We start from the raw sequence: 57,671 nt of genomic DNA, 5'->3' as shown, positions 1-57,671 counted from the left end.
TTGCGACATTCTTCGCAATTTCATTTACACGCCTGCTATTTATTTCTTCATTATTACTTCCGACGAAGCCGAACACTGTCTCGCAACCCCCACACATTGAAAGTAGGGGACGAGTGGATATTTCACCTTGCGAAAACATTACGCCCGCCAAACCGGGCTCGAATATCGCAGATTTTTCGGACGTTTCTCTTCGGAAGACCGCACGTCGACACGTTAAAAATCATCGTCATGTTTGCGTAATGTGAATAGTCGATTTTAGAAGTGCGAATTTGATCGAGGCTAATTATGTATTTAATCGCAATTCCAGCTACCATTATTGTCGTCACGATGCTTTACCTATGGGCGTACTGCATAATCCATCAATTCCGCGAGGACGGAAGCGTCTTGTGACTTTATCGTCAAAATCCAGGAAGGATTTATGCTGTCCACGATCGGATTTCACGGTGACGCCATCGGCAAGATGGTGCAGCGATATTCACGGATTGGATTGAACGGCCGGAATTTTTTCTTGGCGGCGGCTTGCCTGGCGGCCGTGACGTGTCAATTTCGATGAAATCAAAGCGCAACCACTTGCCGCACGGCTGGGCCAAAAGCTTCGATCGGGGTGTGAAAGGTGTGACGGGATTTCGATGGACTCGATGATGACCGCGGCTGCCCGCGCGCTCGCCACAGGCGATCTCATCGGCGCACTGAAGCGCGTCGCCCTGCGCGAGGATCCCCCGGCGCTGGCATTGCGCGGCATCGCGATGGCGCAGCTCGGAGATTTCGCGCGCGCCAAGGTGCTGTTGAAGGGCGCGGCACGCGCCTTTGGCCCGAGGGAGCCGGTGGCGCGGGCGCGGTGTATCGTCGCCGAGGCGGAAATCGCCATAGTCTCGCGCGATCTCTCCTGGCCGATGGCGGCATTGGAAGACGCCTGCGCCACGCTCGACGCCCACGGAGATCGGCTGAACGCCGCCCATGCGCGCATTCTGCGTGCCCGACGCCTGCTTTTGATCGGGCGTCTGGATGAGGCAGAACGCGTATTGGCCGGCACCGATCCGGCGTTGCTCTCTCCGCCGCTCCATGCCGCACACGCGCTCGCCGCCGCAGGCATTGCCGTTCGACGCCTTCAGACTTTGGCGGCTGCCAAGGCTTTTACCCGTGCAACCGAGGCCGCCAAGGCGGCCGGAATTCCGGCGCTGATAGCCGAAATCGAAATTGCCGCCGCCGTCCTGACGACGCCGGCCGCCCGGCGTCTGGCGAGCGGCCAGGAGCAATTGTTGCAGCTTGACGAGGTCGAAGCGCTGTTCGCGTCCGGGTCCCTGGTCATCGACGCCTGTCGCAACCTCGTCCTCAAGGGCAGCGCGTCTGTTTCGCTCGCCACACGGCCCGTACTGTTTGCGCTGTTGCGGGCCCTCGGCGAAGCATGGCCGGTAGACGTATCTCGGGGCGCCTTGCTTGCCCGCGCATTCGGCGCGCGGCACGTCGACGAGTCCCACCGGGCAAGGCTTCGGGTCGAAATCGGCCGGCTGCGCGAAGAATTGCGCGGGCTCGCGGATATCACGGCGACCGACGACGGTTTCCGGCTGACAGTGCGCGACGAGCGCACGGTTGTCGTTCTCGCGCCACCAACCGACGAGCGACATGCCGCAATTCTGGCACTGCTTTCCGACGGTGAAGCCTGGGCAAGCTCGGCACTTTCCATTGCGCTTGGAGCAAGCCCCCGCACCGTGCAACGGGCGCTCGAGGCGCTCGCATCGGAAAACAAGGTCCTGCCGATCGGCCGCGGGCGCGCGTGCCGCTGGATACGGCCGCCGGTTGCTGCATTCCCGACAGTGTTGTTACTCCCCGGCCCGCTGCCAAACGACTAGGATCAAGACCATGAAAAAATCAGAAGCCGAAATCCTGCGAGAATATGGCCCCTTTCCGGGAGTCGACCACGTCCATGGCGTCACCTTCGACGGCCAGAACGTCTGGTTTGCTGCGGGAGACACAATCAACGCGCTCGACCCTGAGGGCGGCGGCACCGTGCGCTCGATCAACGTTGCGGCCCATGCCGGCACCGCATTTGACGGCAAGCACATCTTTCAGATTGCAGAGGACCGCATCCAGAAGATCGACCCGGCGACCGGGCGGATCCTGACGACGATCCCGGCACCGGGCGGCGGCGGCGATTCCGGGCTCGCCTGGGCAGAAGGCACGCTTTGGGTCGGGCAGTATCGCGGCCGAAAGATCCACCAGATCGACCCTGAGACCGGAACGATCCTGCGCACCATCGACTCCAAGCGCGTCGTCACGGGCGTGACCTGGGTCGATGGCGAACTCTGGCATGGCACCTGGGAAGGCGACGACAGCGACCTCACCCGCATTGATCCCAAGACGGGCTCGGTGCTGGAGACCTTGACCATGCCATCCGGAACCGGTGTATCGGGACTGGAATCGGATGGTGGCGAGCGCTTTTTCTGCGGTGGCGGCGGTAGCGGTACGATCCGGGCGGTGCGCCGGCCGAAACATGGTCGCTGATGTCTTCTAACTCAAAGCCGGGGGCCTGAGCGGCAAAGCCCGCACCGCGATCAACGCGGCGCGGGGCGACAGCACGGTGCAACTCAGACACGCAAGGTTGCTGTCGGACTTTGCTGCACGCGTCACACCCTCATGCCGTCAACGGCCAAGGGATACATGCAGTGGTGGTTGTCCCGGCACGGTCCGCAGATGCCCGGACGGCGCGGATCGTGCCTTCACTTTAGGCCTTAATGAAGGCGAGCAGGTCCGGATTGATCACATCTGCATGGGTCGTCAACATACCATGTGGATAACCTTCGTAGACCTTCAGCGTGCCGTTCTTCAAAAGCTTGACGGCAAGGCGAGCGCTGTCGTCGATCGGTACGATCTGGTCGTCATCGCCATGCATCACCAGCGTCGGCACGTCGATCGCCTTCAGGTCTTCGGTAAAGTCGGTTTCAGAGAAAGCCTTGATGCCCTCATGGTGCGCCTTGGCGCTGCCCATCATGCCTTGCCGCCACCAATTCTGAATGACGCCTTCGGAAACTTCGGCGCCCGACCGGTTGAAGCCGTAGAACGGGCCCGCCGGAACGTCTCGGAAGAATTGGGCGCGGTTGGCGGCCAGGGCCGAACGGAAACCATCGAAGACTTCGATCGGCAGGCCGCCCGGATTGGCCGCGGTCTTGAGCATGAGCGGCGGGACCGCGCCGACCATGATGAGCTTTGCAACCCGGCCGGCGCCATGGCGTGCCACGTAGGCCGCGGCTTCGCCGCCACCGGTGGAGTGGCCGATATGGATCGCATCGCTGAGTTCAAGCTTGAGGACCAGTGCCGCGACGTCCTTTGCATAATGAGCGATATCGTGACCTTCGCTCACCTGTGTCGAGCGCCCGTGGCCGCGACGGTCGTGGGCAATGACACGATAGCCCTTGTTGACGAAATAGAGCATCTGCGCGTCCCAGTCGTCCGCCGAGAGCGGCCAGCCGTGATGGAAGACGAGCGGTTGTCCAGTTCCCCAATCCTTGTAGAAGATGTCGACGCCGTCTTCGGTTCTGACGAAATTCTCGGTCATGGCTACGGTTCCTTTCTCCGTTCGAAGGGTTGCAGTTTGTTCATTCCGTCGGGCCGCTCGGCGCGGCGGAAGGCTCGCCGCATCAACCAAGATGCGGCCGATTGATTGCAAGCAGGTGGTGAACGACCGGCGTCGCCGGTCCTCTGTGAAAGCGGCGGACATCCGCCTGGATGTCGGCGTCGGCCTTGGATACGCGCTTGTGCTGCCTCAAATGCTCAGCCCAGGACTCGACCATGAACCACTCCACCATGCGGCCGGGATCGGCCGCATCCTCGGTAACGCCCCAGCCATAGGCACCGTCGCGGCGACGTTCATGGGACAGTCGCGCAAGCGCCTTCAGGAATTCTGACCGATCGGCTTTGTCGACCGTGTACTCGATCAGTACGAGCACCGGCCCACGATCATGCTCGACCGGCTCACTGGTCAAGGGCTCTGGCCAATGGTTGGAGGGGATAAGATCGGCCTCCCCTTTCGGCAGCTTCATTGCATGGAAGACGACCCCGACGCAGAGGAGGCCAATAGCCGCTGCCGCAAGCGTGAACGGCACGCCGATCGCCTCGGCGACGGCGCCCCAGGCGAGGCTGCCGCCGGTCATCGCGCCATTGAAGACGGTGAGGTAGACGGCGAGCGTGCGCCCTCGCACCCAGTTTGGCAGGATCGCCTGCGCCGTGCTGTTCAGCGTCGTCAGTGCCGTGATCCAGGCGCCGCCGCACACGAGCAGCGCGACGATTGCCACCGATTGCGGTGGAGCGAGGGAAAGCACGCCCATCACGGCCGCCGTAAGGATGGCGGACAAAAGCAGGAGCCCGTCCGCATCCATCCGTGCCCGCAGGCGCGGCATCAGCAAGGCACCGACGATCGCGCCTGCGCCAACGGCACCGAGCAGGACGCCATAGAAACTGGCGCCGCCGCCCAGAAGCTGCCGGGCGACGAGCGGCAGCAGGGCCCAGATTGCGCTCGAGAATGCGAAGAACACCGCCGCGCGAACCAGCACAACATGCAGATCACGGCTGGCGCGGGCATAGCGCAAACCGGCTCGAAAGGCGCCGAGGAAGCGTTCGGAAAGCGCATCGTCCTCCGGCACCTGCCGCCGCCACCAGAGCAATGCAGCGACGACGAAGACATAGCTGATGACATCGACGCCATAGGTGACGGCCGCTCCGAACCAGGCAAGCAGCAGACCACCCAGCGCCGGGCCGATCGCACGGGAGATGTTGATGCCGAGCGAGTTCAATGCCACCGCGCCTTTGACATCCCGCCTCGACACGAGTTCCGGCACGATCGCCTGCCAGGTGGGGGCAACCAGCGCCGCGCCGATGCCGCCGACAAAGGTAAGCGCGATCAGCGAGGTCACGGATTGCAGGCCCGTGGCGGAGAGGAACAGCAGGCAGAGGCTGGCAGACGCGAGCAGAAACTGGACGGCGATCAGGAATTTGCGCCGGTCGAGGATATCGGAGAGCACACCGGCCGGTATGGCGAGCAGGAAGATCGGCAATGTCGCCGCCGCCTGGACCATCGACACGGCGGCGGGCGTTGCCGATAGGTCCGTGACCAACCAGGAACTGGCGACATCGCGGACGAAACTGCCGGTGTTGCCGATGATCGTCGCCACCCACAGAACGGCGAAGACCTTCTGGCGGAGCGGCGCAAATGTTCCGGCGCTGCCGGTGCTGCTTGTCGGGGCCGTCATCAGGCAATCCCTCCGGCGAGCGGGCGCAAGCGCAGATCATACCAGGCGACGATCACGAAGGCGCCGACGAGACCGATATGCTCGAAGAAGCCGTTCATCGCCATCGCACGCTCCATGCCGGCTTGCTGCTCCCAGAAGCGGAACGCCAAGAAGGTAGCGGCTAGCGTGAAGACCGCAAGCGCGCCTGCAGCCGCCCAGCGATAGATGCCGGCGAGGATGAGCGCCGACATCGAAAGCTCGAAAACGACGACGCCAACGGCAAAGAGGGGCGCAGGGTGCAGGCCGAAATGCTCCATCTCGGCTAGCGCGCCTGGAAAGTCGAAGATCTTCACAAGCGGCCCCTGGATATAGGCCGAGCAAAGCGCGAGAAGTGCTAGAAAATACACGGGGCTTGTTGTCGATCGGATGTGTCTGTTGTTCATGCGATCTCCCCTCATACTGCCCAGCAGGAGCAGCCAAGCGCGCCGAAGAAGCCCTTAAGATCGGCGATCGGCAGTTTCGAGGTCCAGGCGCCGGCATGGTCGTGGCCGTGCACGCCGCAATTGCTGGCGCAGCCGCAGTTCGTGATCGCCGTGCGCCGGAGCGAGTTCTTGCCGGCGCCATCGGGCTCGCCCCAGGCGGCATAGCCGCCGAAGGTCTTGACCGGCGACCAGTCGGGCATCGCCGGCGGGACCTTGTTCTCGTCGTGTGCGGTAAAATCGCCGGCCGCATAGACGACCTTGCCGCCGACAACAGTCAACTCCGACGTCAGGAACGAGATCTCGTCCTCGGGGCAGGCGAAGTAGTCCTTGTTGGGCACGATCAGGTCAGCAAACTGCCCCTTCTCGATCCGGCCCTTCTTGCCCTCTTCATTGGAAAACCACTGCACCTTCTCGGTCCACATCCGAAGCGCCGTCTCGCGATCGAGGCAATTGGCGCGCGGATAAAGCTGCAGGCCGCCGACGGTCTTGCCGGTCACCATCCACGACAGGGAGACCCAGGGGTTATAGGAAGCGACGCGGGTCGCATCGGTACCGGCCGACACATTGACGCCCTTCTCCAGCATGCGCTTGATCGGCGGTGTGGCTTCCGCCACGCCATGGCCGTAGCGTTCGACGAAGTATTCGCCCTGGTAGGCCATGCGGTGCTGGGTGGCGATGCCGCCGCCAAGGGCGGCGATCCGGTCGATCGAGCGGTCCGAAATCGTCTCGGCGTGGTCGAAGAACCAGTTCAAGCCTTCGAGCGGGATGTCCCTATTGACCTTCTCGAAGACGTCGAGCGCGCGGCTGATGGTCTCGTCATAGGTCGCATGCAGCCGCCAGGGCCAGCGGTTCTCGGCGAGCACTCGGACGACCTCCTCCAGTTCGCCTTCCATCTCCGGCGCCATCTCCGGGCGCGGCTGGCGGAAGTCCTCGAAGTCGGCGGCCGAAAACACCAGCATCTCGCCGGCGCCGTTGTGGCGGAAGTAGTCGTTGCCCTGCTTGTATTTGACCGACGAGGTCCAGTTCAGGAAGTCTTGCTTCTCTTCCTTCGGCTTCTGCGTGAAGAGGTTGTAGGCGAGGCGAACGGTCAGTTGCCCGTCATCGGAGAGCTTCTGGATAACGGCGTAATCGTCCGGATAGTTCTGGAAGCCGCCGCCGGCGTCGATAACGCTGGTGACGCCAAGACGATTGAGCTCGCGCATGAAATGCCGGGTCGAATTGACCTGGTAGTCGAAGGGCAGCTTCGGGCCCTTGGCAAGCGTCGAATAGAGGATGCCGGCATTGGGCTTGGCGAGCAGCAGCCCGGTCGGATTGCCGTTGGCATCGCGGGTGATCTCGCCGCCCGGCGGGTTGGGCGTATCCTTGCCATAGCCGACGGCGCGAAGGGCGGCACCGTTGAGCAAAGCGCGGTCATAAAGATGCAAGAGGAACACCGGCGTATCGGGGGCGATCGCATTGATCTCATCGATCGTCGGCAGGCGTTTCTCAGCAAACTGGTGTTCGGTGAAACCGCCGACCACGCGCACCCATTGCGGCGCAGGCGTGATCGCCACCTGCCGCTTCAGCATGTCCATCGCATCGGCAAGCGAGCGCACGCCGTCCCAGCGCAGTTCCATATTGAAGTTGAGACCCCCGCGCACAACGTGGGTGTGGTTGTCGTTCAAGCCTGGCAGAACGCGCTTGCCCTTGAGATCGATGATCTTTGTCGTTGATCCGGCAAGCGCCATGATTGTCCTGTTGTCGCCTACCGCCTGGATCAGACCGTCCTTGATGGCGACGGCGGTCGCGGCCGGATTGGCGCGATCAAGCGTGGTGACAAGGCCGTTGTGCAGGATCAGGTCGGGCGTCATCGAAGTGTCTCCGGTCGATTGGGCGCCGGCAGGACGGGCCGACGGAAAAAGAGCAGGCAGCGCCAATGACGAGGCGGCGCCGAGAAACGAACGTCGTGTCGGCATCGTCAGGCCCTTCCGTCTCTCGAGATCTCGTCGGCCGTCTTGCCGGCCGCCGTCTCGCCGCCAGGCAGATGCCCGAACACATGCGGCATGCATTGTCGGTTGAACCAGCTGACATTGATCGGCTCGCCCGAAAACAGGCGCTTGACCAGCGGCACCGACTGTTCGCCCACCAGGATGCCAAGCAGGCCGACGAGCGCGATGACCGGCGGCGCCGGCGAGCGGACGTTCAAAATGGAATAGATGACCCCGACGAGCAGCCCGGCGCCGAGCGAAAGAAGATACATCTTCATCGCCACCTCCTTTGCGGATGACATGGTCGCTCCGGTCGCCGCCAGCGACCGGAGCGCTCTTTTGGGAGGGCCGGCGTCAGTGGCCTTCGGAGGCGCCGAACATCGACTTGGCATAGATGATGCCGAGGCCGTAGGCGCCGCCGAACTTCTTGGCGATTCCGGTGGTCATGTCGTAGGTCTCGGTGCGGGCCCAGTCTCGTTGCAACTCGAGCATGTATTGCAGCGCGGTCATCGGCCGGACACCGGCCTGCACCATGCGATCCATGGCGCGCTCGTGCGCCTCGTCGGAAACGTCGCCGCAGGCGTCCGCGATGACATAAACCTCGAAGCCCTGGTCGAGCGCCGACAGCGTCGGGCCGACGATGCATACCGAAGTCCACAGACCACACATGACCAGGCGCTTCTTGCCGATGCGATTGACCTCTTCGATGACGGCGGCGTCTTCCCAGGTGTTCATCGAGGTGCGGTCGAGCAGCTTCTGGCCCGGGAAGGCCCCGGTGATTTCCTCGAACATCGGGCCGGAGAAGGTCTTCTCGGCGACGGTCGTCAGGATCGTCGAGACGCCGAATCCGGCGGCGGCGTGGGCGACCAGCGCTGCATTGTTGCGCAGAAGAACCGCGTCGATCGACTTGGTCGCAAACGACATCTGCGACTGGAAGTCGATCATGATCAGGGTGTGATCCTTGGGCGAGACGAGCAGTCTACCGGGGGTCGCTGTCGCGGACATGGTCGTGACCTCTTTCTGTTGAAAACGGAGCTCCGTTCGGAGAGCGTGAATTATGCCGCCGATAGACGTCGCGTTCTTGTCGCCAAAGGTGGATTTTTGAAAATTCCGCTCGCCACGCCGCAGAACGGCTCAGGCCGCTTTCGCGCGTTGACGTGCCCAGGTCGCCGCAAGATGACAGGCCACCGGCCGGCCGTTTGCTATTGGCTGCGGCGCCATTGGCGCGGCGTCGTGCCAACCGCCTGCACGAAGGCCCGCGTGAAATGGCTTTGATCCGAAAAGCCACAGGTCGTGGCGATCTCGCTGAGCGATGCCTGAGAAAAATGCAGGAAATGCTTGGCCTTCTCGATCCGCTGCTGCAGCAGCCAGCGATAAGGCGTGCTCCCCATCGTTTCCCGGAAAGCGCGCAGGAAGGTCGCCTGGGACAGGTTACAGGCGCCTGCCAGTTCCTCGACGGTGAGCTCGCCGTCAAGGCGGCTCTGCACCAGATCGCGGATCCGTGCCTGGGAGCGCTGCGACAATCGCCTGCCGCCGACGGCACTCTCGGCACGGCCGTTGCCGTATTGCCGCACCACATGGACGCCAATCGCCACGGAGAGTTGATCGACGAACAGCGCGCTTCGATCCATACTACCGTCCACACTCGCAAACAGGGCACCGAGCAGGCCGCCGAGCACCGGGTCCGGCGAACCGGCCAACGGGCGTAGTTCGCTGACACCGGCGAGATCCCCCGCGTCCGCGATACGGTCGAGCGCGCCCGCGCCGATCTCCAGCAGAGCAAAGTCAAACGTGCCGCTCAAATCGGCCTTGTAGTCGTCGCCGAAGTTCCGGACGTAGATGGCGTTTTGTTCAAACTCCTGGACGGCGCAATGGTGTTCCTGGAAGACACGGCGCCTGTGCCCGCCTGAAAGCGAAAGGCCGATCAGATAACCGCGACCGTTGGCCGGCGTGGCTACCCTTCCAGGAGGGCCCGCGGCGGATCGCTTGCGGTGAAACACCAGGTCGCGACCTTCGATCGTCCGGTTATCGTCGAGCCTGTCGAGCGAACAACCAAGGCTGTCACGCGGAGGCGCGCCAGATGGGTTAACGGACGGCCCGCTCAATGCCTTCTCTCCTCAACCCGCCAATCGCACGCCGCTGGTGCCGACCGCGACACCACAAGGCACCGGCTCGGAACAAGATCGACACGCCGGTCGCAGTTCGGGTGATAGGCCTCCATCCAGTCCATCTCAAGCACAGCATTTCATCCCAAGAAAACACGGATAATCGTCCTGTTCGACATCTTGGTTCTTGCACGGATGTCATGCGTTTTGAACAATTTGCGTGAGGGCGCGCCCTCTTTGTCCGCTAATCCCCAGCCCGATACGCGGCCACCGAAATCGGCCGCTTCTTTTTACGGTAGCGCGCCGGTGTCTCGCCGACCGCGCCGGTGAAGACGCGGGTCATGTGGCTCTGGTCGGCAAAACCACACTGGATTGCGATCTCGGCGAGGGGGGCGTCCTCACCCAGACATTCCTTGACGCGCGCAACGCGGTACTCGGTCAGCCATCTGGAAGGCGTGCATCCGAAGCTTTCCTTGAAGGCCTTGTTGAAATAGCTGCGCGAAAGCTCGCACTGCGTTGCGAGATCGCCCACCGAAAACGGCGTGTTGAAATGCGCGACGAGAAACTCCGTCGCCAACCTTTCCTGCCAGGGCGCTAACGTTCCTTTCTTGTCGACCGGAAAGTGCAAACCGCCGTAGGTCTGGCTGAGATGCGCGAGCGCCGCCAGACTGATCTGCTCGACGAAGAGCGGGTTGGCGCGAGCGGGTTCGTCGAGCGACGGCAGCAGCGCCTGCGCAAGACCGAACATGACCGGATCCGCGCGCCCCTGCACCGGCGCAAGCGACACGTACTCGCCGCGTCCCGCCTGCTCCGCAAACGCGCGCATGCTGGCGAAGGGGATGTGGAAGCGGACATTGTCGAAGGGGGAAAGATGGTGGCACTGCCATTGATCGCGCAGATCGGTGATCGCGATCGACGCCTTGGGGTGACCGCCCTCGAACACGAGCTCACCGCGCCGCCACAAGCGATGCGCATCGAAATCACGCATCTGGACGATGACGTTGAAGGCCTCGGCAACGGGAATGGCTGGCGCCAGCTGCAGATCGAAGCGATCGGAACAGGTTCGCGTGACAGTGATTTGCCCGGCCGAGATCGACTTGACCGTGGGCCTTGGCGCACGCTCGTCTTTCATTGCTTCATGCAAGGCCATCGGTCAGCACCTCCCGATTTCCAGCGCGACTGGCCGCTGCCCGCAACGGATGTAGCAGCGGCTTGGCCGGCGCACTATAGCGACAATTTGCCAGAGCGCCGACACCGCTTTTCGTATGATGCCGGACATTGCTACTGCAGCCAACGTGCGCGCCAGGCCGAGGGCGACACACCGGTCACCGTGCGAAATGCTTCGGTAAAGTGCGCCTCGTCGGCAAAGCCGCAGCGCGCTGCGATTGTGGCGAGTGGCTCGCCACCTCCCGTCAGATAGTGTTTTGCCCGGCCGATGCGGTAGCGCAACAACCATTGCTCCGGCGCCTGCCCGGTCACGGACACGAAACCGGCGGCTAGATCGTCTTCGGTCAGATGCGTTGCTGCCGCTGTTTCGGCAAGCGAGAAATCCTCCGTCCAGTGGTCGATCATGAAATCCTTGACCGCCTTCTCCTGCCATATCGAAAGACCGGCGTCGCTGGCCCCTGCCCGCTCCGGATAGGAGTGCAGCAAATGCGCGCAGATGGCGATCGCAATATGCGGGAGAACGGGGCCGGGACCATTGTCGTCCTCGCCAAACAACGGTAGCAGCGCCTGCGCGAGGTTCAGCATGACATCGTCGATCTCGCCGCGCAGGCAGCGAAGGCCGGTCAGGCTTGGAGCGAGCGCAAACTCGGACACTTCGCGAAACAGCCTTCGCGGCAAATGGAACCCGAGCGCGTCGAGATCGCTGACGAGCCGCACGTTGGCGCCGTGCGCCAGATCGACGAGACAGATTGATCCCTGCCTGTAACGCTGGATGTCGCCGTCGCAGCCATCATCCGTTACATCGCAGTGCATGACGTCTTTGAAGTAGAGCATCAAAAAATAGGAGTCGTCCGCAGGCAGCCGAACGAGACGCCCCAGCTCACCGTCCAGACGGCAACGAAGGCGTGTGACCGAAAACCGGGCGTCGCGGACGGGATGCGTCACGAGAACGGAGGCGTCCGGCTCGCCGAAACAGGCTCCAACACCGTTTGCCACTGTCATTGTCTATCTACCCTCGCCTCCGGGCGATGGAGTTCGCTTTTGCGCATGCGCCACACCGATACGCGAACGACCGCCTGGGCTCTCGTGAAGGGATCCGGAATCGTTGCGCAGACAACATGCCGCGAGCGGGTTGCAATGTCTTGTACCGATTGCTCACATTTGGCCGCAAACAACGCCGATCTGTCGCAAACCTCCCCGGCCGCGGCGTGTCGTCCAGGAAGAACGGCAACGTCCCGTCCTTTTCCGGCGCAGCGGCCGGATGGTGCTTTTGGCCGGTGCTCGACGACTTGCGGCGGACCCGATCATCTGACCGGGTCCGCCGCCGCTTTTTATTGAGCCGAGGCTTCGAGATCGACCTTGTCGAGAAGAAGCGCCGGGTTCTCGGCAGCGCCGATCAGTTCCAACGCGCCAACGCCCGCGTCCTCCTTGGACTTGACCGTCAGCGTGAAGGTGCCAGGCTTGCCGATGAACTGCGTCACGGCAGTTGCCGCGTCCTGCAGTTTCGGCTGCGTGGCAGCAAGATGCTGCACACCCGCGCTCGTCATCAACAGGAGGAGACCGCGAACGCTCTCCTCGGTCATGTGGTTTTCCTCGGCGTAGAACTTGATGCCCTTCTCCATCATGCCCTTGTCATCGATCTTGAGCTTCACCTCGCGGGCGGTGAGGCCGAAGAGCGCCATCTGCGCCGCGTTCAGGTCCCCGGAGAAGAAGTCCTTGCTGGCTCCGCCGAGCAGTCCGGAAAGAGCGAAGCTACCGAGATCCTTGCCGCTCAAGGAGATATCCTTGACGACGAGGTTCTCGCTCGGCTCATCCCAGGCAAGTTCGACATTGGCGGAGAAGGACAACGTGTCGAGACCAATCTTGCGCAGCGCCTTGAAGCTTTCGTCCGCAGCGTCCGCCGGGATTGGCATGCTCAAATCCCGGTAGCTGACCCGCACGTCCGTCGGGATGCCGTTGCGCGGCTTGTTCAGCGCGACCTCATACGTGTCGAGCGTGAACCGGACACGCTCCGGGACGCTCGGCACGGCCGTCTCGACGGGCGGCGCTTCGGTCGCGGTTTCGCCCTGAACCTCGGCCTCGGCTTCTGCATCCGGCGCCGGTTCGGCGCCGACCGGCGGTTCGGCCTCGCTGGCGCTCGCGTCTTCTTCGCTGGTTTCCCCGTCCGTCAGAGCTGACGGGTCGCTGCCGGGCATATCCACGGCCAACCCCGCAACCCGGATCGTGCCGAACTCAGGCATCAGCGTGGTGTAAGGGAAGGTTTCGAATTCCTCCTCCTTCAGTCCCGCCAGCTTTGTCAGCGCCTCCATTGTCGGCGCCCAGGAAAAGCCCTTGATGCTCGCTTCGGCGAACTTGAAGTAGTCGTCGCCTTCACCGGCGGACGCCCCATAGATGGCGCCATCAAAGGTTCGGCCATCGAGCTGGAGCACCATCTTGTCGAGAGCGAGCTTGACGGTCTTGCCTGCTTCGCCGTCCTTCTGCGGAACGTCCATCTTCAGGCCAAGCATCTCGATGTCGCCCTTGCCGAGCATGTCGGCAAGCGAAAGGATGCGCTTGAAAAACGTCTGGCGCTCCTCCGGGGGCAGGGCTTCCGGGTCGCTGACCGATTGAAGCTTCTCGAGCGTTTCAAGAAGCGGGTCGGCCGGCATGCGGACGCTGAGACCGCTGCTACGCACTTCGTCATAACCGAAACGCGACTTGCTGTCGGAGAAGGAAAGGTTTTTCACCGAGATCGGACCGTAGAGCGGCTTCGGCTCCTTGTCTTCGGGACCGGCCTTTTGCGTGTAGATGCGGGCCATGTAGGCCACGTCAAAGGTCTCACCGGTCACGGCACCCATCGTGCCGTCCGTCTTCTCGCGTTTCGTTGCGCCTTCGCCATCCGGAACATCCATGGCGAACGTGAATGTCGCACCGCTTGCCGAGTAGCGCGCGACCCGACCGCCGGCGATGTCTTCCAGCGCGACGTCCTTATAGACAGTCTTCTGTTCGGAACCGGCAACGTTTTGCGTAACGCTGACTTCAGCCGCCGACACCTTCTGCGCCGCGAACCGTTCGATACGCTTCAACAGATCGGCTTGGTCGCCGCTTGCAGACAAGTCGCCGGCTGAGAAGAAGTCCGGCTGGTCGATTGTCGCCTGCGGCACGGAAAGCTTGGCCGCCTTCAGATCAAGTTCCAGGCCCTGCACGTCGAGCTTGCCGCTGAGCGAAAAGATCTTGGGACGTCCGTCGATCGCGGCGATGCGCGCAGTGGCGCCGTTGGCGAAAGGCAGCGTGACGTCGCGCAGATGAATGCGCCCGAGGAAGTCGGCCTCGACGGACCCGGCCTTGCCGCCGCGCTCGGTGATGAACGTTCCGACTGCCCTCTCGAGCATGAACTTGCCGCCGATGACACCGGTCGCCGCAATTGCGATCACTGCCACGGCAGCCCAAAGAGCCTTGCGACGGCCGTTGCCGCTGCTCGTTTCTGTCTGCGCCACGATTTCGGTCCTTTCACCACGTGAAAAATGGAAAGTGAGTCTTTGCGCGTGTGACTAAACTTAAGTGCCGCCGTCCGCAAGTTTGGCGGGTGTGCTGTGCACCAATATCTTCCGTGGGCTGCAGCCGCATGCCGCAGCCCTCCTGTCATCAAGGATGTACAAAACGACTGCAAGCATCACCCTGCGAGCCGTCTGCGCAAAATATTAGCAATAGGATTTCCTTATCGCGCCAATCAGGAAATCCAACTTAAATTAATCAATCCGCTTTGCTAGAGTCCGCGAACCAAAGAGGGAGACGCAGCCAGTGGCGAGACCGCTTCGCGGAACGAGATCCAGCGACGGCACACGAAGCGCCGCATTCCGGGCCGGCCAGAATGCCGGCCTGCGGCACCTGTTTTTCCTCTGACCGCACAATTCACGTCATCCAAAGGGAGATGAAAATGGACGCGAAAGCCGAGAAAACGGGCAAATGTCCCGTCATGCACGGAGCTCAGACGAGCGCTCAATCCGTAGGCACCTCGAACCGGGACTGGTGGCCGAACCAGCTCAACCTGAAGATCCTTCACCAGAATTCGGCGCTCTCCGACCCGATGGGCGAGACGTTCAATTATGCCGAGGAGTTTGGCAAGCTTGACCTGCAGGCGCTGAAGAATGACCTCACGGCGCTGATGACCGATACGCAGGACTGGTGGCCGGCCGACTTCGGCCATTACGGCCCGCTCTTCATTCGCATGGCCTGGCACAGCGCCGGCACCTACCGCACCGGCGACGGCCGTGGCGGCGCCGGTGCCGGGCAGCAGCGTTTCGCGCCGCTCAACAGCTGGCCGGACAACGTCAATCTCGACAAGGCGCGCCGGCTCCTGTGGCCGATCAAGCAGAAATACGGCAACAGCATTTCCTGGGCCGACCTGATGATCCTGACCGGCAACGTCGCGCTGGAATCGATGGGCTTCAAGACCTTCGGTTTCGCCGGTGGCCGTCCCGATGTCTGGGAACCGGAGGAAGACATCTACTGGGGCACAGAGAAGACCTGGCTCGACGACAAGCGCTACTCGGGCGACCGCGACCTCGAAAATCCGCTGGCTGCCGTGCAGATGGGCCTCATCTACGTGAACCCGGAAGGCCCGAACGGCAATCCGGATCCGCTCGCCGCCGCACGCGACATCCGCGAAACCTTCGCACGCATGGCCATGAACGACGAGGAAACCGTGGCCCTGATCGCCGGCGGTCACACGTTCGGCAAGACCCATGGCGCCGGCGACGCTTCCAATGTCGGCCGCGAGCCGGAAGCTGCCGGCATCGAGGAACAGGGCCTCGGCTGGGCGAACACCTACGGCAGCGGCCGTGGCGGCGATACCATCAGCAGCGGCCTTGAAGTGACCTGGACGACGACGCCGACCAAGTGGAGCAACAACTTCTTCTGGAACCTGTTCGGCTACGAGTGGGAACTGACGAAGAGCCCGGCCGGCGCACATCAGTGGACGCCGAAGCATGGCATGGGTGCCAATACCGTGCCGGACGCGCATGACAAGTCGAAGCGTCACGCACCCTCGATGCTGACGACGGACCTCGCGCTGCGCGTCGACCCGGCCTACGAGAAGATCGCGCGGCACTTCTACGAGAACCCGGACGCCTTCGCCGACGCCTTTGCCCGCGCCTGGTACAAGCTGACCCATCGCGACATGGGCCCGCGCGCCCGCTACCTCGGCCCGGAAGTGCCGGCGGAAGACCTGATCTGGCAGGACCCGGTACCGGCTGTCGCTCATCCGCTCGTCGACGCTGCCGACATCGCCGGCCTCAAGGCGAAGATCCTCGCTTCGGGTCTTTCGGTCTCCGAGCTGGTCTTGACCGCCTGGGCATCTGCGTCCACCTTCCGCGGCTCCGACAAGCGCGGCGGCGCCAACGGCGCGCGCATCCGTCTTGCTCCGCAGAAGGACTGGGAGGTCAACCAGCCGGCTGTGCTCGCCCGGGTCCTGGAAACGCTCGAAGGCATCCAGCAGGCCTTCAATGGCGCCCAGTCCGGCGGCAAGCAGGTATCGCTCGCCGACCTGATCGTTCTCGGCGGCGCGGCGGCAATTGAAAAGGCGGCGAGAGCTGCCGGCCACGACGTCGAGGTGCCGTTCGCGCCGGGCCGTACGGACGCCACGCAGGAGCAGACGGATATCGAGTCCTTTGCCGTTCTCGAGCCGATCGCCGACGGTTTCCGCAACTACCAGAGGGGCCAGTACTCGGTTTCTCCGGAAGAGCTGCTGATCGACAAGGCGCAGCTGCTGACGCTGACGGCACCGGAAATGACGGTCCTCGTCGGAGGTCTGCGCGTGCTGGGCGCCAACTATGGCGCGTCCAAGCACGGCGTCTTCACCGATCGCCCCGAAACGCTCAGCAACGATTTCTTCGTCAAGCTGCTCGACATGAGCACGGCCTGGAAGGCGACGTCCGATGCAAAGGACGTCTTCGAAGGGACGGACCGCAAGACCGGAGAAAGCAAGGCGACGGCAACCCGCATCGACCTCGTCTTCGGCTCGAATTCGCAGCTTCGCGCCATTGCCGAGGTCTACGGACAGACGGACTCGAAGACGAAGTTCGTGCGCGACTTCGTTGCGGCATGGAACAAGGTGATGAACGCCGACCGTTTCGATCTCGTCTGAGAAATCGGCTCGGCTCACCGACACGAACGAAAGGTCCCGGCACCAGCCGGGACCTGTTTTATTTGGCGCCCACGCGCAGACAACATCACCTGAGGTTGCAGGCTCGAAACCGCCGCTCCCGCTGCCGCGCCCACACGTTAAACGATTTTCCATCAAACGCTGCACGCAACCACAGCGGCGAAAGTCTCGCACCGCCATGCCCTGCGCCGCCGACGACGCGTTTCACACAAACCATTGCTTTTGTGACAAGTTCCGTTTCAAAACACGCGTTCCCGGCAAATCCACTGCCATTAATTGCTTCATTTCTTATCAATCACAGATTGCGTGACTTGGCATGGAGAACGTGTTCTGATTTCATCGCATTGAGGACGCCTCACCGGGCGTGCTGAAGTCATTTCAAGCTGTTTCGTTCAGGGGGAACGTTGCATGCCGCATATGAGAATCCTCGCCGCTTCGTTTTCATCAACCCTTCTTTTCGCAGTCAGCCTCACGGCGCAGACCGCCTTTGCCCAGCAGCAGGCACCGGCCGTGGTCGTGGCGCCCGCCGCAATCATGGATCTGCGTGAAAGCGTCGACCTGACCGGCAAGGTGACGGCGATCCAGAAGGTCGACATCCGGGCTCGCGTCTCCGGCTTCCTCGAGGCCGTCAACTTCACCGAGGGGCAGAAGGTTCCAGCCGGGACGGTGCTCTATCAGGTCGAAGACGGTGCATACCGCGCTGCAGTCCAGGAGATCGAAGGCCAGATCGAGGCCGCCGAAGCGGCCAAGGAACTTGCGATCCTTGAACGCGACCGCGCCGGACAGCTCCTCGTCACCAAGACGATCTCGCAGGCCAAGGTCGACGAAGCTCATGCCGAAGTCCGTAAGGCCGAAGGCGATCTGGTGCGGCTGAAGGGAAGCAAGGACAATGCCGACCTCAACCTTTCCTACACGAAGATCGTCGCGCCCTTCGACGGTATCATCGGCTTGACGGCCGCCGACGTCGGCGCACTCGTCGGCCCGGACAGCGGGCCACTCGTAACGCTCACCCGGCTCGACCCGATCTACGTCCAGTTCCCGGTCGCCACCGCGCTCTATCTCACCTATCGCGAGCGCGTGCTGAAGGGCGAAATCAGCGGCGGCGCCAATGTCGGGCTTGGGCTGCCCAACGGCACGGAATACAAGCAGAAGGGCACGATCAACTTCATCGCCAGCAACGTCTCGCAAGGGACCGACACGGTGACCGTGCGCGCCGAGTTTCCCAATCCGGACAGCATTCTGCTCGACGGCGCGCTGGTTCGTGTCGTGCTCGAACAATCCGACAAGCAGGACGTTTTGGCCGTGCCGCAGCAGGCGATCCAGCGCGACCAGCAGGGCGCCTTCGTGCTGGTGGTCGACGCCAGTTCCAAGGTCGAGCTTCGCCGTGTCGACGTGACACGCAACACCCGCGGCCAGGCCGTGATCGGCAAGGGTCTGAAAGAGGGCGAAAACGTCATTACCGAAGGCGCCGGCAAGGTCCGGCCGGGCATCACCGTCGATGCTGCAACGGCAGCAGGTGGCTGACCGATGATTTCAGAGATCTTCATCGATCGCCCGCGCTTCGCCACGGTCATTTCCATCGTGCTGACGCTGGCGGGTCTGCTCGCGCTCACCCGCCTGCCGGTTGCGCAATTCCCCGACATCGTGCCGCCGCAGGTCAGCGTCACGGCAAGCTATCCGGGCGCCGGCGCCGACGTCGTAGAAACGACCGTCGCCCAGCCGATCGAGAGCAAGGTCGTCGGTGTCGACGACATGCTCTACATGAAATCGACCAGCGGCGCCGACGGGTCCTACACCCTGACCGTCACCTTCGCCGTCGGCACCGACCCCGACATCGCCACCGTCAACGTGCAGAACCGCGTGTCGCTGGCCGAAGCGGGCCTGCCCTCAGAGGTCAAGCAAAGCGGCGTCAGCGTGCGCAAGAAGTCCTCGGCGCTGATGCAGGTGATCACCATCTATGGCGCCGACGAGAAGCAGAACTTCGACAACCTGTTCCTGTCGAACTATGCCACCATCAACGTGCTCGACACGGTCAAGCGCGTGCCCGGTGTCGGCGACGCCCAGCTTTTCGGCGCCCAGGACTATGCGATGCGCGTCGTCCTCGACGTCGACCGCATGACCAGCCTCGACCTGACGCCGACCGACGTGATCAACGCGCTGAAGGCCCAGAACGTCCAGGCCGCCATCGGCCGCATCGGCGCTCAGCCGATGACCGACGACCCGCTGTTCCAATTGAACCTGCAGACGCAGGGACGTCTCACCGATCCCAAGCAATTTGAGGACGTGGTGCTTCGCGCAAGGCCCGACGGCTCCTATGTCCGCATCCGCGACGTCGCGCGGGTCGATCTCGGCGCATCCAGCTCGGATTCCAGCGCCCGCTTCAACGGCAAGCCCGTCGCCATGATCGGCACGTACCAGGCGCCCGGCGCCAATGCGCTCGCCGCCGCCGAAGGCGTGCAGCAGGCGATGGAGCGGCTGTCGAAGTCCTTCCCGCCGGGGGTGACCTACGCGATCTCCTACGACACATCGCAATTCGTCGAGGCGAGCGTCGACAACGTCGAGGAAACGTTGCTGGAGGCCTTCGTCCTCGTCATTCTCGTCGTGTTCCTTTTCCTCGGCAACTGGCGCGCGACGCTGATCCCGCTCGTCGCCGTGCCGGTGGCGCTGATCGGCACCTTTGCGGTGCTGCTGGCCATGGGCTTCTCGCTCAATACGGTGTCGCTGCTGGCCCTCGTGCTGGCGATCGGCATCGTCGTCGACGACGCGATCGTTGTCGTCGAAAACGTCGAACGGGTGATGGAAGAAAACCCGGGCCTGTCCGCCGCCGAAGCCGCCCGGCGCGCCATGGGCGAGATTACCGGCGCCATCGTCGCAATTACGCTGGTGCTGCTTTCGGTCTTCGTACCGGTCGCCTTCATCCCGGGCCTCAGCGGCCAGCTGTTCCAGCAGTTCGCCGTCGCCGTTTCAGTCTCCATGGTGATCTCGGCAATCAACGCGCTGACGCTCAGCCCTGCCCTTTGCGGCGTGCTCCTGAAGCCGCACCACGGACCGAAACGCGGCGTCCTCGGCTACATCTCGCGCACCATCGACAAGGGGCGCGACGGTTATGCCTTTGTCGCCGGGCACATTGCCCGCCGCGCAATCATCGGCCTCGTCCTTCTGGCCGTCGCATTCGTGGCGACCGGCTTCCTTTTCCGTGTCGTTCCGACCGGCTTCCTGCCGGCGGAAGACCAGGGGGCCTTCTTCACCGAAATCCGCCTGCCGGAAGGCGCCTCCTTCAACCGCACCGACGCGGTCGTAAAGGAAGTGGAGACGATGCTTGGCGGGATCGAAGGCGTTGCCAATGTGATCACCGTCACCGGCTATTCCTTCCTCGACGGCCTCTCCAAGTCGAACTCGGCCTTCGCGATCGTCACGATGAAGCCTTTCGCAGAGCGCCTGAACGACAGTGCAGGCGTCGAAGCGGCGATCCGCACGACCATGGGCAAGGCCCAGGCGATCCGCGGCGCGCAGATCTTCGCCTTCAACCTGCCGCCGATCATGGGCCTTGGTACAGGCTCGGGCTTCGAGTACCAGCTGCTCGACCTGCAGGGTCGCTCCGTCGCCGATCTCTCGGCGACGGCGGGTGGCCTCATCATCGCGGCCAACCAGAACCCGGTTCTCGGTCCCACCTTCACCACCTATTCGGCGAGCTCGCCGCAGCTCTATCTCGATATCGACCGCGACCGCCTGCAGTCGCTCGGCGTCTCGGTCAGCGACCTCTTCACCACGCTGCAAGGCACGCTCGGCAGCTACTACGTCAACGACTTCAACCTCTTCGGCCGCACCTGGAAGGTGACGTTGCAGGCAGCCCAGGCCGACCGAAACGCCGTCGACGACATCCAGCGGCTGCACGTGCGCAATGTGAACGGCGAGATGGTGCCCGTCGCCTCGGTCGCCAAGGTCGATTACATCCTCGGACCGCAGTCGATCGTGCGCTACAACAACTATCGCTCGATCACGCTGAACGGCCAGCCGTCCGCCGGCCATTCGTCCGGCGAGGCGCTTGCGGCGATGGAGGCGCTTTCAGCCTCCACCCTGCCGCCCGGATACAGCTTCGAGTGGACCGGAACGGCGCTGCAGGAACTGGAAGCGGCCGGCAAGACGACGGCCATCCTCGCCATGGCCGTGCTCTTTGCCTACCTCTTCCTGGTGGCGCTCTATGAAAGCTGGACGATCCCCATACCGGTGCTGCTGTCGGTCGCCTTCGGGGTCTCGGGTGCTCTCTTGTCTGTGCTTGTCGCCGGGCTCTCCTTCGACATCTATGCCCAGATCGGGCTCGTCGTCTTGATTGCGCTCGCCTCCAAGAACGCGATCCTGATCGTCGAGTTCGCCATGGCGCACCGCAAGGCCGGCGCCAGCATCGTCGATGCGGCGATCGAGGGTGCACGCGCCCGCTTCCGCGCCGTGATGATGACGAGCTTCGCCTTCATTCTCGGCCTGGTGCCGCTGGTGATTGCCAAGGGGGCAGGCGAACTCAGCCGACGTGCGGTCGGCACCGGTGTCGCCGGCGGCATGCTCGCCGCCGCCGTCGTCGGCATCTTCGTCATTCCGGCACTCTACGTCGCTTTCCAGTGGCTGCGCGAACGCGGCCACAAGATCGTCGGCATATCGAAGCATCCGCCAAGCGACGCGGCTGACGGCACATCCGGCGGCGACGGCTCGGCCGAGACAAAACCGGCTCCCGCCGCACACTGATGGGCGACCTTTGCGCGCCTGATAAGGCGCGCAACGTTCTAGCGGAAACGAAACCAATGCAGCCGGGGGTGGGACCAATCAGCCCGCTCCCGGCTTCTTCATTTCCGGCTGCCTCCGCGAGCGTCGCTCGACCGGCCATCCGGTTGTGGACCACCGGAAATGAACGAAAGATGCAAGCTCACGACGGAACGATCTGCCGATCGGCGAGGTAGGCACCGAACAGCTCGTGCGCCTGTTTCTCGGCGGCAAGCGCCACGTAGGTATCCGGACGCAGGAGATAGGCGGCGCCCTTGACCAAGCCTGCCGCCGCGTGCTCCTCGAGCCACGGGAAAACATGGAGGGGCAGTCCGCGTGCCGCACACCATTGTCTCATTCCATCATCCGCAACGCCGTAGACATGCACTTGCCAGGTGATGGCGGAAAGCGGCTGATAATTGTCCCACTCGCCCGCCATGACCCAGGGGAGCCGGTCGCCGCCCTGAACCGAGCCCGCGACGCCGCGGCTCAAGCGACCGTCGCGATAATTCAGCTGTGTTTGCGAGAGAATGCGGAACAGGAATTCCCTGATGCGTGCGAAACGGTAGGCGACGCCCGCCAGGGCGGGAGCAATGTAAATGCGCACGAGATCGACGAGACGTCCTCCAGCCGTCACGAAAGTGAACAGGCGGTCCGTGGTGGCGACAAGCTGACGGGCAAAAGCGATGCGCTCTTCTTCATAACTGTCGAGCAGCCTGTCGGGTGCCTGTCCCCTCAGAACCGCCGCGAGCTTCCAGGCAAGGTTGATCGCATCGCCGATCCCGGTGTTCATCCCCTGCCCGCCGACGGGGCTGTGCACATGGGCTGCGTCGCCCAGCAGAAACACGTTTCCTTGCCTGAAGCGATCGGCGACACGATGATGGACGCGGTAGGTGGAGAACCAGTTGACCCTGTCGATGGTGAGCCGCAAGCCGTCGATAGCCCGATGGCTGACATCCTCGAAAGTGAGCTGCCGCGCATCCTCGCGCGCCTCCCGCACGAGGCCGATCAAGCGGCCGCGTCCCTTGGCGTAGGCAAGCAGGGCGACAAAGTCGCTCGTGTCGAGCGATATATGTGCCTCACCGTTGGCCGTGGGGCCGCTCGCCTCGACATCGGCAACATAGAAAGTCTGGTCGTAGGTGCCACCCTCAAAATCGATCGCCAGCCTGTGACGGACCGTCGAGCGGGCACCATCACAGCCGGCAAGATACCGGGTCGTGCAAAGCTCCTCGCTGCCGTCAGGCAGCCGAAGGCGCGCGGTTACCTGGTCGGCTCCTACATCGAAATCGACAAGCTCGGTCTGCCGCTCGACGACAATACCCATGGCTTCAAGGCGGGACGCAAGCAGGCGTTCATGGTGATCCTGCGGAAAGACGAGAACAAACGGATAGGGCGTCAGCTTCGCGCCGGTCGGAGCGAAGGCTATATGCGCCCTGACGTGCCCCCTCGCCCACAGATTGACGGCGGGGTTGCAGCGTCCCGCCTCGACCACCGCCGCGGCCAGATCGAGCTGTCGGTAGAGTTCAAGCGTGCGGGCATGCACCACCATAGCCCGCGATGTGGGGCCGGGGCCGGCGTTCCGGTCGATGATGCGCACCCTCACGCCTTGGGCGGTGAGCCAGAGAGCGAGCACCAGCCCGGTCGGTCCGGCGCCAACAATCAGGACATCCCGTTCTGCCACCCCCGCCCTCCGGTGCCGCGAGCGGACCGCCACCGACGGTCAGGCGCGGCGTCGCTTATGTCCGCCAATCGCGGCAGCCTACGCAAAGGCGACTGGCAAATCCACCACGGTCGCAGGGCGATGGGGGCTACGGCCAGCCGCGTTGCCTCAGGTTCTCGAAAAGCCGCTCCTGGCCCACTTTGATCACGTGCTCCATGGCGCTTCGCGCGCCCTCTTCGTTGCGCAGCCGGATCTCTTCGACGATGCGGATGTGAGCAACGGCAACGCGATCGATCTCGGCTTCGTCAGCTGCCGAGTTGCTCAATCGGAAAACACCGATCAACGCCGCTTCGATCAGGCTTCCGACTGTCTGCATGAACGGGTTGAGCGAGGCTTCGAGCAGACGCAGGTGGAATTCGAGGTCGGCCCGCGCCAGCGTCTGCGCGCTGTGTCCGGCATCGCCCATGGCGACCGCCAGCCGCATCATCTGCGAGATGTCCGCGTTGGTGGCGCGCCGCGCAGCGAGCCCTGCCGCAAAAGGTTCGAGCGCCAGACGAACCTCACTCACATGACGCAGGAAATCTTCGTCGACACCGGCCCTGAAATGCCACGCAAGCACGTCGCCATCAAACAGGTTCCAGCTTGCCCGCGGTTGAACACGGGTGCCGATGCGGGCGCGCGCGACAACGAGCCCCTTGGCGGCAAGCGTCTTCATCGCCTCGCGCAGCACCGTGCGGGAAACATTGAAGCGTGCCGCAAGCTCGGCGTCACCGGGCAGGATATCTCCGACGGCGAATTCCCCTCCGACGATCGCCTGGCCGAGCTCTTCCACGACGAGCCGATGGCTTGTCCTTTTGCGCGGCTGCTTCAAGGAGGGCCACATCTCACGAACCCGGACCCGTCACGCCCGTTGCTGGCGGTGACGGGACGCGTAGATGATACCCTTCTGCAAGAGGATGAAAGCAAAGAGCAGGAGGCCGATCAGGATCTTCGTCCACCAGCTCGACAACGAACCGTCGAAAGTAATGTAGGTCTGGATAAGACCCTGGATGAAGATACCGACGAGCGTGCCGGCGACGAAGCCGGAGCCACCGGTCAGTAGGGTTCCGCCGATGACCACCGCCGTGATCGCGTCGAGTTCGACGCCGACGGCGGCGAGCGAATAACCGGCCGAGGTGTAGAGCGAAAAGACGATCCCCGACAATCCGGCAAGCAGACCCGACAGCGCATAGATCCGGATCGTGGTCGCCGCCACTGGAACGCCCATCAGCCTGGCGGTCGCAGCACCGCCGCCCAGCGCATAGACATTGATGCCGAAGCGGGTTCGGTGGGCAATCAGGATACCGATCGCAAAGACAAGCAGCATCAGCCCGCCGATCAGCGTGATGCGCCCGCCGCCGGGCAGCTTGAAATAGAGCCCCTTCAACGTCGCGTAGAAGGGATGCTTGATCGGAATGGAATCGATCGACAGCACAAAGGCCATGCCGCGCGCCAGAAACATGCCCGCAAGCGTCACGATGAAGGCAGGCATTTCCAGGTAGTGGATGATCGCACCCATCAGCGCCCCGAAGAGCGTCGCGATGCTCAGCACCATTGCAAAGGCGATCAGCGGGTGGATCGCGCTGTGTTCCAGGACGACCGCCAGGAAAACGCCGGTGAAGGCGATGACCGAACCGATCGAGAGGTCGATGCCACCCGAAAGGATAACGAAAGTCATGCCGACCGCCGCAATGCCGAGAAAGGCGTTGTCCGTCAGGAGATTGCCGATCACCCGCGTCGACAGCATGTTCGGGTACTGGGCGACGCAGAGCGCGTAGCCCAGAAGGAAAATCAGGATCGTTGCCGTGAGCGGAAGATGTTTCTGCTTCATTTGACTGCTCGCTCGGTCGGTTTGCGCGCGCCGCGCGCCGGGATCAGGAAGGCGAAGGCAGCACGAAACCGCGGGGATTGCAGCACCAGGATGAAGACGATGATCCCCGCCTTGATGATCAGGTTGAACTCGGGCGGGAAGCCCGAGAGAAGAATGCCGGTGTTGATGGCCTGGATGATGAGCGCGCCGAGCACCGACGCGGCAATGCTGAAGCGCCCCCCGAGCAACGAGGTCCCACCGACCACCACCGCGAGAATGGCATCGAGTTCCAGCCAGAGGCCGGCATTGTTGGCGTCCGCACCACGGATATCGGCGGCTGCGATGATGCCGGCGATGGCGGCGCAGACGCCGGAAAGCACATAGGCTGCCACCAGCAGCACCGGCGTAAGTACTCCGGACAGGGTGCTTGCCCGGCGATTGATGCCGATCGCCTCGATCAGCATGCCGAGCGCCGTGCGCCGGACAAGCACCGCCACCAGGACGCCGAAGACCAGCCAGATCACCACCGGCATCGGCAGGCCGGCGAACGAGCCGCTGCCGATGAAGATCAGGCCCGGATCGTTGAAAGTCAGGATCGCGCCCTCGGTGACAAGCTGGGCGATACCGCGGCCGGCCACCATCAACACCAGCGTTGCGATGATCGGCTGGATATCGAGCACGGCCACCAGCAGACCGTTCCAGATGCCGCAGAGGACGCCGACGCTGAGCGTGATCAATAGCGTCGCAACCAGCGAATGGCCGGACGTGATGGCCGCAGCGGCCGTGGCGCCACAGATCGCCATGACCGCGCCGACAGACAGATCGATACCCTTGGTGGCGATGACGACGGTCATGCCGATCGCCAGCAGCACGACGGGCGCACCACGGTTGAGGATATCAATGAGGCTGCCGTAGAGGCGACCGTTCTGGATCTCCACGTTGAGAAACCCGGGAAACACCAGCGAAACGGCAGCAATGATGACGGCGAGCGCAATCAGTTGTGGCAGTAGCCGGTTCACGTAAAGCCGGATGAAGCCAGTCACGCCGCCCCCCTGTCGTTGGTTGCCGCGATCGCTTCGACGATTTGATGCGCCGTGATCCTATGCCCGTCCAGCTCGGCGACATGGGCACGATCACGAAGGACGATGACGCGTGTGCTGTAGGCGACCAGCTCCTCGATCTCCGATGAAATGACAACCAAGGACATGCCTTTCTCGCGTAACGCCTCGATGAGCTTGACGATCTCCGCATGCGCACCGACATCGATGCCGCGGGTCGGCTCATCCAGGATCAGGAATTCGGGCTCGGTCGCGAGCCAGCGGGCGAGGATCACCTTCTGCTGGTTGCCGCCGGACAGGAGCCTGATCGGCTTCTCCCTGTCGGCCGTGCGAATATCGAGCGCGCGGATGTAGTGGTCCGCAAGCCGGTTCTGCTCGGCCCGCGAGATCGGCCGGGTCCAGCCGCGGCGCGCCTGCAGGGCAAGCACGATGTTTTCCCGCACTGAGAGGTCACCGACGATGCCGGCGATCTTGCGGTCCTCCGGGCAGAAGCCGAAGCTGTGGCGAATGGCGGCGCGCGGCGACGGCAGTTCGACCGCGCGGCCATCGATTTCCGCCTGACCGCTGTCGGCCCGACAGGCGCCGAACAGGAGTTCCGCAGTTTCCGTCCGCCCGGAACCGAGCAGGCCGGCCATGCCGACCACCTCGCCCGCCCGCACGTCAAGATCGAAGGGATTGATGTGGCCCTTGCGACCATAGTTGCGGAAGCGATAGCGCAGCGCGCCCTGTGCCGCCTCCTGGCGAGGCGCATTCATCTCGGCCGCAAGCTCGCGGCCAATCATCATCGCGATCAGCTCGCGGCGCTCCAGGTCGGCGGTCTCGCGGGTTCCAACCAATTGCCCGTTTCTGAGCACGGTGATCCGATCCGAAATCTCGTAGACCTGTTCGAGAAAATGGGTGACGAAGATGATGCCAAGGCCACGCGCCTTGAGCTGCCGGACGATCCGAAACAGCATCGCAACCTCGTGCGCGTCGAGGCTTGCCGTCGGCTCGTCGAGGATCAAAACCTTGCCGGACAGGTCGACCGCCCGGGCGATCGCGACAACCTGCTGGATCGCCACCGAGTAGCTTGCAAGATCGCGAGTAACATCGAGGTCGAGCTCATAGGCGGCCAGCAGTTCCCGCGCCCGCCGGTTCATGGCGCTGACGTCGACCATGCCGATGCGGCGCGGCTGGCGCCCGAGAAAGAGGTTCTCGGCAACCGTCAGGTTCGGCAAGAGGTTGACCTCCTGATAGACCGTACCGATGCCGAGCTTCTGGGCGTCGAACGTATCGCGCGGATCGACCTCCACACCGTCGATGAGGATGGCGCCGCCATCGCGGCGATAGGCGCCGGTCAGGCACTTGATCAGCGTCGATTTGCCGGCGCCGTTTTCGCCGAGCAGCGCGTGCACCTCGCCGCGCTTCAGGTGAAAATCGACCTTGTCGAGAGCCTTCGTTCCCGGAAATCCCTTCTCGATCCGGATTGCCGAGAGAATGTGGTCGCTGGTTTGCATCGATGCCGTCCCCGCCATGCTGCCATCGGGATCGCGATGAGGCAGAGCGCGCGGTCTTGCGCCCGCATCCGCTCAAACCCATCGTGACCAGCCGGCCGAAGGACAAGCCTGGTCTCGGCTAGCGAGAAGGCTTGCCTTCGGCCGGAGAGAAACCGCCCGAAGGGCGGCAGTCCGCCGCCTGCGTGCCGCCCCGCAGGCGGCAAGCGCTTAGTAGCCGAGGCCCTTCTTCGCCTCGTAGACCTTCATCGGGTCATCGGCCTGGGTGTAGAGCTTCGATTCCGTCTGGATCCACTTCGGCGGTGCGGTGCCATCCTTCTGGAACGCAGCGAGCGCGTCGAAGGCGGGACCGGCCATGTTCGGCGTGAGTTCGACCGTGGCGTTGGCCTCCCCGGCGGCCATCGCCTGGAAGATATCCGGAACCGCGTCGATCGAGACGACGAGGATGTCCTTGCCCGGCTTCAGGCCGGCTTCCTTGATCGCCTGGATGGCGCCGACGGCCATGTCGTCGTTGTGAGCGTAGAGCGCGCAGATGTTCTTGCCGCCGTCTTCGGCCTTCAGGAAGCTCTCCATGACTTCCTTGCCCTTGGTGCGTGTGAAGTCGCCGGTCTGGCTGCGCACGATCTTCAGGTTTTCGTGACCCTTCAGGGCCTCTTCAAATCCCTTCTTGCGGTCGATCGCCGGCGAGGATCCCGTCGTTCCCTGGAGTTCGACGACGTTGCAGGGCTTTCCGGCGGTGGCGTCAACGAGCCACTTTCCGGCAACATTGCCCTCGTGCACGAGATCGGAGGTCACGGCCGTCAAATAGAGGTCCTTCGACGCGTCGACCGTGCGGTCGAGAAGGACGACCGGGATTTCCGCGTCCTTGGCTTCCTGCAGTACCTCGTCCCAGCCGGTAGCAACAACAGGGGCAAGAAGAATGGCATTCACGCCCTGCGCGATAAAGGAGCGGACTGCCTTGATCTGGTTTTCCTGCTTCTGTTGCGCATCAGCAAATTTGAGGTCGATGCCGCGTTCTTCGGCCTGCTGCTTGGTCAGCGTCGTCTCGGCGGCGCGCCAGCCGGACTCCGAGCCGATCTGCGAGAAGCCGACGACGAGGTCTGCTGCCGAAGCGCTGCCAAACGTGCAGGCAGCAAGGATCGTTGCACTCGCAAGTGCCTTGGCGATTTTCATGATTTCCTCCCAAAGAAAGCTGCCTCCACGCAGCCCTCAAGAAAAAATCATATAATATTACTTTTGTAAACGGGCAGTTTTTGGCCTCTGCAAATCTCTAGAGCGGCGCCCGCCGTGCAGCCTATCTCCGGGCGAACATCGTACCGGCCGCGCTGGCGATCATCACAAGCGCTACGCCGAAGATCTGGTTGAGGGCCAGCGCCTGCCCGAGGATGACGAAACCGGCACCGGCGCCGATCGCAGGCTCCAGGCTCATCAGCAGCCCGAAAGCCGATGGTTGGAGGCGACGGAGCGCCAGAAATTCGAGCGCGTAAGGCAGCAACGGCACCAGAATGGCGAGCCCCGCCGTCACCAGCAACATGTGAGCGGAGAACCCGGACTGCGCCTGATGGAAGCCGAACGGCGTCGCAAAAACCGCGGCAAACAGCAGCGAAACGGCAAGTCCCTCCAATCCCTTGAAGCGTTGACCCGCATGTTTCATCAGCACGATGTAGCCGCCCCAGCCGATCGCTGCCCCAAAAGCGAAAAGCAGCCCGCGCGGATCGGCTACCCAGGCCGCGCCGTCCCAGGAGAGGCACAGCACGCCGGCTGCAGCAAGCGCCGGAAAGAGCAAGCGCCAACCGCGACCACCAAGGATTGCCGCGACGGTCAAAGGTCCGAGAAACTCGATGGCCACGGCAAGCCCGAGGGGGATGCGTTCGATCGCCGCGAAAAAGCAGAGCGTCATCATCGCCATGGTGGCGCCCAGAGCGATGCCCGAAACCCATTGCGACCGCGTATAGCTGAGGAACGGCGGCCTGACCAAAACGAGCAGGAAAGCTGCCGCCCAGGAGAGCCGCAGCCAGGTCGCGCCGAAGGCCCCGAGTTCCTGAATGGCCGGCTTCGAGAATGCCGCGCCGAACTGCACGCTCGTCATGGAGAGCAGACAAAAGACGATGGCGAGAGACACACGACCAGTCGAGCCGTCCACCGTCGCCGGTCCGCTCCACGCGTTGTCTGCTGTCGTTTGCTGCTCCGCCATTCTCGTTCTCCCTGTGACTTGAACAGACATAGCAATCCGGGCACAATAAGGAACGCTAATATTTGTGATAAGAACATAAGGGATCGTTATATGCGTGACCTGGACATCGGCTTGCTGCGCGCTTTCGTCGTGACCGCCGAATGCGGGAGTGTCAGCGGTGCCGCCCAGCGGCTGGCGCGGACCCAGGCCGCCGTGAGCATGCAGCTGCGCCGCCTTGAGGACGATCTCGGCACCAGACTTTTGAACCGCAGCACCAGGGGCATGGAGCTGACGGAAGCCGGGCATGTGCTGTTTCCGTACGCCCAGAAGATCCTTGGCTTGAGCGTCGGCGCGCGCCAAGCACTCGCCGGCAGCGCCGTGCAGGGCTCGATCCGCTTCGGCATGATCGAGGACATCGCGGTCGGATCGCTGCCGAAGGCGCTGCAGCGTTTTGCCGAATGCCATCCGGGTGTCGCGCTCGAGCTCACCGTTACGGAAAGCACCGTGCTGTCGGAGAAATTGTCGCTCGGCCAGCTCGATGTCGCCATCGGCGATCCCCAGCTGATCCGTGGCCGGCCGCTCCTGACCTGGCGCTTGCCGCTCAGGTGGGTCGCCGCTCGCGGATTCACGATCCCGCAGGACGGCCCCCTGCCGCTCGTCACCTTCGACGGGGTGTGCACCTGGCGCCAGAAGATGATCGAAGTGCTTGCGGGCAGCAAAAAGCCGTGGCGTACGGTGCTGACGAGCGCCAGTCTCGCCTCGATCCAGTCAATGATCGAGGCAGGCCTCGGCATTGCCGTCCTGCTGGATCTCAATATTCGTGCGAACACGATGCGGGTGCTTGGCGCCAATGAAGGCTTGCCCCCAGCACCGGTGATCGAGCTCGGGCTTTTTGCAGCCGACGATCAGGGCCTGTCGTCCCGACCGGTCTCCGCTCTCTGGACGTTCCTGTCGGACGAGCTGCAAGCCGAGGCGCTGGCGACGGGCCAATCGGCAGCCTGATCGCAAAAGCCGTCCTTTCGTCCGATGGCCGCGAACGAAATGCACGTCCAGTGATTGAAAAATCCGAGGCAAAATTTTACTAAATAAAGATTGCGCCGCGCCGAATTCGGGACGCCGGCGGCACGCAGGACGTAGGACATGGTCACAATCAAGGAAATCGCCTCGGCTGTCGGGGTCTCGTCGGCAACGGTGTCGCGGGTGCTGAACTACGATCCGACGCTGTCGATCTCCACCAAGAAACGCCAGGCGATCATCGAGACGGCCGAAGCGCTGAACTATGCCACACCGCGCAACCGCGGCCGCGGTGCGGGACCGATGCAGGGCTTGAAGTTTGCGCTGGTGCATTTCCTGCAGCCCGCCCAGGAGCTGATCGACCCCTATTATGTCGGCGTCCGGCTCGGTATCGAAAACCGTTGCCAGGCGCTGAAGATCGAGGTGGTCAAGGTCTTCCACAATGGCAACCTGCCGGAAGCGGGTATCCTTCAGGGCGCAAGCGGCGTCGTTGCTGTCGGCCACCATTACGGAGAGGAGGTTCACTGGCTGCGCCGCCATAGCCGCCACTTGGTGTTCGCCGATTTCGCACCCGACGACGATGTCGACGACAGCGTTATGAGCGACGTCTCGGTGGCCATGAACCGCTTGCTGCAAGGCGTTTTCGACATGGGCTACCGGCGCATCGGCTTCCTCGGCTGGATCGATGCTTTCCGCGACAAGGATGACATCCACTCCGAACGCCGCTGCCGCGCCTTCATCCAATGGATGACCAGGGCGGGGCTCTACGACCCGGCGCTCTGCATGGTCGAGAAGCTGACGCCGGATAGCGGCTACACGCTGGCCAAGGCGATGCTCTCGAAGCCCAATCCGCCCGAGATCCTGATCACCTGCAACGACAACATGGCGATCGGCGCGTACCGCGCCATTCACGAGATGGGCTTAAGAATCCCTGACGACGTCGCCGTGGCAAGCTTCAACGACATTCCCGTCGCCCAGTTTCTCGGACCGCCGCTTTCGACCGTCAAGATACCGGCCGAGGTGATCGGCGAGACGGCCGTCGACCTGCTGGTCGAGCGCCTCTCGGGGCGCGACGTCGCCAAGAAGGTCCTGCTTGGAACCGAGATCATCTGGCGCGGCAGTACGGTTGCGGAGAAGGCCAACGCAGCTCAGTGAAAAAGCCGTAGTAAAAATTTACTGAAATATTGCCTTCTTCAGAATTTTGCGAAATACTCCCGGCCGAGACGAAGAGGACCGTCTCGGGGAACGAGTTCGAGGGAGGAACCAATGAACCTGCGTACCTATCTGCCGCGCTTGACGAGCGTCGCACTTGCCGGCGCAAGCCTCTTGGCCGTAACGGCGGCCGAGGCCAAGGAAATCACCGTCTGGTGCTGGGATCCGAATTTCAACGTCGCGATCATGAAGGAGGCCGGCGCGCGCTATACCAAGACGCACCCGGACGTCACCTTCAACATCGTCGATTTCGCCAAGGCCGATGTCGAGCAGAAGCTGCAGACCGGCCTCTCTTCCGGCACCGCGGACGCGCTGCCCGACATCGTGCTGATCGAGGACTATGGCGCACAGAAATATCTTCAGTCCTTCCCCGGTGCCTTCGCGCCGCTGTCCGGCACCGTCGATTATTCCGGCTTTGCTCCCTACAAGGTCGAGCTGATGACGCTTGAAGGGCAAGTCTACGGCATGCCCTTCGATTCCGGCGTCACCGGCCTCTATTACCGCAAGGACTATCTGGAGCAGGCCGGCTTCAAGCCTGAGGACATGCAGGGCATCACCTGGGATCGCTTCATCGAGATCGGCAAGCAGGTGGAGGCCAAGACCGGCAAGAAGATGATGGGCTTTGACCCGACAGATGCCGGGCTTGTCCGCATCATGATGCAATCGGCCGGGCAATGGTATTTCGACAAGGAAGGCAAGGCCAACATCACCGGCAACGCCGCCTTGAAGGCGTCGCTGGAAACGATCAACAAGATCATGGCCGCCAACATCTACAAGCCGGCCGCCGGTTGGGCCGACTGGGTCGGAACGTTCACCTCAGGGGACGTCGCCAGCGTCATTACCGGCGTCTGGATTACCGGCACAGTGAAGGCGCAGGCGGACCAATCGGGCAAGTGGGGCGTGGCGCCGCTCCCGGCACTGTCGATCGGCGGCGCGACGCACGCGTCGAACCTCGGCGGCTCGAGCTGGTACGTGCTTGAAAGCTCGGCTGAGAAGGCCGAAGCGATCGACTTCCTCAACGAAGTCTATGCCAAGGACGTCGATTTCTACCAGACGATCCTCACGGACCGCGGCGCCGTCGGCTCGCTGCTCGCCGCGCGTGGCGGTGCGGCCTATGGCGAAGCCGATGCCTTCTTCGGCGGCGAAAAGGTCTGGCAGAACTTCTCCGACTGGCTGGCGAAGGTGCCCTCGGTCAACTACGGCGTCTTCACCAACGAGGCGGACACCGCCGTCACCGCGCAACTGCCGGCCCTGACGCAGGGAACGCCGGTTGATGAGGTTCTGAAGGCGATCGACGCCGAAGTCAGCGCCCAGATCCAGTAATCGCTCCCGCGACTGACCGCACCTGGCCGTGGCTACACTGCCACGGCCAACGGCTCCTGTTTTCCACGAGGATGATGATGGCTCTCGCGCGCCGCGGCGGCATCGGCCGATACTACAACGTCAATGGCTGGCTCTTCGTCGCGCCGGCGCTTGGGCTGATCGCGCTGTTCATGATCTACCCGATCCTCTGGTCGCTCTGGATGTCGTTCCAGTCCGGCCGCGGTATGATGTTGAAGTTTGCCGGTTTCTCCAACATCGTTCGCCTGTGGAACGACCCGGTCTTCATCAAGGCACTGACCAACACGCTGACCTATTTCGTCGTGCAGGTGCCGATCATGATCCTTCTGGCGCTGATCCTGGCGTCGCTGCTCAACAATCCCAAGCTCGTCGGCCGCGGCTTCTTCCGCACGGCAATCTTCCTGCCCTGCGTCACTTCGCTCGTCGCCTATTCGGTGCTTTTCAAGGGCATGTTCGCGCATGACGGCATCGTCAACGCGACGCTTGAGGCGATCGGCGTCATTGGCGAGCCGATCCCGTGGCTGACGCATCCCTTCTGGGCGAAGGTTCTCGTCATTCTCGCGATTACCTGGCGCTGGACCGGCTACAACATGATCTTCTACCTCGCGGCGATGCAGAACATCGACAAGTCGATCTACGAGGTGGCACGCATCGACGGCGTGCCCGCCTGGGCGCGTTTCACCCACATCACCATCCCGCTCCTGAAACCGGTGATCCTGTTCACGACCGTCATTTCGACGATCGGCACCATCCAGCTTTTCGACGAGGTCTACAACCTGACCGAAGGCAAGGGCGGGCCGTCGAACGCGACGCTGACGCTATCGCTCTATATCTACAACCTGACCTTCCGCTTCATGCCGAACTTCGGCTACGCGGCGACGGTCTCCTATGTGATCGTCGTGCTCGTCGCCCTGCTTGCCTGCGTCCAGTTCTTCGCAGCCAGGGAGCGCGACCGATGAAAAACCCCGTTCAGATCGCAACCGCCGCCTTCACCTATGGCTTCGTCGGGCTGATGGCCTTTCTCTCGATCTTTCCGTTCGTCTGGATGCTGCTCGGCGCGACCAATTCGTCGATCGACATCATCAAGGGCAAGATGATGCCCGGCAGCGCGCTTGCCGCCAACATCAGCGCCTTCTTCACGCAGGTGAACGCGCCGCTGGTCTTCTGGAATTCGGCCAAGATCGCGATCCTGGCGACGGTGCTCACCCTCGCCGTCTCGTCGCTTGCCGGCTACGGCTTCGAGATGTTCCGCTCGCGCCACCGCGACCGGATCTACAGCGCTCTTCTGTTGACGATGATGATCCCGTTTGCGGCGCTGATGATCCCGCTCTTCATCATGATGGGCAAGGCCGGCCTCATAAACACCCACCTTGCCGTGGTGTTGCCGACGATCGGCTCGGCCTTCATTGTCTTTTACTTCCGCCAGACCACCAAGGCCTTCCCATCCGAACTTCGCGATGCCGCCAAGGTCGACGGGCTGAAAGAGTGGCAGATCTTTCTGTTCATCTACGTCCCCGTCATGCGCTCGACCTACGCCGCCGCCTTCATCATCGTCTTCATGACCGCCTGGAACAACTATCTCTGGCCGTTGATCGTGCTCCAGTCGAACGAACAGAAGACGATCACGCTCGTCATCTCCTCGCTCGCCTCGGCCTACTACCCCGACTACGGCGTCGTCATGGTCGGCACCATTCTCGCGACGCTTCCGACACTCGCGGTCTTCTTCTTCATGCAACGCCAGTTCGTCCAGGGAATGCTGGGCTCAGTCAAATAGGAATGATCATGCGTTCTGTTACTCCATTCAACAATAGCTGGGTTTTCTCCGAAAGCTTCGACGCCGCAAATGCTGGCCGCTTGCTGCCGGGCAAGGCTGTCAGCCTGCCGCACAATGCGGTGGAGCTGCCGTTCAACTATTTCGACGAGACATCCTATCAGCGTGCCTTCACCTATCAGAAGGTGCTTTCCTGGCGCCGCGAATTTCACGGCCGCGAGGTCTCGCTGGTGTTCGACGCCGCCATGGCCGATGCCGTCGTCTACCTCAACGGCGAAGAGATCATCGCGCACAAAGACGGTTACACCCCATTTGAGGCACGGCTGACGGACAAGCTGCGCGAGGGCGACAACCTGATCACCGTCAAGATCGACGGCAGCGAGAACCCCGAGATCCCGCCCTTCGGCGGCCGTATCGACTATCTGACCTATGCCGGCATCTATCGCGACGTCTGGCTGAAGGTCACCGACGCGGTTTCGATCGCCAACATCAAGATCGAGACCCGCGACACGCTCAGCGACACCAAGTCCGTTGCGATCCGCTGCGACCTCGCAAACCCGCAAGGGCTCGCCTTTGCCGGTGCGATCACCGCACTTCTCAAGGACGCCAATGGCAAGGTGCTGGCGGAAGCGACCGGCGAAACCCGTGGCGAGAGCGTGAACCTGGAGATCACCGGGCTCACCGGACTTTCGCTCTGGGATATCGACAATCCGGTTCTCTACGAGATCGAAGCGCAGCTTCGCAGCGATCGCGGCAGCGACCGCTTTTCATCGCGCTTCGGCTTCCGCACCGCCGAATTCACCATCGACGGCTTCAAGCTGAATGGTCGGCCGCTGAAACTCCGCGGCCTCAACCGTCACCAGGCCTTCCCCTATGTCGGCTACGCCATGGGCCAGACGGCGCAGGAGCGGGATGCGGAAATCCTGAAAAACACGCTGCATTGCAATCTCGTGCGCACATCGCACTATCCGCAGTCCAAATGGTTCATCGAACATTGCGACCGGATCGGCTTGCTGGTCTTTGAAGAAATTCCCGGTTGGCAGCATATCGGCGGAGAGGCCTGGAAGCAGGAGGCGATCGAGAACGTTCGCCGCATGATCGAGCGCGACTGGAACCATCCCTCGATCATCATCTGGGGTGTGCGCATCAATGAATCGCAGGACTCGCATGATTTCTACGTCGAAACCAACCGCCTGGCGCATGAACTGGACCGAACGCGCCAGACCGGCGGCGTACGCTACATCACCGACAGCGAACTGCTCGAAGACGTCTACACGATGAACGACTTCATCCTCGGCAACGAGGAACTGCCGGGGGCAAACCGCCCGCGGACGGCGCTGAGGCCGCAGGAGGAATGCACCGGGCTCAAGCGTAAGGTGCCGTACATGATCACCGAATTCGGCGGCCACATGTATCCGACGAAGATCTACGACCAGGAGCAGCGCCAGGCCGAACATGTACGCCGGCATCTCGAAGTGCTGAACGCCGCCTACGGCGACGCAAGCATTTCCGGCGCTGTCGGCTGGTGCATGTTCGACTACAACACCCACAAGGACTTCGGCTCCGGCGACCGGATCTGCTATCACGGCGTCATGGACATGTTCCGTCAGCCGAAATTCGCAGCCTATGTCTATGCCAGCCAGTGCGCGCCGGCAGAAGAGGTGGTGATGAAGCCGGTGACCTTCTGGGCGCGCGGTGAGCGCAACATCGGCGGCGTGCTGCCGCTGATCGTGCTCACCAATTGCGACGAGGTTGAGCTGAAATACGGCTCGCTGGTCAAGCGCGTCGGCCCGGACCATGAAAACTTCCCGCATCTGCCGCATCCGCCCGTCGTCATCGACCATCGTCACTTCACCAAGGACGAGCTCGGTGTCTGGGGCATGAAGTGGGAAGACGCAGAGTTCACCGGCTTCATCGACGGCGAAGCTGTCGCCCACCTGCGCATGGTCGCCGGCCCGGTACCGACGACGCTCGATGTCGTCGCCGACACCAAGACGCTTCGCGCCGAGGGCCGCGACAGCGTGCGCGTGATCGTGCGGGCCCTCGACCAGGTCGGCAACGTCCTGCCCTTCCTCAACGATGCGATCGATGTCACCGTCACCGGCCCGGCGCGACTGCTCGGACCGGAGCGCCTGATCTTCCAGGGCGGCTCGACCGGCTTCTGGCTGGAGACGACCGGTGCGGCCGGCGGCATCGCGGTCACGGTCACGTCGACGCGACTTGGCACCGTGAGACTAGAACTGACGGCGACGGTCCAAGAGGCGGCGGCTGCATGAGCGAACTGCAACTCAGCGACGTCAGAAAATCCTACGGCAATTTCGAGGTCATCAAAGGCGTCGATCTCGACATCAGGTCCGGCGAGTTCGTCGTCTTCGTCGGCCCCTCCGGCTGCGGAAAGTCGACCCTGCTTCGGATGATTGCGGGACTCGAGGAGATCACGTCGGGTGATCTCACGATCGACGGCGCGCGGATGAACGATGTCGACCCGTCGAAACGCGGCATCGCCATGGTCTTCCAGTCCTATGCGCTTTATCCGCATATGACGGTTCGAGAGAACATGGGCTTCGCGCTGCGTTTTGCCGGCGTGCCGAAGGCCGAGATCGAGCAACGCGTTGGCGAAGCGGCCAACATTCTCGAGCTCGGGCCGCTGCTCGACCGCAAGCCGAAGCAGCTTTCGGGCGGGCAGCGCCAGCGCGTGGCGATCGGCCGGGCGATCGTGCGCCATCCTAAGATCTTCCTCTTCGACGAGCCGCTCTCCAATCTCGATGCGGAACTGCGCGTGCATATGCGCATCGAGATCGCGAGGCTGCACAAGAAGCTTGCAACCACGATCATCTACGTCACCCACGACCAGGTCGAGGCGATGACGCTCGCCGACAAGATCGTCGTCATGCGTGGCGGCGTGGTCGAACAGGTCGGATCCCCCCTCGACCTCTACGATGATCCCGCCAATCTCTTCGTCGCCGGCTTTATCGGCTCGCCGAAGATGAATTTTCTCAAAGGGATCGTCGAGGCCGGTGGAACGCACGTCCGCCTGCCCGATCTGGGCAACGCGATCATTCCGGTCAGGGTCAAGGATGCAGCGCCCGGAAGCACTGTGACGATCGGCATTCGCCCCGAGCATTTCGGCGAAACCGGTTCGGCAAGCCTCGATCTGACGATCGACATGCTGGAGCATCTCGGCGGAGAGACGTTCGCCTATGCTCGACATGGAGATGGCGAACTGATCATCATCGAAACGAAGAACGGCCGCGGCCTGAAGTCCGGCGATACCATCGCCGCACGCTTCGATCCTGCAGCCGCGTTGGTTTTCGACGCCGAGGGTCGGCGTCTGCGCTAGAGCCATGTTTCCGAAACGAGAAAGACGGCGCCAACCGGGAGGTGGCGCCGTCCGTCCTTGTTACGGGAACATGCCCTTCGGCGTCTCGCCCTTCAGGAACGGTTCGATGAAGGCCTCCAGCAGCTCCGTCTGGTTGATGACGGCGGTGTGCGAGGTCGCCGGCAGGATGGCGAGGCGCGAGGGCGAGAGCGGCTTGCCCATGTCGCCCATGGCACCGCCACCGAGAAGACGGAAGAGCGCGACATTGTGCTCGAGCGTTGCGACGTCCGCGTCCCCGGCAATGATCAGCACCGGCGCCTTCAGCGTCTTGACGTCTGCCTCCCAGGCCATCGGCTCCTTCTCAAGCTGGATCAGCTTGCGGGCCAGTTCCGGAAAACCGTTGGGGTCGACCGCGAGCTTTCGGTAATCATCAGCGAACGGCAGGCCGACGAGCATTTCGACCGTCATCTGCGGGATCACCGCCTTGAACTCCGGCTGCCAGCCTTCGGCATCATAGGCGACGGATGCGGCGGCGAGCTTGTTCACCTTCTCCGGATGGCGGATCGCCAACTGCAGACCGGCGGCGGCGCCCATGGAATAACCGAAGACATCGGCCTTCTCCAGCTTCACCGCATCCATGAAGGCCGCGACGTCGTCCGCCAAATTGGGGTAGGTGATCGGCCGGTCGATGTCGTTGGTGCGGCCGTGTCCCTGGAACTCGACGGCATAGACCTTGTGGGTTTCGGCAAGCTTCGGAATGATCGCGCCCATGGACGGAATGTTCATGTAGGCACCGTGCAGCACGACCAGCGGCTCGCCCTCGCCCGAAACCTCGTAGTACATCTTCATGCCGTTGACTTCGACGGTCTCAGCCTCGGCAAGGGCCGTGCCGGACATGAACAGGGCGCCAGCGATCAAAGCGGTCCGAAACATTCTCAATCTCCTTGTTGTCAGTGCGGTTGAACACCGCCGTCGAGATTAAGACGCATGGCGGCTTCCGATCCCGACAGCGACAATCAAGAATTTTTCGCGCTTTCGTTGTGGAGCTGCGAACGCACGCAGCATGCCGGTCCGTCAGTCGACGCTACAGGCGTTTCAGCATGTAGCTCTTGAGCAGTTCAGCGTGATTTTGCGCCTCATCCTTGACGCTGAAGAGCAGGGTGACCGGCCCTTCCTCGATGCGCTGCCGCAGTTGCTCGACTGGAGCAGGATTTCCGTCGAGTTCGGCGAGATAGCGCTCGCGGAACTCCTCCCAGCTTCCCTCGCCAGTATGAAACCACCGCCGAAGTTCCGTCGTCGGCGCGATCTCTTTTAGCCAGAGGTCGACGGCGGCATCGGCCTTGGTGAGACCGCGCGGCCACAGGCGATCAACGAGGATGCGCATGCCGTCGTCATCGGACTTCGGCTCATAGACACGTTTGGTCTTCAGCTGCATGAACGCCCCCTCACCCGACTCCATCATCCGGACCATAGCTGCCTGCCCGTGTCCAACCAAGAGCCAGCGGGCAGACGGCGAGGTCTGCGCGCTACACCCCGCGCCTGTTGCCCCAGAGCAGCACATGCAGCTGCGGCAGGACACGCGCTTCGAACCAGCGATCCTCCGTCACCTTGCCGACAAGCCAGAGCATGCGGTCGATGATACCGTCGATATCGACGGTGGCGTCGTCATCATCGGGCGGCGGTGGCGTGTGGTTGCCCGGCTGCAGGTAGAGCGGCAAATGCGGGTAGCGGGCCGCGGCGTCGCGCGCGTAGCCATAGTCGCGCTCGTCGAAGACGACGATCTTCAACGCGACCTGCGGTCCGCCCGCAGCCGCCCGAAGACAGTCGTCGAACGCATGCCAATCCGTCTCCATTGCGCTCGACGGCGGCTTTGGGCTCAGCACCAGCACATCGAGATCGGCGAACCAATCCTTGGCGAGACTGCCCTGGGTCTCAAGCGCAAAGCGGTAGCCCTCCTCCCGTCCACGCGCGATCAGGGGTCCGAGCGGCTGGATCGCCGGATTGCCGCCGGAGAGCGACACCGTCAACGGCTTGCCTCCGGAAAGCTTGGCGACTTCCTGCCAGATTTCCTCGACGGACATCGGCAGCCATTGCTCGCGGTACGCGCTGTCGACCGCGTGGAGCGTGTCGCACCAACTGCAGCGATAATCGCAGCCACCGGTGCGCACGAACACGGTCGGCAGCCCGATCAGAATGCCTTCGCCCTGGATCGTCGGCCCGAAGATTTCACTGACGCGGATGCGCGTTTCGCCCGGCCCGGTCATGGCCGGTATTCCGCCCAGGTCTTTGGCGTTTCGCTGACCCGTACCGCCGAGGTTTCCGGCAGCCTTGCCTTGCACCAGTCATAAAAGTGCTTTGCGAGACACTCGGCCGTCACCCGGTCATGCCCGAGCACGTCGTTCAGGTGGCGATGATCGAAGCTCTCGTCGATATAGCGCTTGAGCGGCGAAAGCTCGTGATAGTCGCGCACGAAGCCATGCTCGTTGAGTTCCGCTCCCGAAAGCTCGACCTCGACAACGTAGTTGTGGCCGTGCAGCCGCGCGCACTGATGATCGGCCGGCAGGCTCTTCAGTTGGTGCGAGGCCGAGAAATGGAATTCCTTGGTGATCCGGAACATCACTTCACCTCCTCGGCAGCGAATGCCGATGTCGCCGCCATCCAGAAATCCGGGTCCTCGTAGTCGGTGGGGTCTGCAACGCCGGCAAGGTGGAAGGCTTCGCGCCGCTCGACGCAGGTGCCGCAGCGGCCGCAATGGCGAACGCCACCCTTGTAGCAGGACCAGGTGTCTTCAAACGGCGTCTCATGGCTTGCACCGTCGGTGACGATATCCGCCTTCGAGATCGTCACATAGGGCGAATAGAGCGTGACATTGGCGTAGCCATCGAGCGCGTGGTTCTGCATCGCCTGGAAGGCGTCGATAAAGCCGGGGCGACAGTCGGGATAGATGAAATGGTCGCCGCCGTGCACGGCGACGGCCACCGCATCCGCCTTCTGCGCCGCCGCCAGCCCGAAGGCGATGGCGAGCATGATGGCGTTGCGGTTCGGAACCACCGTCGCCTTCATGGTTTCCTCGGCATAATGCCCGTCAGGCACGTCGACATCGTCCGTCAGTGCCGATCCGGTGAGATGGGCGCCGATCGGGCGGATGTCGATGATCTGATGGGGAACGCCGAGCCGCGTTGCGCAGGCAGCGGCATAGTCCAGTTCCTTGCGGTGGCGCTGTCCGTAGTCGAAGGAGAGCAGTCCAATGAGTTCATGCTCGGCTGCGACCTTGTGGGCAAGCGATACCGAGTCCAATCCGCCGGAGCAGATGACGATCGTCTTCATGATAGGTGTCCTTGTTTTGACCGGGTAGGCTGCGACCGGATTACGGGGCGCCTTCTAGGGCAAACGAGGAGCGATTGAAAGAGCTAAATCTTGGCCAAAGGAAACGCCCGTTCCGGCCAACGCTGGCCGCAATGCCTACTCCGGAGCAGCGCGAGACCTTAAACCGCAGTCCGTTCCAGCTGCGCAAGACCGCGAACCATGCCTTGCGACGACACGTCACCGATAACAGCGGATTGCACGACATAGCCGAGCACAAGTGACAGCAAAGCGGCGGCCATATCCATGTCCGCATCGTGGTGCGCGCCAGTTCTCTCGTCACGCCAACGCTTTAGCGCGCCGGCGAGATCGCTGCGAAAATCGACGTAGAAGCGCTTCATCGCTGCCCGCAGTTGCTCACTCCGTTGCGCCTCGCTCCAGCCAAGCAGTGCGATACGCTTCAGATCGAAGCCATCCCGGTTCGCAAAGCTATCTATGGCCCCGGTGATCTTGCCGACGAGTTGGGTGGGGTCGATCGGCGGCTCGGCATGCAGCAATGGCGCAACGATCGCCGAGAGGCTGGACAGAGACGTGGTGACCGCGGCGAGGATCAGCTCCTCCTTACTTGGATAGTAGGAGTAGACGGCGCCGGCCGACAGGCCGGACGCACGGATGATGTGGTCCATCGTCGTGGCGTGAAGCCCATCCCTCTGAAAACAGATCCAGGCTGCTTCTAGAATTTGCGCCCTACGGGCGGCTCGTTTCTCGTCTGATATCTTCGGCATCCGCACAAAATAAAACGAACGCTCCCTCTTTAAAAGAGGTGCAGAAAATATTAAAACGAATAACCGTTCTTTTTATGGAGGCAACCATGATCAGAGTGACGGCGATCGAAACGGGCAAGGCCCGCATGAAGTCAGCCCAGCGTACCGGACGCGAAGGCCGCGGCGCCATCGGACGCAAGATCGATATTTTCCGCGACCCGCACTGGATCGATCCCTTGCCCATCCTGTGCTTCCTGATCGAGCATCCGGAGGGCCGCTTTCTCGTCGATACCGGCGACACCTGGCGCAACTCGGTGCCGGGCTATCTTCCGGGCTGGAACCCGTTCTACAAGCAGGTCCAGATCCGCGTTGCGCCCCACGAAGAGGTGGGCTCACGGCTGCTCGCCATGGGGCTCGATCCGGCCGAAGACGTCGGAACCGTCATTCTCACCCACTTCCACCACGACCACACCGGGGGGCTCGACCACTTCCCGCGCAGCCGGATCGTCGGGCCGCGTGCAAACTATGCCGTATCGATCGGCCTGAGGGGAATGATGACGGGTTGCCTGCCACAACGCTGGCCGATCTGGCTGCGGCCGGACCTGGTGGACATGGATGGCCCGGCCGTCGGCCCCTTTGCCGCTTCCCACCCGATCACGCGCGATGGTCGGATCCTGCTCGTGCCGACACCTGGCCACGTCGCCGGCCACGTTTCCGTCATCGTGCGCGGTGATGCGTTCACCTACTTCCTGGCTGGCGATGCGACCTATTCGCAGGCAACCCTGCTCGCGGAACAGACGGATGGCGTCACCAACGACCCAGCGACCGCCCTTTCGACATTGCGGGCGATCCGCCGGTTTGCTGCGGACGAACCGACGATCCTGCTGCCGGCTCACGACCCGGAGGGTGTCGCGCGGCTGGCAGCCGGATCGACCTTGGTCTGACACACGACCCCTTCAGGCAGCGCCGGCTGGATCCACTTCGGGCACCACAAGGTCGCCTCGGCCGAGGTCGCCTCGGCATCGGCAGGCGGAGGTGAACGCTCGATGCGCTGGCAAGCTGTTCGGCGTCGCGATCGCACAGGAACATTAGCGAGCCTCTCGCTGACCTCATGAAATTACTGGGACCGCGGGGGCAACGCGTTGTCTTCCGACAATTGCTTGCCGTTCGGATAGACACGCTGTCGACTTCACCGATACAACAACGCACCCTTACCCAAAGACTGTGCTAATGAAGCGGTCAGCGATTCCTAAGTTTGTAGTGCAATGAGCCCCAAGACCCGCGGTTACATTTTTGCCTTCCTTGCCATTTGCATTTTTGCTGGCCAGGACGCCATCACCAAGTATCTGGGCGATCGATACCCTGCCCTGTTCATCACCATGATAAGGTTCTGGGCCTTCGCGCTCTTCGTGTTTGCATTCGCTGCATCGTCACCGGGTGGGATTCGCAAAACCGCGCAAACTCGTCATCCCTGGCTGCAGATCGTTCGCGGCCTGCTGCTGGTCGCGGAAATCGTTGTCATCGTCGTGTCCTATGTCCACGCCGGGCTCGCGATGAGCCAGTCGATCTTCCAGGCGACACCGCTGATCATCACCATCCTCTCGATACCGCTTCTCGGCGAGGTCGTCGGATGGCGACGCGGTGCGGCAATCGTAGTTGGCCTCATCGGCGTTCTGGTGATCATCAATCCCGTGGATGTGCAGTTCGACACGTCCCTGCTTCTGCCGCTTGCAGCCTCGGTCCTGTTTGCGCTCTACAGCATCGCCACGCGAGCGGTCAGCCGGGACGATTCCGCCGTGACAAGCCTGTTTTACGCCGGTGTCGTCGGCGCGCTCGCGATTTCTCTGGTCGGCCCGTTCTACTGGACGGACGTCAAGCCTTCCGACTGGTTCGCGCTCGCAGCGCTCTGCGTCTGCGGGACGCTCAGCCACTACTTTCTCATCAAGGCCTACGGGCTGTTGCCGGCCGCGGAAGTCCAGCCGGTCACCTATTTCCAGCTGGTTCTGAACGTCATCTTCGCCGTCATGCTGTTTGGCGAGACGATCACCCACAACATGATCGTCGGCGCGCTCATTGTCGTCGGCGCCGGACTGTTCACGATCTGGCGCGAACACCAGTTGGCGAGACGATCGTAGACGGGTCGCCGGGGTTCTTGGAACGCAACCGTTGGCCGCGTAAAGATTCCGAACCGATAGACGGTAGCTCGCGCGCCCCATAGCTCCGAACGGGACGCGCGAACCTCGATTATTCCGGACGTGCGCCGAAGGCTACTGCTGAAGCCCCGGATAGGCCCAGACGCCCGAAACACGCATCAGGTCACGGTAGATAACCAGCCGCTCGTCCGGCCCGACCTTTGCCGCCTCGTCCTGGGACGCTGCGTCCAGTGCATTCACCGGTAGCACGGCGGTCGGCAGATCGCGCTGATTCAACGCGTCTTCCATCACGGTACGGGCGCGGCGCATGTGGCTCGAACTGGTCACCAGGATCACGGTATCGGCCTGATGTCGCACCAACAGGTTGGCGGCGTTGATCACATTGCCGATCGTGTCCTTCGACTTGTCTTCAATGATGATGCGATCACGGCTAATGCCCTTTTCCACCAACCACTTGGACATCACGTCACCTTCGGTAACACCGTTCTTCGGGACGCCGCCACTCACCATTACCAGCGCTGTCGGGTTGGCCTCTGCAGCCTTCAGCGTCACGTCGAGGCGGTCGAGCAAAGGCTGCTGCGCCGTGCCGTCATCAGCCAGCGCATAGCCCAAGGCGACGACCACGACCTTGCCGGGCACCGTCGGGACATCGAAGTTCGGCTTTTCGGCCATGATCTGTTCTGCACGAACAAAGCGCTTCCGATACTCCTCCGCGCGCTCGCGATCGAGCCCAGCAAGGGCTTGGTGGGCTAGTCCCGCACCGGTCTCGTCACCACGGATGCGGGCAATCGCCTCCTGCCAGGCTTGCGCATCAAATGCGGTCGGCTCCTTATCAAGGATACCCTGGAACGTCGCCCGCGCCTCGTCGAGCTTCTTCTGGATGATCTGGGTTGAGGCGACGGCATACTGAAAATCCAGTCGCTCGGGCGCCAGCGTCGACGCTTCCTTGAAGGCCTCCTCCACGACATCGTACTTGCCGTGCAAGGTGATGCCCTTGAAAACTTCGGCTTCCGCCTTTTTGACGTCGCCTCCCGACCAGTAATATTGCATGCCGGTGTCAACCAACTGCTTGATACGGGCAGCGTTGTTCTGATCGAAGGCCCCGGCCGGAGCAACCGACACAAGACACGCCGTTGCCGTCAATATCGCGATGAGGCGGCGTCTTGTGCTGCCGGCCCTTGCAGGACGCGGCGCGTCCGATGCACGTACGGTCGGCCCCACCAAGAGGGCAAATATGGAACTCGGCTTCATTTGATATCTCCCAGTTTTCCGGTTGCCCTTGGGCTTGCTTGCCCTTGGGCCGATAAGCGTTCCGTAATCACTTCCGATCTGGCCCCATAGTGATGAGGCCAGTATTATCAATACCAAAATATGACCACCGATCTAGGGCTCGATGGCAAATCGCCCGCAACAACGCCCCCAATTGGCATGATTTATGTTACATTTCTTACAGATAACGCATGTAAGTTGCGACGAGACCGAAGAACAGTCGCTAGTTGGTATGATATTGGTATTATCCAATCGAACCTGACCGGCGTGCGCTCGGCTGTGCGCAATCGGGCCGTGACCGCAGATGGCGTGGAAGATCAGATTTTCGCCAGCCGGAATTCTGCCCCTTGAGAGGCGGGTAGCCGTCAAGGACTGGGGAGCGAATGTCCCGCCTCGCAGCAGCAGCTGTCGATCGTCGAAACGGCTAGGGCCGCGCTCCAGATTCTGCGCGGGAAGACAAAGCCTGTTCAGGTACCGGGCTGGAGAACGCCATGCGGAAACACGCCCCGCCGCTCGGCGAGTTCAAGACCGTCATCTCGGCACCATGCCGCTTGGCAATCTGCAGCACGAGATTGAGTCCCAAGCCCGCACCTCGGTCGCGCGGCTTCAGGCGATAGAACGGCTCGAAGATACGCTCGCGTTCCGCCTCCGGAACACCCGGACCATCGTCCAGGATTTCGATCACACCTTCGCGCTCCACCCGAACGACAATCGTTCCCCGGTTTCCGGCATGCTCGATCGCGTTTTGAACCAGATTGGTGACGGCCCGTGCGAGGGAGGCTGCGTCGGCCTGAACCAGCGATCTCTGGATCTTCGGCTCGTAGGAAAAGTCATAACCTTCGTCGATCGCCAGAGGCGCGAGATCGGCGGCCACGTCGCGGCACAATTCAACGAGGTCCACGGCGGCAAGCGGCTTGGCATTGGCCTCCAGGCGCTGCAGATCGAGCAACTGCTCGGCAAGTGCCGAGATCTTCTCGCAGTCGGCGATCAGCCGGTCCCGCTCTGGCCCCGCCGAAAGCGAATCCAGCCGCGCCTGGAGGATGGCAACCGGCGTCCGCAACTCATGGGCCGCATCGAGGATGAACCGCTGGTGGCGACCATAGGCCTGGTCAAGCCGATGCAGCGCGTCATTCATGCCCCGCACCAGCGGCTTCACCTCATTGGGAATGGTCGTTTCGGGCAGTCGGTAGTTGCGCCGTTCGATGCTGATTTCTTCGGTTTCGCGCGCCAGTTCCGAGATGCCGCGGCTCGCCCGGTTGACGATCCACGGCACGCCCGCGATCGTCACAATGGCGAGAAGCACCAGCATCGGCGCGAGCGAAAAGCGCGAAAACTGCAGGATGAGGGCCGATTGGCTCATCAACTCGCCTTGCCCGAAAATCGTGAAATCCCCTTCCGCATTCGACCTGCGCCGAAGAACGGCAAGGTAGGGTGATGGATCCCCCGCATCGCGAATATCCGAATAGGTCATCTTGTCGAGGTTCGCGCTGATCCCCCGGTAGATCGCAGGGATGTTCCCCACCTGCACGGTCTCTCCGTGATCATTGCGCGCGATGAACCAGAAATCCGGATGCCTGGCATGGACGTCCCCCATCTCCTCGGTTCTTGCGAGCATCAAGCCGCCATCCGGGCCCCTTCGAATGGCGTCGAACGCAGCCTCGACCGGCGCGGGACTGACAAGCACGCCGCCCTCGTCGGCAAGCACCAGCAAGCTGACGAACGAGAGCCCGAAGGCGAGCAGGATCGCCAATTGCAGGACCAAAAGCTGAGCGATGAGGCGCTGCTTGAGGGATCGCGGCCAGAACGTCCTCACCGGCTGCACCGCAGGAATGGATGGAATCTGCAAGGCATCGGTTGGCTCCGCTCGGACACGCGCAAAATGATCTCGCTTACTGAAAAGACTCAAGCCCGGGCGAAAACCGCTTCGCAATTTTCGTGGATCTGCATGGGCCTGAAGCTGCAAAGATTAGATTACGCGGGCATTACGACCGATCGCGGCCCGGCGCTGCGGCGCCGGGCCGCGATGTCTTCTGCCCATCGTCATGCATGCGCATGCGGATGCTGACGTTCATCCCAGACAGCCCAGACCGCGAGCGCAGTTACCAGCCCACCGAGGACGACATGCGTCCACATGGGGTTGGAACTGGTCGAGAAACCGAGCAGCCAGGGTGAAGCGATCAGCCAGAGCCCGACGATGAGGCTTGCCCATTCCTCCCATTCCGCAAACATGGCAAGCGTCGCGATCGCCAGTACGCCGAGCACGGCGGCGGCGATCCAGGCGTTCCAGGCCGGAACGCTTTCGACAACGAAACCCATGATCCAGGGAGAGACAAACAGGCAGAGGGCAAGAACCAGATTAATCCAGTCCTGTGCTTTCTTTCCTTCCATCAGTGCCATGACAACCTCCACGAATGAAGCTTGGCCAAAGCGTACGATCGCGTGCGATCGCACGCTCTGAAAACTATAATAAATTCAACCGAAAGCGCTTTCAAATCTTTTTCGCGCGAGCAGGCGGTGATCGGGCGTGCAAATGCGCCGGAAGAGGTGCGCCGAGACACGTTCTGTGGCGACCTTTGGTCGTCACCCGTTCAGTTTCCGACGTTCCGCAAAACGCGCTAGTACCCGCGCGCAGCGCCCGCGCCGATACGGCTGTCGACGGCGCCGTTATAGCGGGCGCCACCACCGGCCTCGATGTCGGAGAGGCTCTCGCCGCCAACGAGAATGCCGGTCGCCTGCCCCCAGATCGTCCAGCTTTCGTCGATCTGAACGTTATGGCCCATGGCCGCAAGCAGCTTGCGGGTATCGGGCGACAACGCATAGGGCTCCATGAACACCTTGTCCGGCAGCCATTGATGATGGATGCGCGGCGCGTCGACCGCCTCCTGGATGTTCATGCCATGATCGATGACATTGAGGATCGCTTCGAGCGTGATGGTGATGATGCGCGCGCCACCGGGACTGCCGATCACCATGAAGGGCTTGCCGTCCTTCGAGATGATCGTCGGGCTCATCGACGACAGCGGTGTCTTGCCCGGTGCAATCGCGTTGGCCTCGCCCTGGATCAGCCCGTAGAGATTGGGCACGCCCGGCTTGGACGTAAAGTCGTCCATCTCGTTGTTAAGCAGGATACCGGTGCCAGGTGCCACCACGCCGGCGCCGAACGAACCGTTCAGCGTATACGTAACCGCGACCGCGTTGCCCTCGTCGTCGATGATCGAATAGTGCGTAGTTTCCTTGCTCTCGCCGAAGCCCTTGGGGATCAGCGCCTTTGAGACGCCGGCGCGGAACGGATCGATCTTGCCGCGGATCTCCTGGGCATAGGTCTTGTCGGTGAGCTTGGCGACCGGGTTCTCGACGAAATCCGGATCGCCGAGCGAGGTGTTGCGGTCGACATAGGCGTGGCGCATCGCCTCGATCATCACATGCACCGTGTCTGCGGCGCCGTAACCCATGTAGGAAATCGGATACCCTTCGAGCACGTTCAGGATCTCGCAGATGATCACACCACCCGACGATGGTGGCGGCGAGGAAACGATGTCATAGCCGCGGTAGTTGCACTTGACCGGCTCGAGTTCTCGCACGGCATAACGCTCGAAATCGGCCTTCGCCAGGATCCCGCCCTTCTCTGTGCTCGCCTTGGCGATCTGATCGGCGATCGCCCCCTTGTAGAAGGCATCCGGGCCTTTTTCGGCGATGCTCGAAAGCGACTTTGCAAGATCGGCTTGAACGAGCGTTTCGCCAACGACGAAGGGCTTACCGTCCTTCAGGAAGATGGCGGCCGCTGCCGGGTCCTTGGCGAGCCTTTCGGTCTCGCCCTCGAAAGAGTCGATGTCGCCCTGCTCCAGCACGAAGCCATCCTTGGCAAGCGCGATCGCCGGAGCGATCAATTCGGCAAGTGGCTTCGTTCCGTATCGGCTGCGCGCAGTCTCGAAGCCCATGACCGGCCCGGGAACGCCGACGGCGAGATAACCCTCGGTGCTCGCGCCTTTGACAATATTGCCCTTGTCGTCGAGATACATAGTCTTGGTCGCCGCTTGCGGCGCCCGTTCACGGAAGTCGAGGAAGGTCGTCTTACCGTCCTTGAAGCGGATGGTCATGAAGCCGCCGCCGCCGATGTTGCCGGCGGTCGGATAGGTGACGGCGAGCGCATAGCCGACGGCGACCGCGGCGTCCACGGCATTGCCACCGCTTCTCAAGACCGCGACCCCGATATCGGACGCCAGGTGCTGCGCAGTCACCACCATGCCATGCTCGGCCTTTACAGGCTCCGGGGATGCGGCGTGCGCCGACCAGGAGGCGAGGCTCGATGCGAGGAGCAATGTCATCGACAGGGTCTTCAAGCGGGAACTCGGCATGCGTCTCTCCCTCGCAGGCTCGCGATGCCTGCAAATGCCGAAACGCCGCAGCTTTGCCGCGTCGAGCACGGCGGCAACGATCGTTCGGGAGGGCAGGCACCAGACGTGGGTGGCTATGAAGTGAGGGGAGTATAGCCACGCCCGACCGGCCATGGCAATTCACGTATGGGAGTCAATCACCGGTGCAGCCTCCCACTGCGGGCGATCCGCAGTGGGGTCGGTTCCTTAAGCGGCGTCCGAAAGGATCAGATCAGCGCCCTTCTCCGCCACCATCATTGTCGGCGCGTTGATGTTGCCGGCGGTGATGTTGGGGAAGATCGACGCGTCGACGACACGCAGGCCCGGAACGCCATGCACGCGCAGGCGGCTGTCGACCACGGAGCTCGTCTCATCCGGTCCCATCGCGCAGGTGCCGCAGAGATGATAGATCGAACCGGAGTTTTCGCGGAAGTAGCCCAGCAGCGCTTCGTCGCTTTGCACCAGAGGCGCCGGCGAAATTTCCTCTGCCGTCAGCGACGACAGCGCCGCGCCCGACGCGATCCGTCGCACCAGCCGGCTTCCCTGCAGCACCTCGTCGATATCCCGATCGGTCGTCAGGTAGTTCGGACGGATCAACGGCCTTTGCGCAGCGTCCGGCGATGCGATCGAAATGCTGCCGCGGCTGGTCGGCCGGCAGGAATTGAAGCAGATCAGGTAACCCGGATAGGGTTCCGGTTTCAGCCCGGCCTTCGGATCCTTGGGGATGCGGTAGGAGAGCGGGTTGAAATAGAGCTGGATGTTCGGCCGTTCCTCGTCCGGCCTGCCGCGGAAGAAGCCACCGGCCTGGTTGACGCTCATTGAAAACGGGCCCTTTCCGGTCAAGAGATACTGCAGCCCCAGCCGCATCTGGCCGAAGAGGCTGCCGAACTCGTCGTTGAGGGTCGGGATCGTGGCCCGGTAGTAGAAGCTTGCGCAGAGATGATCCTGCAGGTTCTGGCCGACGGCCGGCAGGTGCCGCCGCGTTTCGACGCCGAGTGCCGACAGCGCCTGGCCGTCGCCAATGCCCGAAACCTGAAGCAGTTGCGGACTGCCGACAGCACCGGCGGCAAGGATGACCTCACGCCGCGCGGTGAACCGCCGCTTTTCGCCGTTCTGCAGCACATCGACGCCCGTGACGCGCCCGTCATCCGCAAAGACCAGCTTTTCCGCCTGGGCGTAGCGCTCGATCGTCAGGTTGGAACGCTTCAACGCCGGCCGCAGATATTCCGCACTTGAATGCGATCGGCGGCCATTGTTGGTGTTCACGTCGTAGACGCCGGCGCCTTCGATCGAAGCGCCATTGAAATCGTCGTTGACCGGCAGCTGCAGCGATCCGCAGCTTTCGAGAAAGGCGTCGGTGATCGGATGCGTCATGCCGCGCATCGGCGTGATGTGGATCGGGCCGTCGCCGCCGTGCCATTCGGAAGAGCCGCGCGCATGGGTTTCGAGACGACGGAAATAGGGCAGCACGTCGTCATAGCCCCAGCCGGTATTGCCCGATGCTTTCCAGTCCTCGAAATCGTCGCGCGCGCCGCGCACGTAGATCATCGCGTTGATCGAGCCCGAGCCGCCCTGAACCTTGCCGCGCGGCACGTAGATGCTGCGATCCTGAAGCTCGGCCTCCGGCTCGCTCGAATACATCCAGTTGACCTGAGGATTGTAGTAGCTGCGGGCGTAGCCGACCGGGATCTTGAACCAGAACGAATTGTCGTTGCCGCCAGCCTCGAGCAAAAGCACGTTGTACTGGCCGCTTTCGCTGAGGCGGCTCGCCAGGATGCAGCCGGCCGAGCCGGCGCCGACGATGATGTAGTCGTAGATCATCTCGTGTCCCTGATATCCGAGTTCACCCGCGCGCGGGCGCAAAGGCCTTCACGTCGGCGGGCCGGCTGTCCATCTGCAGGTGCAGGCGCTCGCCGGTATAGGGCGTGTGCTTTTCGACCACGTCCATGTTGAGCTCGATGCCAAGGCCGGGCTCGCGCGACGGGATGATGTAGCCGTCCTCGACCACGAGTTTGGTCTTCAGCACGTCGGCATGGAACCCGGAGAAATCGAGGATCGCCTCGTGGATGAGGAAGTTCGGCGTGGCGGCCGAAAGCTGGATTGACGCGGCTGCACCCACCGGACCGTTATAGAGATGCGGCGCGATCTGGGCGTAATAGGCCTCGGCCATGCCGGCGATCTTCTTGGCTTCGAGCAGCCCGCCGACGCGGGCCACGTTCATCTGCAGGATCGAGGCAGCCTTCAGCTCAAGCACGCGCTGGAACTCGTATTTGGTCGTCAGCCGCTCGCCGGTCGATACGGGGATGGAGGTTGCGCGCGCCACCTCGGCCATCGCCGCTTCCTGACCCGGAGGAACCGGCTCTTCGAACCACAGCGGATCGTATTTCTCCAGTCGACGGGCAAGGCGGATGGCGGAGGACGGAACCATCTGGCCATGGGTGCCGAAGAGCAGATCGGCGCTGCTTCCGACCGCATCGCGGATCTTGCGGCAGAATTCCTCGCAACGGTCCATCACGCCCAACGAAAGCTGATGGCCGGAATAGTTGGTGTAGGGACCAGCCGGGTCGAACTTCACGGCAGTGAAGCCCATCTCGACCATCTCGACTGCGCATTCGGCGGCAAGATCCGGATCGTTGAAATCGAACTCGCCGGCAGCGTTCTTCGGATAGAGATAGGTATAGGCGCGGAGCTTTTCGTGCACGGTGCCGCCGAGCAGGTCTGCAACCGGCCGTCCTGCCGCCTTGCCGATGATGTCCCAGCAGGCGATTTCCAGGCCCGAGACGATGCCCATCATCGTTGGGTCCGGGCGCTGGGTGAATCCGCTCGAATAGGCCGAGCGCCAGAAGCGCTCGATCTGGTGCGGGTCATGGCCGAGCAGATGCCGCTCGAAGACGTCCTCGATCAGCGGCGCCATGGCGCTCGGATGGAACGAGGTCGCGTAGATTTCGCCGATGCCCTCGATGCCGCAGGCGGTGGTGAGGCGGACGAAGATCCAGTACATGCCGCCCACATGCGGCTGCGGGACGGCGACGGCGTAGGTCGTAAGGGACGCGATCTTCATGTGTATCATGCCTTCTTCTTGAGGCGGGCCATCAGCGCCAGGGTGGCGATGGCGCCGAGGACGCAGATGGCGGCGATGTAGCCGAAATAGAACTGGTAGCCGGTAATGCCTGGATAGGTATCGGAGAGGTATCCGTTGACCAGCGGCAGGTAGGTGTCGGGCGCGTAGCCGACCAGCGAGATGATGCCGATGGCAAGACCGGTGATGTTGGCCGGCACCCGGCAATCATCGAGGATTGCCCAGTAAAGGCCGCGGATCGTATAGGTGATGAGGCCGACGACGAGCACCAGTCCGACGAAGAGGATCGTTGAGCCCATGCCCGGCAGGGCGATCATCGCGACGAGACTGGCAGCCGCAATGATGAAGCTCAGGAACAGGATGCCGGTCTTGCCGTAGCGGTCTCCGAGCAATCCACCGCCGATGCCGCCGACCGGGCGCAGCCAGAGCTTGATGGTGACGATCAGGCCGGCCATCGCCGCCGAGATGCCGAAACCGCCTTCCTGCAGATAGGCCGAGAAGCTGTAGGTCGCGAGGAACACATGGTAACCGCAGAAGATGATGGCTGCGACCAGCCAGACCTCGGGGATGGCGAGCAGCGTCTTGATGTCGGCGAGAAGATTTCCGTCGCGCTTGCGCGCGGTCCTGTCGGTCTTCACCGGCTGCGACACGGCGAAATAGGCGATGCCGACGACGATGCAGAAGATGGCGTAGAGCAGCACGACATCACGGAACCCGGTGGCAAGCCCGGCGCCACGCGTTTCCGTCGTGAAGACGAAGAGCGCGATGGCAACACTTGCAAGCAGTGCCTCGACGAGACCGCGGCCGCCGTCGAGGACGCCGAAGAAGCGGCCCTGTTCGTTGGCGCCGGCAATCAGCTTCACCTGCTTCAGCGTGGCTGCCCAAAAGGTCAGGCCGGTCGTGACGCCGAACCCGCAATAGATGACGAGAAGGGCGGAATAGCTGGGCAGCGTCGCGTACCAGAGGCCGAGCAGGCCCGTGCCGACCATAGAGACGAGGATCAGGATGCGCGGCTGGACGCGGTCGGCCAGCCAGCCGCTCGGCAGGTAGCCGAGAAGAAAGCTGGTGCCGAGGATGGAATAGAGCACGCCGAGCTCGGTGTTCGACAGCTTCAGCACCTCCAGCATCGTCGTCTGATAGGACTGACGCAAATAGAGGATCGGGTAGATCGCGCCGGCGGCGATCACGATCAGCGCCAGCTGAAGATAACGGCTGCGTGCCGACACGGTTGGCGCTGACATTTCAGATTCGATCGTTAGGCTCACGGGTAGTCTCCTCCCCGGCCGACGGCGAGAGCGATGCCATCGGCCCGGTCTTGATGTGGGTGTCGGAGCAATTCCGGTTTCGCGAATTGCGCCATTTCAAATGATCAGTGTTTCAGAACGACGAGGCGTGTCTGGGTGAACTCGAGCATGCCGTGCTTGCCGTCGTCGCCGCCGAGGCCCGAGCGTTTCCAGCCGGCATGGAAGCCTTGGTAGGGGTCGGCCGGGAAACGGTTGACGTAGAGTTCGCCGGCCTCGATCGCGTCGCTGGCCCGCATCACGGTGCGATAGTTCTCGGTGAAGAGCACCGAGCTCAAGCCGAACTGGTGGTCGCTCGCCTTTGCCAGCGCCTCTTCGAAAGTCGCATAGGAAAGCACCGCGAGCACCGGCCCGAAGACCTCTTCGCGCACGATCTCCATCGCCTGGGTGCAGCCGGAAATCAGTGTGGGCGGATAGAAATAGCCGGGTCCGTCGGGCAGATAGCCGCCGACCTCGATCTTCCCGCCTTCTGCTTGCGCCTGCTCGACCATCTCATGCACGCGCTTCTGTGCGGCCGCATTGGCAAGCGGCCCCATGCGGCTCGAATCCTCGGCGCGGTCACCAAAAGCGCGGGCGGCAAAACCTTCGCGCAGCTTGGCGAGCAGCCGATCGTGCACGCTTTCATGGACATAGAGCCGTTCGGCACTGGTGCAGACCTGGCCGCAATGGGCGGTCTTGGCAGCGATGATCATCTGAGCCACCGCATCGAGATCGGCGTCGGGCTCGACGATGACAGGTGTCTTGCCCCCAAGTTCGAGCGACGGCTTGGCGATATTTTCCTTGCAATAATCAAGCACGATACGGCCGGCCGACACACTGCCGGTCAGGGTGATCATGCCGACGGCAGGATGGGTGCAGAGCGTCTTTGCGACATCGTGCGACATCGTCAGGATGTTGACGAGGCCCTCAGGCAGGCCCGCCTCGACGATGGCTTCAGCAACGGCAAATGCAGAGGTCGGCGTGTTGTTGCTCGGGCGCACGACGACGGCGTTGCCGGCAATCAGCGCCGGAGCGATCTTCCGGACCAGCGTATAGATCGGGTAGTTGAACGGAATGAGGCAGGCGGCGACGCCGATCGGCGCGCGCTTCAGAAGCAGCGTTTCGCCGGGGTTGTCGCTCTCGATCACCTCGCCCTCGATGCGGCGCGCCCATTCGGCGTGGTAACGCATCAATTCGGCGCCATAGATCACTTCGGCGGTCGCGTCGGCAAGGCTCTTGCCGGACTCGAGCGCCAGGGCAGCACCGATGCGCTCGGCCCGGTTTTCGAGCACCGCTGCCAGTAGGCGCAATGCGTCGCCGCGTTGAATTGCCGGCAGCGCCGCCCAGCCACGTTGCGCCTTCACCGCCGCCTCGACCGCGGCCTTTGCCTCGTCGTCACTGGCCGCCGGGACAGACGTGAACACTTCACCGGTTGCCGGGTTGCGAACATCGATCACGGCCGCAGACGTGCTTTCGATAAAGCGGCCGCCGGAGAAATTGCGATAGGAGCTCATGGCATCTCGGATTTTCTTGCCGCAGTCCCATGCGCCAAAGGCGGCGCGGGAGGCGGGCTAGCCGGGAGAGAGCATCACGAGCGACGACCCGACCTCTCTCCCGCGATCGGATCCGTCACCAAATTGATGCGACGATGAAGACGAGGGCACAAGCGAGTAATTTTCGGTGAGAGCATTCCAAAATGGAATGCTTGGTTCAGCCAGCGCGGTCGGCCACCACTTCCGAAAGCAACCAGGTGCGGAACGCGTCCACCTTGCCGTCACCGCCGGACTGCGGCCGGGTGACGAACCAGTAGGATTCGTGACCTTCGACTTCGACGTCGAAAAGCTGCACCAGTTGCCCTGACTGCAGCTGGTTGCGAACCATCGAACGATCCGCGACGGTCACACCCAAGCCCGCACACGCCGCCTCGATCGCGAGATCAAGCAGGTCGAATTCGAGGCCGCCGCGGGTATCGACATCCTGAAATCCGGCTGCGTCCAGCCAGTGCCGCCAGGTGAGGTAGCGCCGATCGGGCGAGGCGAGCACGTGCAAGAAGGAGAAGCGCTGAAGATCGGACGGGCCGTCGATTTTCGCTCCCTCCAGAAGGGAAGGCGCGCAGACGACGACATGCCGCTCCGTCATCAGAATGCTCGTATCGAGCATCGGCCATTCGCCGTCACCGAAGCGGATGGCGCAGTCGAGAAGCCCGCGCTCGGCAAGCGTATCGGAAGCCTCGGTGCTGATGCTGATGTCCACATCCGGCAGGGCCTCGCGCAAGCGGGCAAGGCGTGGCAGCAGCCAGCGCTTGGCAAAGGTCGGCGGGACGTTGACCCGCAAGCGGTTCTGGTTGCTCTTCTCAGTGATGCTGCGCAGCGACACCTCGATGTTGTGAAACGCCTCCTGGATCGTTGCCAGCAGTTCGGCGCCGGCGGGCGTCAATTCCAGGTGGTGATGGCGGCGGATGAGAAGATCTTCGCCAAGCTCGTCCTCAAGATTGCGGACCTGCCGGCTGACGGCACTTTGCGTGAGGTTGAGCCGCTCGGCCGCGCGCGTGAAACTGCGGGTCTGGCCGACCACTTCGAAGACCTTCATCGCCGACAATCCAGGAAGTCTTCGCATCGATAACTTGGCCTCAGGAAGTACTACGCACATTTCCGCGGTCGTGGTCGCGGGATCGATGCGCACTCTTGCGTGCCGCGCGCCAGCGTACAAGCACGAAAATCCAG

47 protein-coding genes (1 of these 47 running past the window's edge) are annotated in these 57,671 nt (G+C 62.7%); 14 read left to right on the top strand and 33 right to left on the bottom strand.

Features of this window, described 5'->3' with window-relative positions; all coding sequences use genetic code 11:
* On the bottom strand, window positions 1-76 hold the 5' end (the start) of the coding sequence (locus VGO04_RS22945; protein ID WP_327498257.1) for a DUF3313 domain-containing protein. 851 nt of this gene lie to the left of the window's left edge; the window shows 76 of its 927 coding nt (coding positions 1-76); it begins with the start codon at window positions 74-76; its stop codon lies off the left edge, out of view.
* Window positions 77-629: 553 nt separating this feature from the next.
* Between VGO04_RS22945 and VGO04_RS22940 the strand changes: the two genes are divergently transcribed.
* A complete protein-coding gene (locus tag VGO04_RS22940) occupies window positions 630-1,850 on the top strand; it encodes a helix-turn-helix domain-containing protein (protein WP_327498256.1) in 1,221 nt (406 codons plus the stop codon).
* Between the two features lie 10 nt (window positions 1,851-1,860).
* Complete coding sequence (locus tag VGO04_RS22935; protein ID WP_327498255.1) at window positions 1,861-2,502, top strand: glutamine cyclotransferase; 642 nt, start codon at window positions 1,861-1,863, stop codon at window positions 2,500-2,502.
* A 220-nt stretch (window positions 2,503-2,722) separates the two neighbouring features.
* Here the strand turns inward: VGO04_RS22935 and VGO04_RS22930 are convergent, their stop codons facing one another.
* From VGO04_RS22930 to VGO04_RS22885, 10 genes are all read right to left on the bottom strand, one after another.
* On the bottom strand, window positions 2,723-3,553 hold the full coding sequence (locus VGO04_RS22930; protein ID WP_327498254.1) for an alpha/beta hydrolase: 831 nt from the start codon (window positions 3,551-3,553) through the stop codon (window positions 2,723-2,725).
* 82 nt (window positions 3,554-3,635) lie between these two features.
* A complete protein-coding gene (locus VGO04_RS22925) occupies window positions 3,636-5,243 on the bottom strand; it encodes an MFS transporter (protein ID WP_327498253.1) in 1,608 nt (535 codons plus the stop codon).
* Window positions 5,243-5,665, bottom strand: a complete 423-nt coding sequence (locus VGO04_RS22920; RefSeq protein WP_327498252.1) for a DoxX family protein — start codon at window positions 5,663-5,665, stop codon at window positions 5,243-5,245. Before VGO04_RS22920 ends, VGO04_RS22925 begins: the two co-directional genes overlap by 1 nt.
* Window positions 5,666-5,676: 11 nt before the next feature.
* On the bottom strand, window positions 5,677-7,659 hold the full coding sequence (locus VGO04_RS22915) for an amidohydrolase (protein ID WP_327498251.1): 1,983 nt from the start codon (window positions 7,657-7,659) through the stop codon (window positions 5,677-5,679).
* 2 nt (window positions 7,660-7,661) lie between these two features.
* A complete protein-coding gene (locus VGO04_RS22910; RefSeq protein ID WP_327498250.1) occupies window positions 7,662-7,949 on the bottom strand; it encodes a XapX domain-containing protein in 288 nt (95 codons plus the stop codon).
* 76 nt (window positions 7,950-8,025) lie between these two features.
* Window positions 8,026-8,676 carry a hydrolase gene (locus VGO04_RS22905; protein WP_327498249.1) on the bottom strand — a complete coding sequence of 217 codons (651 nt, stop codon included), beginning with the start codon at window positions 8,674-8,676 and terminating at the stop codon, window positions 8,026-8,028.
* 197 nt (window positions 8,677-8,873) lie between these two features.
* Window positions 8,874-9,776, bottom strand: a complete 903-nt coding sequence (locus VGO04_RS22900; protein ID WP_327498248.1) for an AraC family transcriptional regulator — start codon at window positions 9,774-9,776, stop codon at window positions 8,874-8,876.
* Window positions 9,777-10,020: 244 nt separating this feature from the next.
* Entirely contained in the window at window positions 10,021-10,926 is a 906-nt protein-coding gene (locus tag VGO04_RS22895; protein ID WP_327498247.1) for an AraC family transcriptional regulator, read from the bottom strand.
* Between the two features lie 131 nt (window positions 10,927-11,057).
* Window positions 11,058-11,945, bottom strand: coding sequence for a helix-turn-helix domain-containing protein (locus VGO04_RS22890; RefSeq protein WP_327498246.1), 888 nt, complete (start codon window positions 11,943-11,945; stop codon window positions 11,058-11,060).
* Window positions 11,946-12,274: 329 nt separating this feature from the next.
* On the bottom strand, window positions 12,275-14,419 hold the full coding sequence (locus tag VGO04_RS22885; protein WP_327498245.1) for a hypothetical protein: 2,145 nt from the start codon (window positions 14,417-14,419) through the stop codon (window positions 12,275-12,277).
* A gap of 440 nt (window positions 14,420-14,859) precedes the next feature.
* Between VGO04_RS22885 and katG the strand changes: the two genes are divergently transcribed.
* From katG to VGO04_RS22870, 3 genes are all read left to right on the top strand, one after another.
* Window positions 14,860-17,067: a catalase/peroxidase HPI gene (katG, locus tag VGO04_RS22880; RefSeq protein ID WP_327498244.1), complete on the top strand. Its 2,208-nt coding sequence runs from the start codon at window positions 14,860-14,862 to the stop codon at window positions 17,065-17,067.
* 426 nt (window positions 17,068-17,493) lie between these two features.
* Window positions 17,494-18,609 carry an efflux RND transporter periplasmic adaptor subunit gene (locus VGO04_RS22875; RefSeq protein ID WP_327498243.1) on the top strand — a complete coding sequence of 372 codons (1,116 nt, stop codon included), beginning with the start codon at window positions 17,494-17,496 and terminating at the stop codon, window positions 18,607-18,609.
* Between the two features lie 3 nt (window positions 18,610-18,612).
* On the top strand, window positions 18,613-21,822 hold the full coding sequence (locus VGO04_RS22870; RefSeq protein WP_327498242.1) for a multidrug efflux RND transporter permease subunit: 3,210 nt from the start codon (window positions 18,613-18,615) through the stop codon (window positions 21,820-21,822).
* Window positions 21,823-22,000: 178 nt separating this feature from the next.
* On the opposite strand, the gene VGO04_RS22865 is transcribed toward VGO04_RS22870, so the two are convergent.
* The 7 genes from VGO04_RS22865 to VGO04_RS22835 form a co-directional block, all read right to left on the bottom strand.
* Complete coding sequence (locus tag VGO04_RS22865; RefSeq protein ID WP_327498241.1) at window positions 22,001-23,518, bottom strand: FAD-dependent monooxygenase; 1,518 nt, start codon at window positions 23,516-23,518, stop codon at window positions 22,001-22,003.
* Window positions 23,519-23,645: 127 nt separating this feature from the next.
* Entirely contained in the window at window positions 23,646-24,368 is a 723-nt protein-coding gene (locus tag VGO04_RS22860) for a FadR/GntR family transcriptional regulator (protein ID WP_327498240.1), read from the bottom strand.
* A gap of 30 nt (window positions 24,369-24,398) precedes the next feature.
* A complete protein-coding gene (yjfF, locus tag VGO04_RS22855) occupies window positions 24,399-25,367 on the bottom strand; it encodes a galactofuranose ABC transporter, permease protein YjfF (protein ID WP_327498239.1) in 969 nt (322 codons plus the stop codon).
* Window positions 25,364-26,389, bottom strand: a complete 1,026-nt coding sequence (locus VGO04_RS22850; RefSeq protein WP_327498238.1) for an ABC transporter permease — start codon at window positions 26,387-26,389, stop codon at window positions 25,364-25,366. The genes yjfF and VGO04_RS22850 overlap by 4 nt, the downstream gene beginning before the upstream one ends.
* Complete coding sequence (gene ytfR, locus VGO04_RS22845; RefSeq protein ID WP_327498237.1) at window positions 26,386-27,900, bottom strand: galactofuranose ABC transporter, ATP-binding protein YtfR; 1,515 nt, start codon at window positions 27,898-27,900, stop codon at window positions 26,386-26,388. Before ytfR ends, VGO04_RS22850 begins: the two co-directional genes overlap by 4 nt.
* Window positions 27,901-28,107: 207 nt before the next feature.
* On the bottom strand, window positions 28,108-29,070 hold the full coding sequence (gene ytfQ / locus VGO04_RS22840) for a galactofuranose ABC transporter, galactofuranose-binding protein YtfQ (protein WP_327498236.1): 963 nt from the start codon (window positions 29,068-29,070) through the stop codon (window positions 28,108-28,110).
* 121 nt (window positions 29,071-29,191) lie between these two features.
* Entirely contained in the window at window positions 29,192-30,091 is a 900-nt protein-coding gene (locus tag VGO04_RS22835) for an EamA family transporter (RefSeq protein ID WP_327498235.1), read from the bottom strand.
* A gap of 90 nt (window positions 30,092-30,181) precedes the next feature.
* On the opposite strand from VGO04_RS22835, the gene VGO04_RS22830 reads away from it, so the two are divergent.
* The 7 genes from VGO04_RS22830 (at window position 30,182) to VGO04_RS22800 (ending at window position 38,748) form a co-directional block, all read left to right on the top strand.
* Window positions 30,182-31,072, top strand: a complete 891-nt coding sequence (locus VGO04_RS22830) for a LysR family transcriptional regulator (RefSeq protein ID WP_327498234.1) — start codon at window positions 30,182-30,184, stop codon at window positions 31,070-31,072.
* 138 nt (window positions 31,073-31,210) lie between these two features.
* On the top strand, window positions 31,211-32,239 hold the full coding sequence (locus tag VGO04_RS22825) for a LacI family DNA-binding transcriptional regulator (protein WP_327498233.1): 1,029 nt from the start codon (window positions 31,211-31,213) through the stop codon (window positions 32,237-32,239).
* A gap of 111 nt (window positions 32,240-32,350) precedes the next feature.
* Window positions 32,351-33,619: an ABC transporter substrate-binding protein gene (locus VGO04_RS22820; RefSeq protein ID WP_327498232.1), complete on the top strand. Its 1,269-nt coding sequence runs from the start codon at window positions 32,351-32,353 to the stop codon at window positions 33,617-33,619.
* A 77-nt stretch (window positions 33,620-33,696) separates the two neighbouring features.
* Complete coding sequence (locus tag VGO04_RS22815) at window positions 33,697-34,596, top strand: sugar ABC transporter permease (RefSeq protein WP_327498231.1); 900 nt, start codon at window positions 33,697-33,699, stop codon at window positions 34,594-34,596.
* Entirely contained in the window at window positions 34,593-35,411 is an 819-nt protein-coding gene (locus tag VGO04_RS22810) for a carbohydrate ABC transporter permease (protein WP_327498230.1), read from the top strand. Before VGO04_RS22815 ends, VGO04_RS22810 begins: the two co-directional genes overlap by 4 nt.
* Window positions 35,412-35,419: 8 nt before the next feature.
* Entirely contained in the window at window positions 35,420-37,684 is a 2,265-nt protein-coding gene (locus VGO04_RS22805) for a glycoside hydrolase family 2 protein (protein ID WP_327498229.1), read from the top strand.
* Complete coding sequence (locus VGO04_RS22800; RefSeq protein ID WP_327498228.1) at window positions 37,681-38,748, top strand: sn-glycerol-3-phosphate ABC transporter ATP-binding protein UgpC; 1,068 nt, start codon at window positions 37,681-37,683, stop codon at window positions 38,746-38,748. Before VGO04_RS22805 ends, VGO04_RS22800 begins: the two co-directional genes overlap by 4 nt.
* Window positions 38,749-38,808: 60 nt before the next feature.
* Here the strand turns inward: VGO04_RS22800 and VGO04_RS22795 are convergent, their stop codons facing one another.
* The 6 genes from VGO04_RS22795 to VGO04_RS22770 all read right to left on the bottom strand — a co-directional run bounded on the left by VGO04_RS22795 (window position 38,809) and on the right by VGO04_RS22770 (window position 42,815).
* Complete coding sequence (locus VGO04_RS22795; protein ID WP_327498227.1) at window positions 38,809-39,660, bottom strand: alpha/beta hydrolase; 852 nt, start codon at window positions 39,658-39,660, stop codon at window positions 38,809-38,811.
* Between the two features lie 151 nt (window positions 39,661-39,811).
* Window positions 39,812-40,162, bottom strand: coding sequence for a DUF488 domain-containing protein (locus VGO04_RS22790; protein ID WP_327498226.1), 351 nt, complete (start codon window positions 40,160-40,162; stop codon window positions 39,812-39,814).
* Window positions 40,163-40,253: 91 nt separating this feature from the next.
* A complete protein-coding gene (gene queE, locus VGO04_RS22785; RefSeq protein WP_327498225.1) occupies window positions 40,254-40,991 on the bottom strand; it encodes a 7-carboxy-7-deazaguanine synthase QueE in 738 nt (245 codons plus the stop codon).
* Window positions 40,988-41,344 carry a 6-carboxytetrahydropterin synthase QueD gene (gene queD / locus VGO04_RS22780; RefSeq protein ID WP_327498224.1) on the bottom strand — a complete coding sequence of 119 codons (357 nt, stop codon included), beginning with the start codon at window positions 41,342-41,344 and terminating at the stop codon, window positions 40,988-40,990. The genes queE and queD overlap by 4 nt, the downstream gene beginning before the upstream one ends.
* Window positions 41,344-42,054, bottom strand: coding sequence for a 7-cyano-7-deazaguanine synthase QueC (gene queC / locus VGO04_RS22775; protein ID WP_327498223.1), 711 nt, complete (start codon window positions 42,052-42,054; stop codon window positions 41,344-41,346). Before queC ends, queD begins: the two co-directional genes overlap by 1 nt.
* A 158-nt stretch (window positions 42,055-42,212) precedes the next feature.
* Window positions 42,213-42,815: a TetR/AcrR family transcriptional regulator gene (locus tag VGO04_RS22770; protein WP_327498222.1), complete on the bottom strand. Its 603-nt coding sequence runs from the start codon at window positions 42,813-42,815 to the stop codon at window positions 42,213-42,215.
* A gap of 86 nt (window positions 42,816-42,901) precedes the next feature.
* On the opposite strand from VGO04_RS22770, the gene VGO04_RS22765 reads away from it, so the two are divergent.
* Window positions 42,902-43,738 carry an N-acyl homoserine lactonase family protein gene (locus VGO04_RS22765; RefSeq protein ID WP_327498221.1) on the top strand — a complete coding sequence of 279 codons (837 nt, stop codon included), beginning with the start codon at window positions 42,902-42,904 and terminating at the stop codon, window positions 43,736-43,738.
* A gap of 321 nt (window positions 43,739-44,059) precedes the next feature.
* On the top strand, window positions 44,060-44,929 hold the full coding sequence (locus VGO04_RS22760; protein WP_327498220.1) for a DMT family transporter: 870 nt from the start codon (window positions 44,060-44,062) through the stop codon (window positions 44,927-44,929).
* Window positions 44,930-45,061: 132 nt separating this feature from the next.
* Here VGO04_RS22760 and VGO04_RS22755 read toward each other — a convergent pair whose 3' ends face one another.
* The 9 genes from VGO04_RS22755 to VGO04_RS22715 all read right to left on the bottom strand — a co-directional run bounded on the left by VGO04_RS22755 (window position 45,062) and on the right by VGO04_RS22715 (window position 57,537).
* Window positions 45,062-46,309: a YdcF family protein gene (locus tag VGO04_RS22755; RefSeq protein ID WP_327498219.1), complete on the bottom strand. Its 1,248-nt coding sequence runs from the start codon at window positions 46,307-46,309 to the stop codon at window positions 45,062-45,064.
* 331 nt (window positions 46,310-46,640) lie between these two features.
* Complete coding sequence (locus tag VGO04_RS22750; protein WP_327498218.1) at window positions 46,641-48,062, bottom strand: HAMP domain-containing sensor histidine kinase; 1,422 nt, start codon at window positions 48,060-48,062, stop codon at window positions 46,641-46,643.
* A gap of 194 nt (window positions 48,063-48,256) precedes the next feature.
* The gene (locus tag VGO04_RS22745; protein WP_327498217.1) at window positions 48,257-48,613 is read right to left on the bottom strand and encodes an SPW repeat protein; all 357 of its coding nucleotides are present in this window, start codon (window positions 48,611-48,613) and stop codon (window positions 48,257-48,259) included.
* Window positions 48,614-48,831: 218 nt separating this feature from the next.
* Complete coding sequence (gene ggt, locus VGO04_RS22740; protein ID WP_327498216.1) at window positions 48,832-50,571, bottom strand: gamma-glutamyltransferase; 1,740 nt, start codon at window positions 50,569-50,571, stop codon at window positions 48,832-48,834.
* A gap of 225 nt (window positions 50,572-50,796) precedes the next feature.
* Window positions 50,797-52,410: a GMC family oxidoreductase gene (locus VGO04_RS22735; RefSeq protein ID WP_327498215.1), complete on the bottom strand. Its 1,614-nt coding sequence runs from the start codon at window positions 52,408-52,410 to the stop codon at window positions 50,797-50,799.
* A gap of 22 nt (window positions 52,411-52,432) precedes the next feature.
* Complete coding sequence (locus VGO04_RS22730) at window positions 52,433-53,650, bottom strand: mandelate racemase/muconate lactonizing enzyme family protein (protein WP_327498295.1); 1,218 nt, start codon at window positions 53,648-53,650, stop codon at window positions 52,433-52,435.
* A gap of 5 nt (window positions 53,651-53,655) precedes the next feature.
* Window positions 53,656-54,933 carry an MFS transporter gene (locus VGO04_RS22725; protein WP_327498214.1) on the bottom strand — a complete coding sequence of 426 codons (1,278 nt, stop codon included), beginning with the start codon at window positions 54,931-54,933 and terminating at the stop codon, window positions 53,656-53,658.
* 104 nt (window positions 54,934-55,037) lie between these two features.
* Window positions 55,038-56,462 (bottom strand): aldehyde dehydrogenase, encoded by a 1,425-nt coding sequence (aldA, locus tag VGO04_RS22720; protein WP_327498213.1) that lies wholly within the window; start codon window positions 56,460-56,462, stop codon window positions 55,038-55,040.
* 196 nt (window positions 56,463-56,658) lie between these two features.
* On the bottom strand, window positions 56,659-57,537 hold the full coding sequence (locus VGO04_RS22715) for a LysR substrate-binding domain-containing protein (RefSeq protein ID WP_327498212.1): 879 nt from the start codon (window positions 57,535-57,537) through the stop codon (window positions 56,659-56,661).
* Between the last annotated feature and the right edge of the window lie 134 nt (window positions 57,538-57,671).

It is taken from the genome of Ensifer sp., assembly GCF_035999185.1.
Classification (GTDB): domain Bacteria; phylum Pseudomonadota; class Alphaproteobacteria; order Rhizobiales; family Rhizobiaceae; genus Ensifer.
The sequence above is the reverse complement of the archived record's forward strand: the minus strand, read 5'-3'. Positions and strand labels throughout refer to the sequence as shown.

Coding starts and splice junctions, on each gene's coding strand:
- VGO04_RS22930 (WP_327498254.1), bottom strand. CDS start 3,553: ATGACCGAGAATTTCGTCAGAACCGAAGACGGCGTCGACATCTTCTAC.
- VGO04_RS22895 (WP_327498247.1), bottom strand. CDS start 10,926: ATGGCCTTGCATGAAGCAATGAAAGACGAGCGTGCGCCAAGGCCCACG.
- VGO04_RS22715 (WP_327498212.1), bottom strand. CDS start 57,537: ATGAAGGTCTTCGAAGTGGTCGGCCAGACCCGCAGTTTCACGCGCGCG.
- VGO04_RS22910 (WP_327498250.1), bottom strand. CDS start 7,949: ATGAAGATGTATCTTCTTTCGCTCGGCGCCGGGCTGCTCGTCGGGGTC.
- VGO04_RS22940 (WP_327498256.1), top strand. CDS start 630: ATGGACTCGATGATGACCGCGGCTGCCCGCGCGCTCGCCACAGGCGAT.
- VGO04_RS22935 (WP_327498255.1), top strand. CDS start 1,861: ATGAAAAAATCAGAAGCCGAAATCCTGCGAGAATATGGCCCCTTTCCG.
- ytfR (WP_327498237.1), bottom strand. CDS start 27,900: ATGCAAACCAGCGACCACATTCTCTCGGCAATCCGGATCGAGAAGGGA.
- VGO04_RS22790 (WP_327498226.1), bottom strand. CDS start 40,162: ATGCAGCTGAAGACCAAACGTGTCTATGAGCCGAAGTCCGATGACGAC.
- VGO04_RS22830 (WP_327498234.1), top strand. CDS start 30,182: ATGCGTGACCTGGACATCGGCTTGCTGCGCGCTTTCGTCGTGACCGCC.
- aldA (WP_327498213.1), bottom strand. CDS start 56,462: ATGAGCTCCTATCGCAATTTCTCCGGCGGCCGCTTTATCGAAAGCACG.
- VGO04_RS22795 (WP_327498227.1), bottom strand. CDS start 39,660: ATGTTTCGGACCGCTTTGATCGCTGGCGCCCTGTTCATGTCCGGCACG.
- queC (WP_327498223.1), bottom strand. CDS start 42,054: ATGAAGACGATCGTCATCTGCTCCGGCGGATTGGACTCGGTATCGCTT.
- VGO04_RS22765 (WP_327498221.1), top strand. CDS start 42,902: ATGATCAGAGTGACGGCGATCGAAACGGGCAAGGCCCGCATGAAGTCA.
- VGO04_RS22870 (WP_327498242.1), top strand. CDS start 18,613: ATGATTTCAGAGATCTTCATCGATCGCCCGCGCTTCGCCACGGTCATT.
- VGO04_RS22810 (WP_327498230.1), top strand. CDS start 34,593: ATGAAAAACCCCGTTCAGATCGCAACCGCCGCCTTCACCTATGGCTTC.
- VGO04_RS22770 (WP_327498222.1), bottom strand. CDS start 42,815: ATGCCGAAGATATCAGACGAGAAACGAGCCGCCCGTAGGGCGCAAATT.
- VGO04_RS22875 (WP_327498243.1), top strand. CDS start 17,494: ATGCCGCATATGAGAATCCTCGCCGCTTCGTTTTCATCAACCCTTCTT.
- VGO04_RS22805 (WP_327498229.1), top strand. CDS start 35,420: ATGCGTTCTGTTACTCCATTCAACAATAGCTGGGTTTTCTCCGAAAGC.
- VGO04_RS22925 (WP_327498253.1), bottom strand. CDS start 5,243: ATGACGGCCCCGACAAGCAGCACCGGCAGCGCCGGAACATTTGCGCCG.
- VGO04_RS22905 (WP_327498249.1), bottom strand. CDS start 8,676: ATGTCCGCGACAGCGACCCCCGGTAGACTGCTCGTCTCGCCCAAGGAT.
- VGO04_RS22730 (WP_327498295.1), bottom strand. CDS start 53,650: ATGAAGATCGCGTCCCTTACGACCTACGCCGTCGCCGTCCCGCAGCCG.
- VGO04_RS22825 (WP_327498233.1), top strand. CDS start 31,211: ATGGTCACAATCAAGGAAATCGCCTCGGCTGTCGGGGTCTCGTCGGCA.
- ggt (WP_327498216.1), bottom strand. CDS start 50,571: ATGCCGAGTTCCCGCTTGAAGACCCTGTCGATGACATTGCTCCTCGCA.
- VGO04_RS22745 (WP_327498217.1), bottom strand. CDS start 48,613: ATGGCACTGATGGAAGGAAAGAAAGCACAGGACTGGATTAATCTGGTT.
- VGO04_RS22820 (WP_327498232.1), top strand. CDS start 32,351: ATGAACCTGCGTACCTATCTGCCGCGCTTGACGAGCGTCGCACTTGCC.
- VGO04_RS22760 (WP_327498220.1), top strand. CDS start 44,060: ATGAGCCCCAAGACCCGCGGTTACATTTTTGCCTTCCTTGCCATTTGC.
- queD (WP_327498224.1), bottom strand. CDS start 41,344: ATGTTCCGGATCACCAAGGAATTCCATTTCTCGGCCTCGCACCAACTG.
- VGO04_RS22920 (WP_327498252.1), bottom strand. CDS start 5,665: ATGAACAACAGACACATCCGATCGACAACAAGCCCCGTGTATTTTCTA.
- VGO04_RS22815 (WP_327498231.1), top strand. CDS start 33,697: ATGGCTCTCGCGCGCCGCGGCGGCATCGGCCGATACTACAACGTCAAT.
- VGO04_RS22915 (WP_327498251.1), bottom strand. CDS start 7,659: ATGCCGACACGACGTTCGTTTCTCGGCGCCGCCTCGTCATTGGCGCTG.
- queE (WP_327498225.1), bottom strand. CDS start 40,991: ATGACCGGGCCGGGCGAAACGCGCATCCGCGTCAGTGAAATCTTCGGG.
- katG (WP_327498244.1), top strand. CDS start 14,860: ATGGACGCGAAAGCCGAGAAAACGGGCAAATGTCCCGTCATGCACGGA.
- yjfF (WP_327498239.1), bottom strand. CDS start 25,367: ATGAAGCAGAAACATCTTCCGCTCACGGCAACGATCCTGATTTTCCTT.
- ytfQ (WP_327498236.1), bottom strand. CDS start 29,070: ATGAAAATCGCCAAGGCACTTGCGAGTGCAACGATCCTTGCTGCCTGC.
- VGO04_RS22800 (WP_327498228.1), top strand. CDS start 37,681: ATGAGCGAACTGCAACTCAGCGACGTCAGAAAATCCTACGGCAATTTC.
- VGO04_RS22835 (WP_327498235.1), bottom strand. CDS start 30,091: ATGGCGGAGCAGCAAACGACAGCAGACAACGCGTGGAGCGGACCGGCG.
- VGO04_RS22735 (WP_327498215.1), bottom strand. CDS start 52,410: ATGATCTACGACTACATCATCGTCGGCGCCGGCTCGGCCGGCTGCATC.
- VGO04_RS22890 (WP_327498246.1), bottom strand. CDS start 11,945: ATGACAGTGGCAAACGGTGTTGGAGCCTGTTTCGGCGAGCCGGACGCC.